The following is a 56,920-nucleotide window of genomic DNA, read 5'->3' as shown; positions in this document are numbered from 1 at the left end:
TTTTCAGGAAGGCACCTATGTGGACGGCGCCGCGGCCAGGAACATCAAGCGACCGATCCGAGACCTGTTCGACGTTCCGGACCTCGATGGAACTGACGATCAGATCGCCAACGGCACATACGAAGCGCCGGTAGGCCGGCCAAGGCCGCTGGCGCAATTCACGGCGCAGCGCGTCGACTATTCGCTGCATCGCCTGCAGCACTACACGGCCACCAGCCCCTATCACTTTCAGAATTTCGTGCTGTTCACCAACTACCAATTTTACATCGACGAATTCTGTGCTCGCGCCAGGGACCTGATGGCGAAGGGCGGCGACGGCTATACCGAGTTCGTCGAACCGGACAACGTCATCACCCGGCCGGGCGAGTTACAGCCGGACGCCGGCGTCATGACGGCGCGTTTGCCGCAGATGCCGGCCTATCATCTGAAGAAGCCAGATTACGCAGGCATCACCATGGTCAACATCGGCGTCGGGCCCGCGAACGCCAAGACGATTACCGACCATATCGCCGTGCTCAGACCACATGCCTGGCTCATGCTCGGGCACTGCGCCGGATTGCGCGAGACCCAGGCGCTTGGCGATTACGTGCTGGCCCATGCCTACATGCGGGAGGACCACGTTCTCGATGACGATCTTCCGCTATGGGTGCCGCTTCCCGCGCTCGCCGAAATCCAGGTCGCGCTTGAGGAGGCCGTGGCGGAAGTAACCGGGCTATCCGGATATGACCTGAAGCGCGTCATGCGCACCGGCACCGTTGCTTCCATCGACAACCGCAATTGGGAATTGCGCGACCGCCGTGGTCCGATCCAACGGCTCTCACAGTCGCGCGCCATTGCGCTCGACATGGAATCGGCGACGATCGCAGCCAACGGATTCCGCTTCCGCGTGCCTTACGGAACCTTGCTGTGCGTGTCCGACAAGCCGTTGCACGGAGAACTGAAGCTGCCCGGCATGGCCACCGAGTTCTATAAGCGGCAGGTGGCTCAGCATCTGACCATCGGCATCCGAACGATGGAGAAGTTGGCGGAGATGCCGCTGGAGCGGCTGCACTCGCGCAAGCTCAGAAACTTCTCGGAAACGGCCTTCCAGTAAGGAAGAACAGCCTGGGGCTCGAACGGTTCGCCAATTTAGCGGCTATCGCGTTCCGTAAGCGCGATCGCCGGCATCGCCGAGTCCAGGCAGGATAAAGGCGTTCGCGTCCAGCCCCTCGTCGATACCCGCGGTCCACAACCGCACGTCGGGATGCAGGCCCCGGAAGCGCTCGACACCTTCCGGCGCGGCAAGCAGGCATACCAGCCGAATATCCTTCGCGCCTCGTTCCTTCAGCCTGTCCACCGCCGCCACTGCCGTGTTCGCCGTGGCAAGGACCGGCGACACCACGATTGCCAGGCGCTCGTGAAGATCGGACGGCGATTTGAAGAAATATTCGACCGCCACGAACGAATGCGGTTCACGGTAGAGCCCGATATGCGCGACGCGGGCAGTTGGAACAAGGTCCAGCATTCCATCGACAAAGGTCACTCCTGCCCGCAACACCGGCACGAAAACCAACTTCTTTCCCGCGATCTTGGCAGAGTGCATTCGCGCAAGCGGCGTCTCGACCTCCACATCGGTCAACGGCAGATCGCGCGTCACTTCATAGCAAAGCAGCATTCCGATCTCCTTGAGGAGCTCGCGAAACGACTTGGTCGAAATCGTCTTGTCGCGGATCAGCGTAAGCTTGTGCTGGACCAGCGGGTGATCCACGATCGTAACGCCTTCCATGCTCTTGCTCCCAGAAATCGTCAAAACAAATCCTAGAAAACCGTACCGTCGCTGGCGACCTTGAGGGGCGGCGAGCCGTCGGGCCGGCGCGCGAACGCCATCGCCCTGCCCGCCGCCCAGGTGCCGCCTTCCAGAATCTTCGCCAGTGGAAGCGAGACGGCATCAAGACCAACGCGCTGCCGCAATAGATCCGCCAGCCGGTCCAGCAGCGCAACGGTCAGCGCCCTCCACTCGACCACGAGCGGAGATGCGACATCGTGTTCGCGTTGCGCATCGATGGGGTCGCGGAGCACCAGTACACCGGCGTCGACGAACAATCCGCCATTACGGTATTCCGCCAGGCCCGTCAGCCCGTCGACATCAGCGATCTGCAGCCCAGCGCGTTGCATCGGCTCGATAAGCGAATACGACAGCCACTGCGACAGCTTGTGCAGCGGCACCAGTTCGGTGGTCGCATCCTCAGTCTTAAGCGCCGGATGACGCCAGCAATCCCCCAACGGAATTCCGCCGAGCGTGATGCGCGACGGCCAGATCGGCCCCAGTTGGCGTAGAAGTTCGGACAAGATCGTCGAGGCCCCGAGCACCCCCTGCTCAGTCATCCCTGTAAGGTGATCAAACAGTCCGCCAGGCCGAGCCGCATCGTCGCGGGCGAAAGTCTGCAGCGACGCCGATGCCACTTCGCCCAGCCGGCGAAGAAGGCTGATGCGGCCCTCAAGACCAATCAGCGGATTGTCGTCCGCAACCTGAAAGCCAGCCTGCAGATCGGCAACGGTCAGCCGCTGAAGCACAGCGGCATCCGCCCGCAGCGGTTCGTCAGCGTCCGCGGAGAAGATGCCGCGCGCAAACATGTCCAGACTGGCGAGTGCCAGCCCTTCCGAACGGCCAATCCTTGCGCCCGTCACACCATCGCGGTAGCGCCACGACGGACCTGCTCCGGCGTCGAGAAGTACGCTGATCATGGCAAGTTCGAATTCGGCGCGTGCGCGCTCATTGCCGTCGCGCCAGTTCGTGGCCTCGGCAAGCGCCGCCCAGCGATCCACACCGCCGACGACGAAATGGCGCCAGCGCGAATGAAAGGGAACATCGAACGTCGGATAGGCCTTGCGCGTTATCGCGAGCACGAGATCAACCGCCTCGTCGAGCCGGCCAAGATCCACTCGGAAATGCAAAAGCTGATCGTTCAAGCCGATTTCCAGAATCCGGTGCGCGCGACTGCGCACCGCTTCCGCACTTAAAAGAGATAGGCCGTCTGCCGTCGCGTCAGCTTTCACGATCAATGGTCCGGCCTGCCCTAGTAGTTTTCCAGCGGCCGACCGGAGGCTATCAGGTCCTCGGGCTTCTGATCGGGCGAAAAATACCCCGCCGCTTTCTTGGCGGCGATTTCCACATGGGCGTCGGCCGGAATCATGTAGTCGGGAATAGCGACGCGCTCGACAATTTCGATACCCTGCCCCGTCAGTGCATCATACTTCATGTCGCTCATCGAGATGAAACGGTCGATGCGCTTCAATCCCAGCCAGTGAATGACATCCGGCATCAGTTGCTGGAAACGCGCATCCTGCACCCCGGCGACGCATTCGGTTCGTTCGAAATAGCCGGATGCGTCGTCGCCATCTTCCTGACGCTTGCGCGCATTGTAGACCAGAAACTTCGTGACCTCGCCGAGCGCCCGGCCTTCCTTGCGGTTGTAGACGATCACGCCCAGACCGCCCGATTGTCCGGCACGCGCGCATTCCTCGATGCCCTGGATGAGATAAGGACGGCAGGTGCAGATGTCAGAGCCGAACACATCGGAGCCGTTACACTCGTCGTGGACGCGGCAGGTGATTTTGGTCCGATGATCCGGAAGCTTCGTGACATCGCCGAACAGATAGACCGTCGTTCCGCCGATCGGCGGAAGGAAGACTTGCAAATCGGGACGCGTGACAAGTTCGGGAAACATGCCGGCCGTCTGTTCGAACAGCGCACGCCGCAGATTAGTTACGCTGGTGCCAAAGCGCCGCGCGATTCCCGGCAGATGCCATACCGGGTCGATCGCGATCTTGACGACAGAGACGGAGCCGCTGGCGTGAACGAATTGGCCATCAGCTACCAACCGCTTGGCGGCCAGAGCCGCCTGAATTTCGGGCAGATCGAGGCGGGCGCGCGTGATCGCGATGCTCGGCCTGATATCGATGCCCTCGGCGATTTCGGCGCGGAAGTTCTCCGCAACGAGATGTCCCCACGGATCGAGCGCAACAATGCGCTCCGGATCGAACCATTGCGCGAAAGGCCCGACCATCGCAGCCGGGTATGTATTGGTCAGATCGGGCCGGCGGATCGGGTCCAGCGCGCCCGAAGATACCGCAAGTGCGCGGTAAACTGCATAGGAGCCCCCGTGCGTGCCAATCACGTTACGATCCTGCGGGCGCGATACCGTCCCGATGATCGGACCACGTTCGCGCGCGGTCGGCGCTCCCCATACAATCGGGAATTCATGCGTCGCTCCCGGCACTGGGTGCGATGTCAGGCGAATATGGTCAGTACGGTTGGAATTACTCATCGTTCGGTAGTCCCAAAACGGCAACGGCCCGCCTGGATGACGGGCCTGACCGGAGAACCAATGAATTATTCGGGTCAGTGACCCCTGCAATACTATATAGGGAAATTGCCTGTACTTACAACAACCAAGGAACGGAATCCGCCCTCCGGGACGGGCGTCGTCGGTCGATCGCCCCGATAGCGTTCCCAAGGTAAATCGCCGGTATCAACGTTTGATGACTTTTTACAGGCGACCGCGCTGAGGCGCGGGCCGATCGGCTTTAATTTGCACCTGTGTTGAGCCACACCAGCTCGGAGAAAACCGGGGCAAGAAGCCCGGTGCGCTACAATGTGAGACCCGGCAGATCGAGCCCGTTGGCGCGGGCACATGCAATCGCACTTTCATAACCGGCGTCGGCATGACGCATGACGCCTGATGCAGGATCGTTCCACAACACGCGTTCAAGGCGGCGCGCCGCCTCCGGTGTTCCGTCGGCGACAATGACCATGCCGGCGTGTTGCGAATAGCCGATCCCGACGCCGCCGCCATGATGGAGCGAGACCCAGGTGGCCCCGCTGGCACAATTGAGCAGCGCATTCAGTAGCGGCCAGTCCGACACCGCATCCGAGCCGTCGCGCATCGCTTCGGTTTCGCGGTTCGGGCTCGCAACCGAGCCGCTGTCGAGATGATCGCGACCGATGACGATCGGCGCCTTCAGTTCGCCGCGCGCGACCATGTCATTGAACGCCATGCCGAGCCGGTGGCGATCGCCGAGGCCGACCCAGCAAATCCGTGCCGGCAGTCCCTGGAACTTGATCCGTGACTTCGCCATGTCGAGCCAGTTGTGAAGATGTTTGTCGTCCGGCATCAGCTCCTTGACCTTCGCGTCGGTCCGGAAGATGTCTTCGGGATCACCCGAAAGCGCCGCCCACCGGAACGGACCGACGCCCCGGCAGAACAGCGGGCGGATGTAGGCCGGAACGAAGCCGGGGAAATCGAACGCGTTATTCAGTCCCATGTCCTTCGCCATCTGGCGAATGTTGTTGCCATAGTCGAGTGTGGGAATGCCCTGCGCGTGGAAATCCAGCATGGCCTGAACGTGGCCGACCATCGAGGTCTTCGCCGCGACTTCGACCGCTTTCGGGTCGGCCTCGCGTTTGGACTGCCACTCGGCAAGCGTCCATCCCTTTGGCAAATAGCCATTGATCGGATCGTGCGCGCTGGTCTGGTCGGTGACGATGTCCGGCTTGACGCCGCGCCGCACCAGCTCTGGAAAAAGTTCGGCCGCATTGCCGAGCAGGCCGACGGAGACCGGCTTCCGGCTCTGCGCCGCCTCCGTCATGATCGCGAGCGCCTCGTCGAGCGAGCTTGCCTGCCGATCAAGGTAACCCGTGCGCAGCCGCATCTCGATGCGGCTCGGCTGGCATTCGATCGCGAGCATCGAGGCGCCAGCCATGGTCGCAGCAAGCGGCTGCGCGCCGCCCATCCCGCCGAGACCCGCCGTCAAAATCCACTTGCCCGCGAGGTCGCCGCCGTAGTGACGCCGCCCGACCTCGATAAATGTTTCGTATGTCCCCTGCACGATGCCCTGGCTGCCAATATAGATCCACGATCCGGCCGTCATCTGGCCGAACATCATCAGCCCTTGCCTGTCGAGTTCATTGAAGTGATCGAGCGTCGCCCAATGCGGCACCAGATTTGAATTCGCGATCAGGACGCGCGGCGCATCGGCATGGGTACGAAAAATTCCGACCGGCTTGCCCGACTGGACCATCAGCGTCTGGTCGCCTTCGAGCTTGCGCAGCGAGGCGACGATCCGATCGAAACTGTCCCAATCGCGGGCGGCGCGGCCAATTCCGCCATAGACGACGAGTTCGCTTGGACGTTCGGCGACATCAGGATCGAGATTGTTCATCAGCATTCGCAGTGGCGCTTCCGTCAGCCAGCTCTTGGCGCTGATCTCAGGCCCGTGGGGCGCCCGGATGATGCGGTCGTTGTCCAGTCGACGATTCATGACAAAGAGCCCCTCTCGGCAAGCATTGGAAATGGATTTTGCTCGAGCACCGACATCGCGGCGGCGGGCAACGCGCCGGCTTCAACCAGCGCCGTGGCCTTCGCAAGGTCGCCGGCCATGTAGCGGTCGCTACCCAGCGCCGGGACGTGCTCACGCAACGCTGCAATGACAGCCGCAAGCGCAGGACTCGTCGAATGCGGCGCACGCAGTCCGATTCCCTGCGCCGCAACCAGCAGTTCGATGCCGAGGATGGTCGCGAGATTGTCCGCCATATCAGACAACCGCCGCGCCGCGTGAGCGGCCATGGACACATGATCTTCCTGGTTGGCACTGGTCGGCGTTGAATCGATCGAGCACGCCGCGGCGCGCTGCTTGTTCTCGGCGTACAACGCGGCGGCCGTCACTTCGGCGATCATGAATCCGGAGTTGAGGCCGGGATCGGGAGTCAGGAATGGCGGCAGGCCAAAGTTCAGCGCGGGATCGACCAGGGTCGCGATGCGCCGTTCGCTGATCGCGCCGATCTCGGACAGCGCCAGTGCAATCTGATCGGCGGCAAATGCGACCGGCTCGGCGTGGAAATTTCCACCGGACACGATCTCTCCGGTCTCGACCAGCACCAGCGGGTTGTCGGTGACGGCGTTGGCTTCGATCGTCAGCGTGCGGGCGGCTTCCGTCAAAAGGTCGAGCGCGGCGCCGGCCACCTGCGGTTGGCAGCGCAGGCAATAAGGATCCTGCACGCGCTCGTCACCTTCAAGATGCGACATGCGGATATCGCTCCCCTCAAGCAACGCCGTCAGCGCCGCGCCGGCGGCGATTTGCCCGGCGTGCCCCCGCAGTTGCTGGATCTCCTGACGAAAAGGCGCCGTCGAAGCCATCGCCGCATCGACCGACAACGCGCCGGTCACCAGCGCCGCAGTGACGAGGCGATGGGCACGCAGCAATCCGGAAATGGCATAGGCCGTTGAAAACTGCGTGCCATTGATCAGCGCGAGTCCTTCCTTCGGACCAAGCGCTACCGGCGCCAGTTCGGCGGCGGCCAGCGCCTCGCAGGCCGGCACGGCGCTTCCGCCGACCAGCGCCTGCCCCTCGCCGATCATGACTGCCGTCATATGGGCAAGCGGCGCCAGATCGCCGGACGCGCCGACCGACCCCTGCTGCGGCACCAGCGGACAAATGCCGCGCGCCAGCATGGCCTGGAGTTGCTCGATGATTTCGCGGCGCACGCCCGATGCACCTCGCCCGAGTGAGATGATCTTGAGCGCCATCATCAGACGAACGATAGGCTCCGGCGTCGGCGGCCCTACCCCGCAGCAATGCGATACAATGAGATTGTGCTGGAGCTGCGCCGTCTGGTCGGGGGCAATCCGTTTCGACGCCAGTTTTCCGAACCCGGTATTGATGCCGTAGACGGGACTTTCTGCGCGTGCCGCCGCGGCAACAATCGAAGATGCGGCTTCAACGCGCGGCCAGAAGGATGGATCGAGCACGACCGGCGCGCCGGCAGGGACTTGCGCCAGGTCGTCGAGGCTGACCCTTCCTGGCGAAACCACAATGGAGGCATCGGCGCGGCTCACTGTCCTCTCCACACCCGGCTGTGCAACGGATTAAAACCGATCCGGTAAACGAGCTCGGCCGGCCACTCGACGTCCCAGATCGCGAGATCGCACCATTTGCCGGCCTCAAGCGTGCCGGTCTCGCCGAGAATGCCGAGCGCGCGCGCGCCTTCCCGCGTTACGCCGGCGAGGCATTCGGCAACGGTCATCCGAAACAGCGTCGCAGCCATGTTCATGACCAGCAGGAGCGAAGTCAGCGGCGAACTGCCGGGATTGCAGTCGGTCGCGAGCGCCATGTTGACGCCGTGGGCACGGAACAGTTCGACCGGCGGCTTCGTCGTCTCGCGAAGAAAATAGAATGCGCCTGGCAGCAGCACGGCGACCGTTCCTGCCCGTGCCATTGCCGCGGCACCGGCATCATCTGTGTGCTCCAGATGATCGGCCGACAGCGCCGAGAATTCCGCGGCAAGCGCGGCGCCGCCGAGATTCGATAGTTGGTCCGCATGCAGCTTGACCGGCAATCCCAACGCCTTCGCCGCACGGAACACCCGCGCTGTTTGCTCTCCCGAGAATGCAATGCCTTCCATGAAGGCATCCACGGCATCGGCCAATCCGGCGCGCGCAACCGAAGGCAACATCTCGCGGCAAACGAGGTCGATATATCGATCCTTGTCGCCACCAGTTTCCGGCGGCGTGGCGTGCGCGCCAAGAAACGTGGTCTTGATGGCGACCTGACGCTTGGCACCCAAGGCACGCGCCGCCGACAGCTGACGCATCTCGGTTTCGGTATCGAGACCGTAGCCGGATTTGATCTCCAGCGTCGTCACCCCCTCGCCGATCAAGGCGTCGAGTCTTGGCAATGAGGAGGCAACGAGCTCGGCTTCGCTGGACGCCCGCGTCGCCGCAACTGTCGAGACAATGCCGCCGCCCGCGCGCGCGATCTCTTCGTAGCTTGCGCCCTGCAGCCGCAGCTCGAATTCATGCGCGCGGCTGCCGCCGAAAACCAGATGGGTGTGACAATCCACCAATCCCGGCGAGATCCAGCGCCCCGCGCAATCGATCCGCTCGACCGCATCGGCGTCCGACCGAAAGTCGGAACGGCTGCCTGCGAAGGCGATGCGGCCGTCGCGCGCGGCGATCAGGCCGTCCTCGATCACGCCGAGCCCGGGCAGATCCTCGCGGACCGTGGCGAGCCGGGCGTTGAGCCAGATTCGATCGAAGCGCTCGGCCATGCACAGCTCTCCTCATAGGCAGGAGCTTGACGTCTCTATATGTCTATACATAAAATCGTGTTTGTGTTCTGTCCAGCCGGTTTCGAAACATGTCGACACTGCATTTCGCATCAGCGCTGCTCCCCTCGGGGTGGGCTGACGACGTGCAGGTGGTGGTGACGGATCAGACCATCACGAAGGTTACGGCCGGCGTGGCGCCGGGACCGCACGACGAACACCACGAATTGGCTATTCCGGGGATCGCCAGCCTGCACAGCCATGCGTTTCAGCGTGGCATGGCGGGGCTCGCCGAAACCCGCGGCAATTCTGCGGATACGTTCTGGACGTGGCGCGAGACGATGTATCGCTTCGCGCTTGAGATGACGCCGGAAGACGTTGAAGCCGTCGCCACGCTGCTCTATGCCGAGATGCTCGAGCAGGGCTATACGCGCGTCGGCGAATTTCATTATCTGCATCACGACCACGACGGCGCGCCGTATACCAACCCTGCGGAGATGGCGACGCGAATTGTGCGGGCCGCCGAAATCACGGGCATCGGGCTGACGCTGCTGCCGAGTTTCTACGCACACAGCTCGTTCGGCGGTGCCGCGCCGCATGCGGGCCAGCGCCGGTTCATCTGCTCGATCGACCAGTTCGCGAAGCTGACTGATGGAACGCGGACAGCCGTCCGTGCATTGCCGGGAGCCAATGTCGGCATCGCACCGCACAGCCTGCGCGCCGCGACGCCGGACGAATTGCGAGCCATCGCGCCACTCGCCGAAAACGGACCGGTGCATATCCATGCCGCCGAACAGACCAGGGAAGTCGAGGAATGCGTCGCCTGGTCGGGCCGGCGTCCGGTTGAGTGGCTGCTCGAACACGGGCCCGTCGATCGGCACTGGTGCCTGATCCATGCGACCCATATGACGGAGGCGGAAACCATCGCGCTCGCAACGAGCGGCGCGGTCGCGGGACTTTGTCCGGTCACCGAAGCTAGCCTTGGCGACGGTATTTTTCCGGCCCGCGAATTCCTCGGCGCGGGCGGGCGGTTCGGCATCGGCACCGACTCCAACGTGCTGGTCGGTGTCACCGACGAATTGCGTCAGCTCGAATATGGCCAGCGCTTGAAACACCGCGAGCGCAACGTGCTGTCCGGCGGCCCCGGCGTGTCGACCGGCCGCGCGCTGTTCGACGCCGCACTCATCGGTGGCGCCCAGGCGCTCGCACAGCCAACGGTCGGGCTACAGGCGAATGCGCGTGCCGACATCGTGACGCTCGACACCGGCCATCCCTCGCTCGCCGGACGCCACGGAGACGCCAACCTCGACGGCTGGATTTTTGCAGCAGGCGCAGGTGCCGTCGACACCGTCTGGGCCAGCGGCGCCAAGGTCGTCGAGAACGGACGTCACGTTCTGCGTCAGAAAGCGCGTGACGCATTCAACGCAACGGTTCGGAGGCTCGTGGCATGAGCCTCGCCACCGATCGCGACAAGCTCCAATCGGCCGACAAGCCGACGCTGTACAAGCAGATCCGGATCGACATCGAACGCCGCATCCTGACCGGTGAATGGCCGCCCGGTCACCGCATCCCGTTCGAGCACGAATTGATGTCGCGCTATGGCTGCTCGCGCATGACGGTGAGCAAGGCGCTGTCGGAGCTTGCGCAAGCCGATCTTATCGAGCGGCGGCGCAAGGCCGGCACCTTTGTCCGCCGTCCCACATTTCTGTCAGCGGTGCTCAAGATCGCCGATATCCGCGCGGAGATCGGCGCGCTCGGCCGCAGCTACGGCTATGAGTTGATCCAGTGCTCGCGGCGCACCGCAAACGCCGCCGACCGCGCCCGTCTTGGGGCACGGAAAACCGGAAAGGTGATCGCGATCGCGTGCCGTCACAGCGCCGACGACGTGCCGTTCGCCATTGAGGATAGGCTGATCGATCTCGACGCCGTGCCCGAAGCGGCTGCGGCGGATTTTGCAACCGAGCCGCCCGGCTCGTGGCTGCTGCACCATGTGCCGTGGACGGAAGCCGAGCATTCAATCAGTGCTGTCGTGGCTGACGAACAGGCCGCGGCGGCGCTGGATATTGCGATCGGTGCCCCCTGCCTGGTGATCGACCGGCACACCTGGCGCAGTGCCCGGCCGCTGACGGCCGTCCGCCTGCTCTATCCGGGCGAGTCGCACAAACTGATCGCCCGCTTCAAGGGTGGCTGAGGGACAACAATGCACGCAAGATCTGGCACAAGCTATGCAACAATTTCGCCGGAACGGATGTGAACAGACGAAGACTCAAATCCATGGACCAGCAAAAGGAATACAGCCATGCGTAGTTTTGGAATTTTCGCGGCAACCGCCGCTCTCCTGGTGGCCGCGCCGGCGGCCGCTCAGGACGTAAAAGTCGGCATCGGCATTTCCGGATGGACCGGTTTTGCGCCGCTCACGCTCGCAAACCAGGCCGGCATCTTCAAGAAGAACGGCCTCGATGTGACGATCAAGAAGATCCCGCAGAAGGATCGGCATCTCGCCATTGCCTCGGGCGACATACAGTGCGCGGCAACCACGGTCGAGACCTGGATTTCCTGGAATGCCAATGGCGTCGCCACCAAACAGATCTTTCAGCTCGACAAGAGCTACGGCGCCGATGGCATGGCCGTGCGAAACGATATCGCCTCGATCAAGGACCTGAAGGGCAAGACGGTTGCCGCATCCGCGCCCGGCACCTCGCCCTATTTTGCGTTGGCCTGGATGCTCAAGAAGAACGGCCTCTCGGTCAAGGATGTCACGATCGTGAACCTGGAGCCGGCCGCGGCCGCACAGGCATTTGTCTCCGGCCAGAACGATGCGGCCATGACCTATGAGCCTTACCTCTCGACAGTGCGTGCGGCGCCGGACAAAGGCAAGATCATCGCCACCACGCTCGACTATCCGATGGTGATGGACACATTCGGCTGCACGCCGAAATTCCTGACCGAGAATCCGAAAGCCGCGAAGGCGCTGGCCGACAGTTACTTCGAGGCGATCGCTTTGATCGAAACCGATCAGGCCAAATCCTATGAGATCATGGGCGCCGATGTGAAACAGTCCGGCGAGCAGTTTGGCAACTCGGCCAAATTTCTGCGCTGGCAGGACAAGGCCGCAAACCAGAAATTCTTTGCCGGCGAGTTCCTGACCTTCAACAAGGAAGCGGCAGACCTGTTGCTCGAGATCGGCGTCATCAAATCGGTTCCGAAGATCGACGACCTCTTCGACGCGAGCTTCATCAAGTAGTTTTGGTGGGCGCCGCTTCCGCTCCCGGTCATGGGAGCGGGACTGGCGCGATCAGCGCATCGCCTTAAGGATATGCCTGTGATACGTCCCCTGGATCCCGTGACATCGCGGCAGCGCGCAGCCTATGGCCTGGCGTTCTTCGTCCTGTTTGTTGCCGTGTGGGCCTGGGCGACCTTCGGCGGCTACGTCTCCAAGACGTTCCTCGCCAACCCGCTGACCATGCTGCAGGAGGGTTGGGAGCTGCTGACGAAGCACGGCTTCCTGTTCGACATCGGCATGACGATCTGGCGGGTGGTCGGCGGTTTCGTGCTGGCCGCCATCATCGCGGTGCCGCTCGGCGTGCTGATGGGGGCCTACAAGCCGATCGAAGCCTTCCTGGAGCCGTTCGTCTCGTTTGCCCGCTACCTGCCCGCCTCGGCCTTCATTCCCCTGTTGATCCTGTGGGCGGGCATTGGCGAATTGCAGAAGCTCCTGGTCATTTTCATCGGCTCGGTTTTTCAGATCATCCTGATGGTCACCGTGACGGTCGGAAACACCAGGCGCGACCTCGTTGAAGCCGCGTACACCCTGGGCGCCAGCGACCGCGGCATCATCAACCGGGTGCTGCTGCCCTCCTCTGCCCCCGAGGTCGCGGAAATCCTTCGGCTCGTGCTCGGCTGGGCGTGGACCTATGTCATCGTTGCCGAGCTGATCGGTTCATCGTCGGGCATCGGCCACATGATCACCGACAGCCAGGCCCTGCTCAACACCGGCCAGATCATCTTCGGCATCATCGTCATCGGCCTGATCGGGCTCGTGTCGGACTTTCTGTTCAAGGCCTTCAATACCTGGCTGTTTCCGTGGAAATTGGCATGACCGAGCTGAAGATCGAGCAGGTCGCCCGCACTTTTCCCGCGCGCCAGGGCCATGCGCCGACGCGCGCGCTTGAGCCGCTCGACCTCGACGTCGGCAACAATGATTTCGTCACTATCCTCGGGCCGTCGGGCTGCGGAAAATCGACGCTGCTGCGCATTGTCGCCGGGCTTGACCGGCCGACCAGCGGCCGCGTCATTCTTGATGGGCAAGAGGTGACTGGCCCTGGCGCCGATCGCGGCATGGTGTTTCAGTCCTACACGCTGTTTCCATGGCTGACCGTGCGCGAAAACATTGCGTTCGGCCTGCGCGAGCGTGGGATTTCCGAAGCGGATCGCGGCAAGATCGCCGACGGCTTCATCCAACGGGTCGGCCTGTCGGGCTTTGAGAATCATTGGCCGAAGCAACTCTCCGGCGGCATGCAGCAACGCACGGCGATCGCCCGCGCCCTCGCCAACGATCCAAAAATCCTGTTACTCGACGAGCCGTTCGGCGCGTTGGATAATCAAACCCGCGTGCTGATGCAGGAAATGCTGCTTGGCATCTGGGAGCGCGAGCAGAAGACCGTGCTGTTCGTCACCCATGACATCGAAGAGGCAATCTTCCTCGGCAGCCGCGTGATCGTTATGAGCGCGCGCCCGGGCCGCATCAAGGCCGAGATCGCGGTCGATCTGCCTCACCCGCGATCCTACAAGATCAAGACCACGCCGAAATTCGTCAGCCTGAAGGAACGGCTCGTGGAAGAGATCCGCGCCGAGGCGTTGAAGGTTGCAGTTCACGCCTGACGATTGAGCACTGCGAAATCCGCCCTGGGTGCGGTGAAATCAGTGTCGAATTTTGCTATCCTGGCGGCGTAGCTGGAGGCTTTGGATGCCGTAGCATTCATCACTCCTGATCGCCTCGCGATTGCGCACCTGCAACGCAATGCGACGCTCCGAATCCCGACCGGGAGACAGCCATGGTGAAACCGTTTCCATCGAAGACCCACATCGGCAACCACATGCTGCACCCCGAAACGCTGATGCTGAACTACGGCTACGATCCGCAACTGTCGGAAGGCGCCGTCAAGCCGCCGGTTTTCCTGACCTCGACCTTCGTCTTCAGGACCGCCGAAGACGGAAAGGACTTCTTCGACTACGTTGCGGGCCGGCGCGAGCCGCCGGAGGGGATGGGCGCGGGCCTGGTATATTCGCGGTTCAATCATCCCAACAGCGAGATCGTGGAAGACCGGCTTGCCGTCTACGAGCGCGCGGAGTCCTGCGCGCTGTTCTCGTCTGGCATGTCGGCTATTTCGACCACGATCCTGGCCTTCGCGCGGCCGGGCGACGTGATCCTGCATTCGCAGCCGCTCTACGGCGGAACGGAAACGCTGCTTGCGAAGACGCTTGCCGGCTTCTCGATCGGCGCGGTGGGCTTTGCCGACGGCATCGACGAAGCCGCTGTCGAACTGGCGGCCGACGATGCCATGCAAAAGGGGCGGGTTGCGATGATTCTCATCGAAACCCCGGCGAATCCGACCAACGGACTCGTCGATATCGCGGTGGTCCGCCGCATCGCCGACAAGATCGGCGCGGCGCAGGGCTACGCGCCGATCATCGCATGTGACAATACGCTGCTGGGGCCGGTTTTTCAGCGGCCAATCGAGCATGGCGCGGACCTTTCGCTGTACTCGCTGACGAAATATGTCGGCGGCCATTCCGACCTCATCGCCGGCGCCGCCCTCGGCTCGAAAGACCTCATGAAGGAAGTCAAGGCGCTGCGAGGCGCTATCGGCACTCAACTGGATCCGCATTCCTGCTGGATGCTCGGCCGGTCGCTTGAGACGTTAAGTTTGCGGATGGAAAAGGCCAACCAGAATGCGCGTCTGGTTGCGGATTACCTACGCGACCACGACAAGGTAGAGAGGGTTCACTACCTCGCCCATCACGACGGGACCTCGCCCGCCGGCCGCTTGTTCGCGAGACAGTGCCTGGGCGCGGGCTCCACGTTTTCGTTCGACATTGTCGGCGGCCAAGCGGCCGCTTCCCGATTTCTGAACGCGCTTCAGATCTTCAAGCTGGCGGTGAGCCTTGGTGGTACCGAATCGCTCGCCAGCTTGCCCGCAACCATGACCCACTCCGGCGTTCCGACTGACATCCGCCAAAAAATAGGTGTTCTCGACTGCACGATCCGGCTGTCGATCGGCATTGAACACCCGTCCGATCTGATCGCCGACATCGCGCAGGCTTTGAACGACGCGTAGCCGCACGCCGTCGCAACAGTTGCGCTCCGGTGTCGGAGTGAGACTCCGACACCTCTATAAATTCTGATTTTGCGATGGTGGGCGCCGGGCAGAACCTCTCATCCGGCGCTGCGCGCCACCTTCTCCGACAAGGAAGAAGGAATAAGATAAGCCCGCCGAGCGTTCGCCCCAAACGCCTTGTCGCGCACGTTGGGACCAAGCGTCATCAGGCACTCCTCAAGCGCGCCCTTGGTCCCGCCATAGCTTCCTGCGAGCAAACACACCGGCCAGTCGGAGCCGTAGATCAGGCGATCCTCGCCGAAGCATTTGGCGGCGTGCGCGACGAACGGAAGCAGGCGTTTCGCATCCCAGTCGTTCCACCTGGCCTCGGTGGCGAGACCGGAAATCTTGCACCAGACATTGCCGCAAGCGGCAAGTGCGGCAAGAAGATCGGCCCATTCACGGCTGAATCCCGCTGATATCGGCGGCTTGGCCGCGTGATCGAGGACAAAGCGCCCTTGCGGAAACGCCTGCGCGGTTGCGATCACGGCCGGCATTTCTCGCGTGCGCACCAGGAAATCGTAAGTGAGATCGTGCGAAACCACCGCGGCCAAGCCGCGCTGCACGTCGTCGCGCAGCAGCCAATTAGGATCTGGCTCATCGTGCACCTGGTGACGAATGCCGACCAGCCTTTCGCCACCGGGCGAGCCGCGCAGCCGCTCAAGCGTCTCGCCGACCGCGCCGTCCGTCAGATCAGCCCAGCCGACCACACCGATGACGGAGGGCGTCGCAGCGGCGAGGCGCAAGAATTCCTCGGTCTCCTCGATCGAGCAACGGCATTGCACCAAAATGCTCGCATCGACGGCGTTGGCGCGAAGCAGCGGCGCCAGATCGTCCGGGCCGAAGGCGCGACGGATCGGCGCGAGTTCAGGCGCTTGCATCCAGGGATAATCGGCGCGCGCGGGATCCCAGAAATGCTGATGAGCGTCGATCACCATTGTCAGGCTCCGCCCGGCAGCGGTGCTGACGCGTCGACCAACTTGCGCTCGCGCAGCTCCTGCCAGAAGGCGGACGGCACCGACCGCTCTGCCATCGTGATGTTATCCAAAACCTCCGCAGCGGATCGCGCGCCTTGCAGCGCGACCGTTACCGCAGGATGGGCCATACAGAACTGCACGGCGGCGGCCTTCAGCTCCGTGCCATGCTTGCGGCACAGCGCCTCCAGCGCCAGCGCGCGGGCGATGAGCGCCGCATCGGCGTCTTCGTAATTGAACTTCGCCCCAGTGCGCGGGTTCGCGAGGATGCCGCTGTTGTAGATGCCGCCGAGAATGATGCCGATGCCCTTCGCACGGCAGACCGGAAACAATGTCGTCAGCGCGCCCTGATCGAGCAGCGTATAGCGGCCCGCCAGCAGGAAGCAATCGACTGGCGCTGCTTCGGCGAAGCGGGCGAGCATCCCGGAATGATTCATGCCGGCGCCGATCGCCTTGACCGTGCCATCGTCGCGCAAGCGCCGGAGCGCGCGGAAGGCACCGGCGATGGCATCCTCATAGTGGTCATCCGGATCATGGACGAGCAGTACATCGACGCGGTCGAGCCCGAGACGGGCGAGGCTTTCCTCAACCGATCGCATCACCCCGTCGTAGCTGAAGTCGAATTGCGGCCGTTCGGCGGGTGTTCCCTTGTAGTGGTCGTCTTCTGGAGCGGCAGTGGCTGAACGGAGCAGGCGCCCGACCTTGGTCGAAATCGCGAATGAATCCCGCTTTTGCCGGCGCAGAAAACGACCCAGGCGACGCTCGGCCAATCCAAAGCCGTAGAGCGGCGCGGTGTCGAAGAAACGGACCCCGAGCGACCAGGCGCGCTCGATGGTCGCTTCTGCATCGGCGTCGCTGACCGGCGAGAACAATCCGCCGATCGGAGCCGTTCCGAGGCCGATCACCGTAACGTCGAGCCCCTTCCCAAGCCGCACACGCTTCATTTCAAAATCCTTTCGAGGCCGAAACTAGCACTCCCTCCCCCGCAAGCGGGGAAGGGAGCGCGGCAACGTTGGGGCTGCGCTCGTTCCTATTTCAAGAGTTGAGCGACGTTGTCCCTGGTTACGAGGTCGAGGCCCGTATAGATGACCTCGGGCACTTTCTGGCCCTTCTTGATGGCCAGCAGAGTGTCCATCGCCTTCTCGCCCATCTCGAACGGGCGCTGTCCCGTAAGCGCGTTGGAGTAGCCGTCGCGCAGCAGTTCGAGCTGCATCTTCAGCGTATCGGCGACGACGAGCGTCAGCTTGCCGGCTTCGATGTCCTTCTTGTTCTTGTTGACGAAGGCCTTGTAGCCTTCCGGCGCGAACATCGGCCAGCCGCCAACCGGCACGATCGCTCCCAAGTCCGGCGTCGCGGTGCGCAGGTCCGCCATCTGCTGGACCGCAAGCGCAGGGTCGTCATTGCAGAAGGTCGGCGAGCCCGCGACCTCGACCCACTTCGAGCCCTTGAGCGCCTCACGCACGCCATCGACGCGCTCGGCGAGGTTCTTGGCGCCGGGACCGCCGGAGACGACGGCATATTTGCCGCCCTCAGGCTTGAGCTGCAGCAATTGCCTGCCGAGCGCGAGTCCGAAGTCCTTGTTGTTTGTGCCGATATAGGCAATGCGCTTGGAGCCGGGGGCATCCGCATCGAAGGTGATGACGGGAATACCGGCCGCGGTCGCGGCGTCGATCGACTTGGTCATCGCCGCGACATCCGCGACCGAAATCGCTAGACCATCCACCTTCTGCGTAATGAAATCCTGGATGATCTGCGCCTGCGTCGCGGGCTCATGCTCGACAGGCCCCTTGTAGATGCACTCGACGTTACCGAGTTCCTTGGCGCGCTTCAGGCAACCGTCGCGCGCGACGTCGAAAAACGGATTGTTCATCGCCTTGGGCACAATCACGAACTTGTAGGTCTGGGCGAATGCCGGCGTGGCCATCATTGCGATGGCAATGCCTGCGAGAAGCATCTTCTTCATTGGTTCCCTCCACACGTTTGTGCCTATCCTTTTGAAATGCATGCTCCAGAAGGCGGATAGACGACGCGTTCGTTGCCCTCCCGGAGTAACCTCAAGTGATGCGCGAGCGGATCCGGTCGACCAGCACGGCCAGGATGATGATCACGCCCACGAGCGCCTGCTGCCAGTAGGAGCTGACCTGCGCGAGCACGAGGCCGTTGCGGATCACCTCAAGCAGCACGCAGCCAACAATGGCCCCGAGCGGGCCGCCGACGCCACCCGCGAGATTGGCGCCGCCGATGACCGCCGCCGCGATCACGTTGAGCTCGTAGGACGTCGCCATATTCGCGGGCGCCGACCCCAGCCAGCCCGAGACGATGATGCCCTGTAACCCTGCAGCCAGCGCGCAAATCACGTAGACCTTGATCTTGACCCGTATGACCGGGATGCCGGTCAATTCCGCCGCCTTCTCGTTGCCGCCAAGCGCGAAGACGTGACGGCCGAAACTCGTATGGTGCAGCACGATCGCCATGACCGCCGCGAGGATCAGGAGATAGATGAAGGGGGCCGGCACGCCGAACAGATCGCCCGAGGTCAGCGCATAGAAATAATCGGCGTCTGGCCCGCCCGGAAAGCTCCCGCGGCCGTTGGAAACCACATAGCCGAGACCGCGGACGATCGACAGCATGCCGAGCGTGGTGACGAAAGGCGACAATCCGAGCACGGCGATGCAGAAGCCGTTGACCAGGCCGCCGATCAGCGCGACGACAAGTCCCGCCAGGATCGAGACAAGCAGGATCAGCCCCGGCACATTGGCGACCACGGTCTTGCCGTCCGCAGCCAGGTGCACGAACAGGAATGCGCCGGGCATGCCCGGCGTCGACAGACCCGACATCACCATGGATGTGATCATGGCGGAGAAGCACATCATCGATCCCACCGAAAGATCGATGCCGCCGGTGATGATCACGAAGGTGATGCCGAGAGTGGCGATGGCGATGAAGGAAAAATTCTTCGCCACGTTCTGCATGTTGCCCTGCGTGAAGAAATAGGGGCTGGCAAAATGCATCGCGATCAGCAGCACCAGCAGCGCCAGCAGAACGTAGCCGGTTTGAGATGCAAAGATGCCGCGCTGCCACCACCTGATACGGCCGACATTGGTGAAGGAGATCGGGGACTCCAGGGGCATGGCCATCACGCAGCCTCCTTCGCGCCGGTGATCAGGGCAGTGACTTCCTCGGGACTGGTATCGCGGATCGACTTATCCGCCCGTTTCTCGCCGCGGCGCATGACGACGACGCGGTCGCACACCGCGAAGACGTCCGGCATGCGGTGGGAGATCAGCATGACCGCGACCCCCTGCTCTTTCAGCCGATGGATCAGGCCGAGGACCTGCTCGACTTGGCGGACTGAGATCGCCGCGGTCGGCTCGTCCATCATCACGAGCTTGGCGTTCGACAGGCGGGTGCGTGCGATCGCAACTGCCTGGCGTTGACCGCCCGACATCTGCTTGACGAGATCATACGGTCTGGTCTCGGAGCGCAGCTCGCCGAACAGCTCCAGCGCGCGCACCGCCATCGCATTGTGATCGAGGAAGGCGAACGGGCCGAACTTGCGCTTGAGCTCGCGGCCGAGGAAGACGTTGGCCGCGGCCGTGAGATTGTCGGCAAGCGCCAGGTCCTGATAGACGACTTCGATCCCGACCGCGCGAGCATCGATGGGGCGATAGAAATGGACCGTGTTGCCGTCGAATCGGATTTCGCCGTGGGTGGGGCGGAAATTGCCGGCGATGATTTTCACGAGCGTCGACTTGCCCGCACCGTTGTCGCCCATTAGGCCGACCACCTCGCCGGGAAAGACCTGCATGTCGACGCCGTGCAGCGCGCGGATCGCGCCGAACTCCTTGCCGATACCTGTCAATTCCAGAACCGGTTGCCCGGCTGCACCTGCGGTTTCCATGCTCGGCCTCGCTCAGACGTACCGATTGACCAAGGATTCCAGATATTCCTGACGACCCGAGCGCGGCTGTGGATCGAAACCGGGTGCCAGCGCGCGATCAGCAAGTTCGGCAAGCGAACGCTGGCCAGCGAGGATCGCGCGTCCCTCGGCATCAGCCCATCCGGCGTAACGTTCCGCAATCGGTATCGTCAGCGCCTCGGCATCGAGCATGTCGGCGGCGGCAAGGAACGCCCGCGCGCAGGCGTCCATCGAGCCGACATGGGCATGGATCAGATCGTCCGGATCGATCGATTGCCGCCTGATCTTGGCGTCGAAATTGAGACCGCCCGTCGTGAAGCCGCCGGCCTTCAGGATCTCGTGGAACACCAGCGCCAGCTCCGGCACGTTCATCGCGAATTGGTCGGTATCCCAGCCGAGCAGATCGTCGCCGCGGTTGATGTCGAGCGAGCCGAACACGCCGAGCGCCTTGGCCAGCGCGATCTCGTGCTGGAACGAGTGGCCGGCAAGGATGGCGTGGTTCTGTTCGATGTTGAGCTTGACGTCTTTCAGAAGGTCATAGCGCTGGAGAAACCCGTAGCAGGTGGCGACGTCGAAATCATATTGATGCTTGGTCGGCTCCTTCGGCTTCGGCTCGATCAGGAGCGGTCCCTTGAAGCCGATCTTGTGCTTGTGCTCCACGACCAGCGAGACGAACCGGCCAAGCTGGTCGAGCTCGCGCTTGAGGTCGGTGTTGAGCAGCGTCTCATAGCCTTCGCGTCCGCCCCAGAGCACATAGTTCTGCCCACCCAAACGGTGCGTCACCTCGAGCGCGGCCCGTACCTGGCCGGCGGCATAGGTGAAAATGTCCGGATCCGGATTGGTTGCGGCGCCAGCCATGTAGCGGCGATGCGTGAACAGGTTAGCCGTGCCCCAGAGCAGGCGCACCCTGGAAGACGCCATCTTCTGTTCGAACAGATCGGCAATGGCGTTGAGGTTGGCGACGGATTCGGCGAGCGAGGCCCCTTCCGGTGCGGCATCGACATCGTGGAAGGTGAAGAAGGGCACATCGAGCAGGCGGAACAGCTCGAAGGCGATGTCGGCCTTGGCCCGTGCCAGCGCCATCATATCCGTGCCACGATGCCAGGGCCGCAGGAATGTCTCGCCGCCGAAGGGATCGCCGCCGGGCCAACAAAACGAGTGCCAGTAGCAGACCGCGAAACGCAGGTGATCCTCGAGCCGCCGTCCGCGCACGACGCGATCCTTGTCGTACCAGCGGAATGCGAGCGGGCTTTTGGCGTCCTTGCCGCCGTAAGCGACCGGCGCACTCGCCCCGAAGAATTTGGGTGAGACGTTCACGGGGAGAACTCCTTCAGCGCGGGATATAGTTTTCGCCACTGGTGATAGGCTTCGTCGTAGGCGGCTTCGGCAGATGCACGCGGCGTGAAGCTCGCAAGCCGCCGCGGACGCGTGCAGATCTGGGCAGGGTTTTCGTTAGTTGCAGCAAGCCGGCCGAGCCGTGCCGCGCCAAGCGCTGCACCGACCTCGCCCTCCTCGACGCGGTGGACGGGAATGCCGAGCACGTCGGCGCAGATCTGGGCCCACAGCGCCGAGCGCGAGCCGCCGCCGACAAGATCGACCTCCGTGATCCCGCTGGCGCTGCCGAGCGCCGCGAGATTGTCGCGCGCGGCGAAGGCCACGCCTTCGAGCACGGCCTGGACGATCTGATCGCGCCCGGTTGCGCCGCGAAGACCCACTAACGCGCCGCTGGCGGCAGCGTCGTTGTGTGGCGTGCGCTCGCCATCGAGATAGGGAAGGAACTTGACCGGGCTCGGTCCGCGAACGGTCTCGCCGAGCGGCGCCAGCAGCGCCGCGGCAGGCGTCGCCATGACGCCCGAAAGCCAGGCGAGCGAGGCGGCCGCCGCCAGCATCACGCCCATCTGGTGCCAGAGACCCGGAAGCGCATGACAGAAGGTGTGCACCGCCGACGCGGGCGCCGGTGCGAAATTGTCGGTAACACGAAACAGGACGCCTGAAGTTCCCAGCGACAGGAACGCATCGCCGGGCGTGATGGCGCCGAGCCCGATCGCGCTAGCGGCACAGTCTCCCGCGCCGCCGGCAACCACGACATCTTTCGCCATGCCCCAGCGCTCCGAAAATTCACTCGCAAGTACCGCGCTGATCTCGCTGCCTTCGACCAGGCGCGGCACGTGGCGAAGATCGAGCCCGGTGGCCTCTAACAGCGACGCAGACCAGCGGCGCTGAGCGACGTCGAGCCAGAGTGTGCCGGCTGCGTCCGACATGTCCTCGACCATCTCGCCGGTCAGGCGATAGCGCACGTAGGCCTTTGGCAGCAGCACTTTTGCCACCCGCTCGAAAATCTCGGGCTCGTGGCGGGCCACCCAGAGCAGCTTTGGCGCGGTGAAGCCTGGCATCGCGAGATTGCCAGCGATAGCGTAGAGCGAGGGACAGCACCCCTCGAGCCTCTCGCATTCGGCATAGGACCGCCCATCATTCCACAGGATTGCCGGACGTAGCGGACGGCCGTCCTCGCCGAGCAAGGTAGCGCCGTGCATCTGGCCGGAGAGACCGATGCCACGCACCTGCGCGACATCGCGCGGATGAACGGACGCGAGATCGTCGACAGCGCCGATCGCCGCATCAACCCAGGTGTCCGGATCCTGCTCGGACCACAGCGGTGCGGGATGCGAGAGCGCAAGCTCGCGCGCGGCTGTCGCGACGATCGCGCCAGCCTCGTTCACGAGCACCGCCTTCACACCGGACGTGCCGATGTCCATCCCGAGATACACCTCGTCCTCCCTTCCGGCCCCGTCGGCGATCTTTGCCGCCTTTGTCGGGCCGCCTTGCAATCAGTTCTGCCTACGGCAGATTGTCCCGCATCACGATATCGATCCGGATCTTCTCCTGCTCACTCAGGATTGGCTCGCCGCGGGCGAGCGCGAGCAGCACGCGCACGGCGGCGCGGGCCTCATGTCCCGGGTTTTGCGAGATCGCCGCATCCATCACGCCCTGCAGCAACAGCTTGCGCGTCAGCGTGGTGACGTCGTGGCCGACGAACACCACCTGCTTCTCGCGGCCGGAATCGATCAAGGCTTTGGCAACGCCTTGCGTGCCGGCGCCGACATTGTAGAGGCCGACGATGTCAGGATGTTTGCCGAGCAGCCGCGACATCAGCCGTTCCGAGCGCTCGTCCTCGTCGCGGCCTTCGAGCACAGGCAGCACGTCAAGCCCGGGAAATTCGGCCGCCATCACCTGATTGAAGCCGAAGATGCGCTCGGCATGGTCGCGCAGACCTTGCGAGCCGGCGACGATCGCGACCTTGCCGGATCGCGGACCAACGAGGCGGCCGACCAGCGCGCCGGCAGTGCGCCCGGCGGCGATATTGTCGATGCCAACATAATAATGACGGCGCGACGACGGCACGTCGGAGACCAGCGTCACCACCTTGGCGCCACCATCGACGAGATCGTTAATGGCGGCCCGCACACCGGGGTGATCGAGCGCGACGATCGCAACACCGTCATATTCGCCGGCAAGTGCCTCCAGAGAGCTTGCGAGAACGGAGGCGTCGAACACGTCGGTCGCGACGATCTCGACCGCGAGTCGGCGAGCCGACAGCCAGCCCGACATCTCGCCGAGATAGGACTGGATCTGCTGCATGAACAGGTTTGGCCCCGATGGCATCACGAAGGCGAAGCGCCGGGCACGGCCACGCGCGAGCTCGGCGCCGGCCACATGCGGCTGGAAGGAGTTGCGCGCGATCGTCTCTTTGACGCGGCGGACCGTGTCCGGCCGCACGCCCGGCCGGTTGTGCAGGACGCGATCGACCGTCGCGAGGCTGACGCCAGCCTGGCGGGCGATGTCCCTGAGTGTGAGAGGGCTGTTGACGTCCGGCTCCTTCATGCGCTGAAGGCTAGCAGAGGTCATTTGAGGTACGCAACTCATTTTGAGGAAAACGAGGCCGCAGACCTTTGCCGCGCACCGCGTCAGCTGCGCGGGCCTCAAACGACACGGGGCTGAGGGCTCCGACCATCGCCGCAAACGCCGGCCACGCATGGATCTTCATTCATTCCTCCGAGGTGAACTTCTGCATCTTCGCTGATTCAAACTGCGGGAACGCGCGCCCCGCATCGAGCCGTAGACCTTTTTCACTGGCCCTACCTTAGAAAGCCAAGCGGTATGACAAAAGGTCCAATCTGCGTACGCTTAAGCAGTCCAATTTTAAACGAGTGTCGACGAGGCCTTCCACGCCGGTCGACGTCGGTTACGCCGCTTCGAGGCTTGATGCCTGCGTTCATCGTAGCGTTTGCGGAGCCGCCCAGTCCCTTCAGCAATCTGCGCCGTCTGGATCGCTCCATATCCGAGGACAATGCCGGCCAGAGGCCTTCTTGGATCCGTGTTGTTGGTTCCTGTAGGCCGCCAAAGCCGCAAGCCCAATCCGAAATCGGTGATACCTAGGATAGTTTCGAGGGTGGGGGCGCCCAGCGCCGGCACCCAGAACCGCGCCAAGCCTCTCATGGCTCACGGCGAAGGCGGCTCGATGATTGCCATGGGCCACGAAGCACCCAGATATCACATCCGCCGAGGAACGTTCTTTGCCTCTCAGAGTATTCAGGCTGAAAAGGAGCAAGAGAGCGATGGCTTACGCTGTCTTCAAGGATGACCAGAAACTGAGCCGCACCTTTCCAACCAAGGAAGAGACGCTGAAAAAGGCGGACGAGGCCGGCCTGGTCGATATCGCCGAAGGCAAATCTGTCCTCGCAGACAATCTGACCATCAAGCCGTGCGAACCAGATCCCGAAGACAAGGGCGACGACGATCTCGACTGGGCGCCTGACAGGCCCTGACCCCTGATCGGGCACCTCTGCAGGAACACCTTCATCCGCTCGCCATTTAAGCGGGATGAAGAAGATTTTGGCTCACGAATTCTCAGCCTTTGCCCAGCCTGGCGCGCTGATCGCGATGCTACTCGTACTCTTGATGATGGGAGCCGGCAGTGCGGCGATGGCAGTAGCGGCGCGGGGATGGCCGTTCTAGTCCTGGCTCCCCAAGAGCCAGCCGCGCCGTAAGGGTCGCAACTCGCTCATGGCGCGCGGTGATCTCAGGCGACGGCCCTTTCAGCGGGATTTAAGCCTTCACGGCGACAGGTATTCAGGCCGGCGGATCCGAGAGAAGCGAGCCGCTGGGGCATGAGCGCACCAGGTAAATTGGAACCTTTGTACCCCTGCGCGGTTGCGCCGGTTCGATGTACATGAGTTCGGGACAAGATGGTTGTCTGGTTGAGATCGGGTCTCACGGTTGCCGCGACTTGCGTCCTCACCTCCTGCACGGGATGGCAGTCGTCGTTCAATGCGCAGGCTGCGCAATCGGAAGAGATCAAGCGCATCCTCTTGATCTTCATTGCGGTGTCTACCGTGGTCTGGGTCGCCGTGATGCTGGTCCTGTTGGTCGGCTTGATCCGCGGCAGGCCCCTCCGCGAGCAGCGGCTCGATTTAGATGAGGCATTTGAGCGCCGCGCCGGGAGCGTCATTCTCGTAGCGGGGATTGCCACGACGATTGCGGTGCTGGCGCTGTCGGTCGTGAGCTATGGCGCGCAGCGAACCGTGTTCGCCAATGATCCCCCTGTGGTAACTGTGAAGGTTACGGGCCATCAATGGTGGTGGGAGGTCCAGTATCAGGCCGACAGCCCGCACTTAGGTTTTACGACGGCCAACGAGATCCGCGTGCCGGTCGGCCAGCCCGTCACGGTCGAGTTGGAGTCCGCCGATGTCATTCACAGCTTCTGGGTGCCAAGCCTGACCGGCAAGATGGATCTGGTCACCGGCCAGCAGAACAGGACGCAGTTCACCGCGAAAAATCCCGGCGTTTACCGTGGGCAGTGCGCCGAGTTTTGCGGGATGCAGCATGCCCATATGGCATTCACCGTCACCGCCCTGGCGCAAGACGAATATCGCCGATGGCGCGATCAGCAGAACCAGAGTGCGCCGAGCCCGAGCGATCCGCTCAGCATCCGCGGTGAGCAGCTCTTTCGCGGCCGCGGATGCGGCCTCTGCCATACCATCCGAGGGACGCTCGCCGGGGGCCAACTCGGCCCTGACCTGACGCATATCGCCAGCCGGGACACGATTGCCGCCGGCACCCTGCCGCGGAACTCCGGCAACCTGGCAGCCTGGATTGCCGATCCTCAGCACATCAAGCCCGGCAATCTGATGCCGAAGATGCCGCTCCGATCGGACGAGCTGATCGCGATCCTTCACTATCTGGAGCAGTTGCAGTGAGCGATATTGCCAGAGAGCCCGCCCGCGACTTGCGCGACAACAAGCTGGAGCAATCCGAGCTTGCGGCCCTGTTGCTGGAAATATGGCGCACGCCCTCCGGCTGGCTCGGGTCATTGACGTCGGTCGATCACAAGGTAGTCGGTAAACGTTACATCCTCACAGCCTTTGCCTTTCTTGTTCTCGGAGGCCTGCTCGCCGTGCTGATGCGGCTTCAGCTCGCAGGCGCCGAACGCAAGCTGCTGTCGCCGGACCTCTACAATCAGGTCTTCACGATGCACGGCTCGACGATGATGTTTCTGTTCGCCGTTCCGGTCATGGAAGCTTTCGCCGTGTACTTCGTTCCGCTGATGGTCGGGACACGCAATATCGCCTTTCCGCGGCTCAACGCGTTCAGCTACTGGACCTTCCTGTTCGGCGGCTGCTTCCTGTGGATCGCGTTTCTGTTCAATGTCGGCCCCGACGTCGGCTGGTTTGCCTATGTCCCGCTGTCTAGCCTTCAATATAACCCGGGCAAACGCGCCGACGTCTGGGCGCAGATGATCACGTTTACCGAGGTCGCGGCGCTTGCGGTGGCGGTCGAGATCGTCGTTACCGTGTTCAAGCAGCGCGCCGTCGGCATGACGCTGGATCGGATTCCGGTCTTTGTCTGGGCGATGCTGGTAACCTCCTTCCTCGTCCTATTTGCGATGCCATCCATCGTGGTCGCCTCGACGTCGCTGATTTTGGACCGCCTCGTAAACACGCATTTTTACGATACGGCATCCGGGGGCAACGTGCTGCTGTGGCAGCATCTGTTCTGGTTCTTCGGCCATCCGGAGGTCTACATCATTTTCATTCCTGGCACCGGCATGGTGTCGATGATTATCGCCACGTTCGCCGGGCGGCCGGTGGTGGGCTACGTCATCATAGTCCTCTCACTGATCGCCACCGGCTTCCTGTCGTTCGGGCTGTGGGTGCACCACATGTTCACGACCGGCCTGCCGCAACTCGGCGCCAGCATGTTTACGGCCTCCAGCATGCTGATCGCCGTGCCGAGCGGGCTGCAAATTTTCTGCTGGCTTGCGACACTCTGGGATGGCCGCCCGGTCTATCGGACGCCGCTGTTGTTCGTTCTTGGCTTCTTCGCGATTTTTGTCCTCGGCGGGCTCTCGGGCGTCATGGTCGCGTCGGTGCCAATCGACATGCAGGTGCATGACACCTATTTCGTCGTCGCCCATTTCCACTACGTCCTCATCGGCGGCGCGGTCTTTCCGCTCGTCGGCGCGGTCTACTACTGGTTTCCAAAAATCACCGGGCGGATGCTCAGCGAAAGGCTCGGCCGCTGGAATTTCTGGCTGGCGTTCATCAGCTTCAACGTCGCGTTCTTCCCGATGCATATTCTGGGTCTGATGGGCATGCCGCGGCGCGTCTACACCTACACGCCGGAGATGGGATGGGATCATCTGAACCTGCTGTCGAGCGCGGGCGGCGCGGCCTTTGCCGCCAGCTTTGCGCTGTTGATCGCCAACGTGGTTCTCAGCCTTCGCAGCGGCGCACTTGCGGGCGACAATCCCTGGGGCGCTTCGACACTCGAATGGGCGACCAGCTCGCCGCCGCCGCCCTATAATTTCTCACGGATTCCCGTGGTGACCCATCGCGATCCGCTGTGGGCGGGCGGCGGCAACCTACCAGTGGTTGCGGGCTTAAGTGTGGAGCGGCGCGAAGTGCTGCTCAGTTCAATTGCGGATGCCGAGCCGCACACGCGGGAGGCATCGCCGGAGCCGAGCATCTGGCCCCTGCTGACCGCGATCGCCACCACGATATTCTTCGTCGGCTCGATCTTCACCCCGTGGTCGGTGGTCTGGGGCACGCCACCGATCGCTATCGCGCTGATTGGCTGGTTCTGGCCGACCGGCAGCAAGGAGGACGAAGAGTGAAGCAGACCATAGTCCGCAGCGTCAATGAACTGCCGACCTACGGCTTCGGCTCACGAACCGGGCCATGGTGGGGGGCAATGGCTTTCATCGCCCTGGAAGGGATGGGATTCGCGGTGGCGATCGCTGCATATCTCTATCTGTATGCCGTGAATCCCAAATGGCCGATCAACTCGCCGCCGCCCGACCTATGGCCGGGAACGCTCGCAACAGCCGTGTACGTTCTCAGCGTTATACCCAACGAACTCACAAGCCGCTGGGCGCACAAACTAGATTTGCGTGGTGTGCGCATCGGCCTCGTCATAATGTCGTTGATTGGCCTCGCCTTGCTCGTGATCCGCGGGTTTGAATTTGCGCATCTCAACGCGCGATGGGATCTGGATGCCTATGGCTCCGTAGTCTGGTTCGTGCTCGCCCTTCATACGACGCACCTGGCGACGGATGTTGGAGATACGCTCGTGCTGACGGTTCTGATGTTCACGCGCCACGCCAAGCCACGGCGATTCAGCGACGTCACCGACAACGTCTTCTATTGGAACTTCGTCGTCATCGCGTGGCTGCCGCTCTACGTTCTCCTGGATTGGACTCCGCGGCTATGAACCCAGTCAGCGCACGCAAAATTCCACTCTATTGGCTCGGCTTAGCGCTGGGCCCTGCGGCGTGGGCGATCAATCTGCAAGGCATTTACGCGATCACGCCGTATGCGTGCGCCAGGTCAACCTCGACGACGATCGTACTTTCGATCGCGATGGCACTTACCGCGGCCTCCGGATCTTGGGTATCGCTGCGCGCCATTCGCCGCGACATAGCGGCGGAGTGGACCGAAACACGAGGCGGGCGCGCCCGCAACTTCATGGCCTGGCTTAGCGTGGGCTGCGGCGTTCTCTTTGCACTGGTCATCCTGAACCAGTTGACGGCGGCGCTGATGATTAGTCCGTGCCTGCGATGAGTTGGCTCGCCGCGATACTGCTGATGCTCGCCGCCACACCGGCGGTCGCCCATGACGTATCAGGTGCACTCAATTCGTGGGCTGCGTGGAGCTACGATCCCTGGCTGCTGACGCCGCTCTACCTCGTCGGCATCGGCTTCTATGTCGGAACGCAACGGGTCTGGCACGCTGCGGGATTCGCTCACGGGGTGCAGCTCGCGCAGGTCACCGCATTCTGGGCGGGTTGGCTGGTGCTGGGTCTTGCCATCACCTCTCCCCTGCACTGGCTTGGCGAACGGCTGTTCAGCGCGCATATGATTGAACATGAGCTGATGATGGTGGTCGCCGCGCCGTTGATGGCGTATGCGCGGATCAATGGCGCGCTGCTGTGGAGCCTTCCCCGCGGCTGGCGGCCTATGGTGGGTCGGCTGGTCACGACAGGTGTGATCGCGGTCTGTTGGCGTTCGATCAGCCATCCCGTCACCGCGACGGCACTGCACGGCCTTGCAATCTGGCTGTGGCATGCGCCGCCGCTTTATCGGCTGGTCCTCGAGAATGGGGCAGTACATCGCCTGCAACACGTCAGCTTCTTCGTGACGGCCTTGTTGTTCTGGTGGGTGTTGTTTTACGGACGAGGCGCCGGCCGCAGTACGCATATTCGCGACGGAGTTAGCCTCGCCTGCCTGTTTGTCACCGTGCTGCACTCCGGTCTGCTTGGTGCCTTGCTCACGCTGTCGCCCCGCATCTGGTTCCCGCAACAAGGGCTTCTGGCTGCAGAGTTCGGCCTGACGCCGCTCGAGGATCAGCAGCTTGCCGGGCTGCTGATGTGGATTCCTATGGGCACGCTCTACACCTGCGCCGGGTTGCTTTTTGCGTATCGCTGGTTGTCGCTATCCGGTTCGATGGCGCGCGAGGTATCCATTCCCGAACCGGAACGTTGCTCCTCCGATTTTGTTCAGAAAAGGTCAGCGCGAACCGTCCAGGGAGCTTGATCCGATGCACAAGGTCGTAATTTCGAGTGCACTGCTAACAATGCTGGCTGCATCGCCAATCGCGGCCCAGGCGCCGAACAGTCCATCATGCCCCGTCGACCATGATCGATTGGCTGATGTCCTGAAGAAGAGCGTGAAGCCAAGTGGCGGTCCCAGCAATGGCGGCCTCGACAACAATGAGTGGGCTGCCGTCGTCAACCGCGAGGGCATTGTGTGCGCTGTTGCCTTCAGCGGCAACAAAGCCGATGACCAGTGGCCCGGCAGCCGCGCCATCGCAGCCGAGAAGGCCAATACCGCAAACGCCTTCAGCCTTGCGAACAAGGCGATCGCGACGGCCAATCTCTATGCCCAGGCGCAACCCGGCGGATATTTGTTCGGCGCTGGGCTCGGTAGTCCGCCGAACCCCGCCACGCTCTATGCCGGCCAGGCTTCCGATCATGGCAGCGCGCAGGATCCATTCGTCGGCAAGGCGCTCGGCGGCTTCATCGTGTTCGGCGGCGGGCTGGCGCTTTACGACGGCAACGGAGTAGCAGGCGGGCTTGGCGTGAGCGGTGATAGCGCCTGTGCGGATCACAATGTGGCGTGGCGGGTGCGGCGCTCCCTTGGGCTGGACAAGGTGCCGGCCGGCGTCAGTCCAAACATGAAGGATGCGATCATTTACGACGTTGGTCCGGACGGAAAGAGCACCTCCGGATTTGGTCACCCGACGTGTGATGGGAGAGAAGACCAGATCGCCGTCGATCTCGGCGCGGGCGTCAACTTGAATGCGGTGAGGTAGCTCGAAACGCAGGGATGAGCGCGCATAAAGCGCCATGCGTTAGGAACGAAACCTGTCGGAAAGGATTGTAGGTTCCGCCTGGACGGACTTCCGTCGAATTTTGCGTGTCCTGCGGAGTGCCGGTGATGATTTTGACCTATCTGCGCGATACGGCACTTGCGGCAGGCTGCATAGCATTGGTTGGGACATCGTGGTTCACAGGCCCAGCTCCCGCCCAGGCTCCATCGAGCGAATTGGCAGCGCGGATGAAGGACCCCAACCAGTGGCCGATGGCCGCGCGCGATTACGCCAACACGCGCTACAGCGAATTGGATCAGATCAACACCTCCAATGCATCCCAGCTTCAGATCGCCTGGACTTTCTCGATCGGTGCCGATCGCGGTCAGGAAGCAGCGCCGATCATTGTCGACGGCACCATGTACGTTGTCGGCCCTTATGACGGCCCCTACCCGAACAGGGTATTTGCGCTCGATGCAACGACGGGCGAGTTGAAGTGGTCCTACGCCCCGCGCCCGGAACCCGCCGCAAAGGGCGTGGCGTGTTGCGACGTCGTCAATCGCGGCCTCGCCTTCAACAACGGCAAGGTCTTCCTGAACACGCTCGATAATCACACGGTCGCGATCGATGCGAAAACCGGCAAGGAGCTCTGGCACACCAAACTGGGCGAGATCAACCGCGGCGAGACCATCACGATGGCGCCGGTGGTCGTGAAGGGAAAGGTGTTGGTCGGCAACAGTGGCGGCGAACTCGGCGTGCGCGGCTGGCTCACTGCGCTCGATGAGGAAACCGGCGCGATCAAATGGCGGGCGTATTCGACCGGACCGGACAGCGAGGTGCTGATCGGCGACGACTTCAAGCCGTTCTACGACAACCTGAGAGGCAAGGATCTTGGCGTGACAAGCTGGCCGGCCGATCGCTGGCAGATCGGCGGCGGCACGGTGTGGGGTTGGATTTCCTATGATCCGGCGCTGAACCTGATCTATTACGGGACCGCCAACCCGGCTCCGTGGAACGCCAACCAGCGCAGCGGCGACAATCTTTGGGCCACTGCGATTTTCGCGCGCGATCCGGATACGGGACGCGCCAAGTGGGCCTACCAGATCAACCCGCACGACCTGTTCGATCACGACGAGATCAATGAAAACGTGCTTGTGGATCTCGATATCAATGGCGCAACGCGGAAGGTGCTGATCCATCCCGGCCGCAATGGATACATGTATGTGATGGACCGTGCCACCGGCGAGGTGATCTCCGCCGACGCCTATGATCACGTCAACTCATACAAGGGCGTCGACCTGAAGACGGGCCGGATCATTCCGAACGGCGAGAAGACCCCGATCCTCGGCCAAACCATCAACGACATTTGCCCGGCTGCCCCCGGCGCCAAGGATTGGCAACCATCGGCCTGGTCGCTCCGGACCAAGCTGTTGTACGTGCCGCACCAGCATCTCTGCATGGATTTCAAGTCAAGCGAGGTCGGCTATATCGCGGGTACACCGTTCATCGGCGCGTCCGTCGACATGTACGCCGGGCCGGGAGGTTACCGGGGCGAGTTCATGGCGTGGGACCCGGTCGCCAAGAAGAAGGTCTGGGAGATACACGAGAAGCTTCCGGTTTGGACGGGCACGCTCGTCACCGCCGGCGATGTGACATTTTACGGCACGATGGATCGCCTGTTCAAAGCCGTGGACGCCAGGAACGGCAATGTATTGTGGCAATTCCGCGCCGGTTCCGGCTTTATCGGCCAACCCGTGACCTATCGCGGCTCCGACGGCCAGCAATATGTGGCGATCCTGTCCGGCGTCGGTGGATGGCCCGGTGTGGTCGCAAATGCCGAAGTCGATGCGCGTGTGCGCAATGCAGCCCTGGGATTCGCCGGCGCAACGCAGGACCTTCCCTTCTATACGGCTGGCGGCAGCGAGCTCCTGGTTTTCAAGCTGGGTCCGGCCGCGCCGAAGGACAACAGCAATGCGCAGCCTCGTTAGTTCACTGTTCCTGCTTGCGATCGCCGCCTTGCAGCCGTTGGCCGCGATCGCTGCGGAGCCGGAGACCATAAGAGTCTGCGCCGATCCCAACAATCTGCCGTTCTCGAACCGTGCCGGAGAGGGCTTTGAGAACAAGCTTGCCGAGATGGTGGCGCAAAAATTCGGCGAGAGCGTTTCCTACACATGGTGGGCACAGCGCCGCGGCTTTATCCGGCACACGCTGAAGGCCGGCGCATGCGACCTCGTGATGGGCGTCCCCGCGCAATATGATCTCGTGGAAACAACCCGCCCGTATTATCGCTCGACTTACGTCTTCGTGAGCCGGGCCGCGCGTCACCTTCAGCTTGAGGCTATCGACGACCCGCAGCTACGTGATCTTGCGATCGGCGTGCATCTGATCGGCGATGACGGCAGCAATACCCCGCCGGCCCATGCGCTCGGAAAACAAGGCATCGTCGATAACGTCCACGGGTTCATGATTTACGGCGACTACCGCGAACCGAATCCGCCGGCACGGCTGATCGAGGCCGTCGCGCAGGGAGAGATCGACGTCGCCGCGGCCTGGGGACCGCTCGCGGGCTATGCGGCTAAGCAATCCAAGATACCGCTGACGGTTAGGCCAATCATCGCGGGCGAGCGCTTTGCGCCGCAGCAGTTTCAATTCGACATCGCCATGGGTGTGCGCAAAGGCGATCACGTGCTGCGGGACCGATTGAGCGACTTCATTGCGCAACATCGCGCCGAGATCACGGCGTTGCTCCAGAGCTATGGCGTTCCGCTCGTAGCGAAACCGCTCTCTTCGGAAGCAGGAGAGCATCAATGAAATCGCGTTCCCTGACCCGCAATTTGGCCCTTGTCGTATTCGCTGCCGGTTTGGCCCTTGCACCCGCATCGGCACAACAGAGCCCGCCGCAATCGCAGGCGCAGCAGCCCGGCGTCGCGGTCCGACCAGATTTCGGCGAGGCCGTCGGTAACGCCCAACCTGGCGTTTTCATGCAGGTGCCGGTCAGTCCCCTCGTGCCCGGCGCATCGCCTGCTCGCCCGGCCATCAAGAATCCGGCGCAGGGCGATCCGCAGGCCACCAACCGCGGCATGCAGTATTTCATCAGTTTCAACTGCAATGGATGTCACGCCGACAATGGCGGCGGCGGCATGGGGCCGTCGCTCAGCAACAACATCTTCATCTACGGCTCCGAGCCGGAAAACATCTACCTCTCGATCTACCAGGGACGCCCGAACGGAATGCCGGCATGGGGCGCTGCTCTCCCCGATGCGGTGATCTGGGATCTCGTCACCTATATCGGCAAATTGAGCAACGAGCCTAACCGGCAATGGGGACGCACCTTCACGCAACAGCCGCTGACGCCGGATGTGGAGCAGCTCCCATCCCAGCAGGTCACGACGTCAGATCCGTGGTCCGGGACCAGAAAGTTCAATTCCGGCCAGAAACCTTGAGCAAGACGCAGGAGATACAACGGAGCATCGAGATGACGACAGCACTGCGCAGAGCCTTCCTCAGTTGGCGAATGCGGGTGGCTTGCAGACGCCTTCGCGAAAGCGGCGCACGCCCCGGCGCCTTGTCGCTGACCGCTTTCGCCGTCTCGAGCCTTATCCTGGCAGGTTGCGATACGAAATCAGAGCAAGGTCCGCCGAATTTTGCCGGCGATGCAAAGCGCGGCATGGCTCTCATCAAGCATTATGGTTGCGGCAGCTGCCATCTGATTCCACAGATTGCTGAGGCAAAAGGAAACGTCGGTCCTCCGCTGCTGCATGTCGGCACGCGGACCTATCTGGCGGGCTTCATCAGCAATTCGCCTGAAAACATGGCGCGATGGATAGAGAATCCGCAAAAGGTCCTCCCCGGCAATGCCATGCCGCGAATGGGCGTCACTCCGCAGCACTCGCGCGATATCACCGCATTCCTTTACACGCTGAAGTAATTCTCACCTCGTCAGGGCGCAACGTAACGTAGATGCCAGATTCGGCCGAGGCTTGCCCAGCATGCGCGGAACGGGTCGTGTTTGCCGCTCGGCGGCTGCAGGCCAGGCTCGGCTACTGAAATAGCGCGCGCGTCTTCCTTCTGCAGCCACCGTGTCTCTTGGAACCTTCGACGTCAGGGAACATTGACCGAGGGGCAGGCATTTTCCGATGCGATTACAGGAGAACTCATGGCAAAGCGGGCGAAGAAGCGAAAGTCGGCGGCGCGTCGCACCAGCCGACCGCAGAAGAGGCTCAGCGATCTCTTCCACGAAGCGCTGAAGGACATCTACTTTACGGAAAACAAGATCATCAAGACATTGCCGAAGATGGCCAAGGCGGCGCAATCCAAAGAGCTGGCGGCAGCATTCAACAAGCATCTCCGGGAGACCCAGGGGCAAGTCAAACGACTCGATCGGGTCTTTCGCATCATTGGCCAACCAGCGCGCGGAAAGACATGCGAAGCCATCAACGGCATTGCCGATGAGGGCGCGGAAATCATGAAGGAGTTTCGCGGCATGCCCGCTCTCGATGCAGGGCTCGTCGCCGCGGCGCAGGCCGTCGAGCATTACGAAATCTCGCGCTACGGCACGCTCCGCACTTGGGCCGAACAACTCGGCCTGTCCGATGCCGCAGAGCTGCTTCAGGAAACGCTGAATGAGGAGGAAGCAACCGATCAGGCGCTGACCGAGCTTGCGACCTCTGTGGCCAACCTAGAAGCGGAGAAGGGAGAGGAAGAAGAAGAGTACGCCTGACGGATCGGACGGGAGCTCTCCCAGCAGCCGACCTGCTGCCGCCAAGACGCCTGTCAGGCCACGCAGCCGAGTGGCCTTACTGCTGGAACGATGCCTCCGGCTGACTTCAACAAGCGCAACAACCGATACTTGCAACACTACGGAGATCGCCATGAAGGCGCTGGTTTGGCACGGCGCCACGGATATCCGCTGCGACAGCGTCCCTGATCCCACCATAGAAAATGAACGGGATGCCATCATCGAGGTCACGAGCTGCGCGATCTGCGGCTCGGACCTTCATTTCTACGACCGCTTCATGCCCGGAATGAAATCCGGCGATGTGACGGGCCACGAGACCATGGGTGAGTTCATAGACGTCGGTCCGGCGGCGCGCAAATCGCTCAAGATCGGTGACCGCGTCGCCATCATCCCCTTCACCATCATCTGTGGCGAATGCGAACAAGCGCGGCAACTTTCGCTCATCGCATTCTTCTCTGTGCCGACCCAATACTGGAGCGGTCGAAGTCACCTCCGCGCGGCCGCCGCATAACCAGCGCGTCGCCCGCGCTGGCTATGCACTGTTTCAGGCATTTCAGCGCTTTAGGAACGTTCATGCAAGTTTGGCGTTCCCGCGGGAGAAAGTATCGACAGTGTACATCAGGGCGTAACCATGAGTACCCCAGGCGGCATCCCGGCATTTGCCTTCAGCAGCATGACGGCCCGTTCCATCGCGTTGCGCACGAGGTGATGCATGGAGACCGGACGACCCTATTCGCGATTGCTGTTTCGGCTGGAGCGGTTCAACGAGCTCACGACCGAGGACAGGCAGCGGATCGCCGATCTTCCGCTCAAGCTCGTCAACTACCCCGCTGGTCGTGACGTCCTCTCGCATGGCTATGCCACGTCGCAATGCACCCTTGTTCTGGACGGTTTTCTATTCAGTCACAAGCCTGTCTCGGGATCACGTCGTCAGATTACTTCATTCTTCGTTCCTGGCGACGTCGCCGACCTCGCGACCCTATACTTGCCGGCCGTCGATCACAGCATTACGACCCTCGGGCCGGCGGTGCTCGCGTTCGTACCTCATACTGCACTTAAGGAAGCAGCGGACCGATCAACAGCGCTGACCCAGGCTTTTTGGCGCGAAACATTGATGCAGGCGGCCATTTTGCAGGAATGGATCGTCAATCTGGGACGCCGCGATGCTTTTGCGAGGATCGCCCACATCGTATGCGAACTAACCGTGCGTCTTCAGGCCTCGGGCATGGCGCGCGATCTCTCTTTCGCTATGCCCTGGACTCAAACGGACGTTGCAGATGCCTGCGGGATTTCAAATGTCCATGCCAACCGTGTCATTCAAGAAATGCGATATCTGGGACTTGTTGATTGGAATTCTCGTCGGCTGACGATCCGTGACTGGAATGCCCTGATGCGACTCGGCGACTTCAACGACGACTACCTGCAATATTGCGCAAGCATCAAGAAAGATTACCCGCTCACCGGCCACGCTGCGCCCGAAGGTGGTTTTGCGAGGCTACGAACGTCGCCGCTGGCGTACGGAGTGCCTGGTGGCGCCAAATCAGATTGCTGATCATCGGGCGGACGATGGCGGGCTGAGTTCCGCGCTGCGCAAAAATATCGAAGCGTTGCGAAGTCGGCGCGAGCAGGAGAGGCGCGATGCCGCCGCGGAAGACAAGCTGGCGGATGCGATCACTGCCTTCACCGGCAGCATGCCGTTTGTGTATCTCCATCTGGCCGTGTACGGCATCTGGATTACATGGAACCTGGTTCCGGGAATTCCGCACTTTGATCCGACATTCGTGATTCTCGCCATGGAAGCATCAGTCGAGGCGATCTTCCTCTCTACCTTCGTGCTGATCAGCCAGAACCGCGCGAAGGCCGCGACCGACAAACGCGATGATCTTGATCTGCACATCAGTCTTCTCACGGAGCACGAATTAACGCGACTGATCGAGATGGTCTCCTCCATCGCCGAGAAACTGGAGGTCCGCACGGGCGCCGAGCACGAGCTGGCCGAAATCACAAAGGACGTCGCACCCGAAGCGGTGCTCAGCGAAATCGAACAGCAGAACCACAAGAAGTAATCCCTTTGGCACGCACACCCATCAGAAAACAACAACAAGCCTTCTGGTATATCGAACATGAGGTGCCATGGCGCCTCGAGCGTACGATCCGCAGAGGGAGCTGAACGTCGACCAGTTCAGCTGGGAGCAACGCTGTATTGCGATCCCCTGATAAAAAACGGGCGCGACAATGAAATACGAGCGAGACGGCCGGCCGCGACATGACCTACGTTATTGGAGAACCCCTCATTCGCGATAGGCTGCCGCCCCCGAAGCTATGTCGGGTATCGCGCCCAAAACCGGGGGGCGAGTTGTTGCTATTCGGTCGGCCAGAGCCAAGCTGACAGTCTCGATGACACTCGCCCAATCTCCTGCGTCGCGTTGATAGAATAATTTGGCGCGCGGATACCAAATCGAGGCCTCGCCCTCGTTGGGCCACCGCCAATCGCAGTCGGCATGCAGCAGAACCCATGGTTCGTGGCCAAGCGCTCCGGCCAAATGCACGATCATGGTGTCGACACTAACGACAATATCCAGTTCGCCGATGCGCCGACCGAGTTCTATGATATCTGGCGTGCTGATGTCCTTCGCTCCGATTTGGGCAGCCACGCCTGGTGCAACTGCCCTCTGCAATGAGAAGAGTTCAATACCTTCCCGGTTGAGCCGCTTGAGAAGCTGCGGCGGGATGGCGCGACGCTTGTCCCAGTCTCCGACTTCCCAGACCAGACCTACCGCGAGCTTTTCCTGCTTTCTGACACATTTCGGCAAACGGCCTGGCGGCAGGCTCAAATAGGGCATGCGCAACTCGAAAAGATCTCGGCTCGCCTTAAGGGCATGCGGGATTTCCATGATCTCGATGTCGACTGCAAAATCGGCGTCAGGCGTGCCGTCATGGAGCGGTATTGCCCGATCGACGCCCTCAAGGCGCTCGATCAGAGGTACCAGTTCCGATTGGCACCATACCGTGACCATCCGGGCCCGCTCGGCAAGCGGCGGCAGAAAGCGGGCGAACTGGATGGTATCGCCGAGCCCGTGGTAGCAGCGCACCAGGACCTTCCGGTTCCGCAATTCCTCGCCGCGCCAGATGCGCTGCAGATGTCGTGGCCCGCTATGCTTGTCGCCAGTACCCCAACGGCAGGCAGCAAGGTCCCGGTCCGTAATTGCCCAGGCGCGTTCAAACTCGCCGGCGCGCATAGCGGAAATCCAATCGCCGCCGTCGGCCCGCGGCTGGCGGACAATTGTGCTCCCCGAAAGAACGTTCATTCGCCGGAACGCCGGACGAACTTATGAAACCGGCTCAGCTTTCCATCCTTGGTTCGGTCCTGGTAAAGGAACGCAAGCTCGGCCTCGTCGAATTTCCGAAAGAATTCATCCCATCCGATTTCTTCAAGCCGATCTTCTTTGGGGCCGAAATCAATCCGAAGAATACCAGCGTGACCATCCTCTTCGCTGGCGCGCACGGTAGCCGGCCGACCATCGCGCTCTTCGGCCCATTTCTGGATCACCTTGTGATCTGTCGTCCTTTCACCCTCGCTCATCGCCATCTTCCTTTCAGCGGTTAGGAGATCGATCAATCAGCGACCGATCACCCCATGCTTGTGAAACGCCGCAGTCAGCCATTCGTTCTTCACGAGCGAAACGATCAGCACACACGGCACCGCCTTCCCCTACGTCCTTCGCTCAGCTTCTTCTTCATCTTCTTCTACTCCGGCCTTCGTTCCAGCCGTAAACGCCGCCAAGTTAAACCAGGTTAATGTTTTTGATCTTTTCTCGCAGGAATCGTTTGTTGCTCCCGGGAACGGCTTCGAACGCAGGAACGAACCCATCGAAAGCACGTTCGACAACGTACTTACGTTTGCGATCGGACTCCCGGAGGCACAATCGATGCATTCACGTCTTCAAGAAAGACGACGCGTTCGCGTCGGAATTGTCGGAGTCGGTAACTGCGCAAGCTCGTTCGTTCAGGGGCTCACCTATTATCGCGACGCCAACTCCAATGAGCCGGTCCCAGGCCTGATGAACGCAGACGTCGGCGGATATCACATCAGTGATGTCGAGATTTCGTCAGCGTTCGATGTCAATGCCAACAAGGTCGGTCGCGATGTCGCCGATGCAATCTTTGTGAAGCCCAACAACACGCATCGCTTTGCCGCCGTTGCCGAAACCGGCATCATTGTCCGTCGCGGGCCGGTGCTCGACGGTGTCGGTCGCTATCTCGAGGACGACGTGCCGGTCTCCGAAGAGCCGGAAGCCGATGTGTCGGACGTGCTGAGGAAATCGCGAACGGATGTCGTGGTTTCTTATCTGCCCGTGGGATCGCAAAACGCGAGCGAATGGTATGCAACGCGGGCCATCGAGGCTGGCTGCGGCTTCATCAATTGCATTCCCGTGTTCATCGCTTCCGATCCCGCCTGGCGCCGTCGCTTCGAGGAAGCAGGCCTCCCCATCATCGGCGACGACATCAAAAGCCAGGTCGGTGCCACGATTCTGCACCGCGTGCTCGCTAATCTGTTCCGCGAGCGCGGGGTCCGGCTCGACCGAACGTACCAACTCAATGTCGGCGGCAACACCGATTTCAAGAACATGCTGGAACGGGAGCGGCTGACTTCAAAGAAGATATCCAAGACGCAGGCGGTTACCAGCCAGTTCGACGTTCCCTTGGAAGCCGATAATGTCCACGTCGGTCCCAGTGACCACGTCCCCTGGCTTACCGATCGCAAACTTGCCTACATCCGGCTCGAGGGCACCACGTTCGGTGGCGTACCGTTGAGCGCCGAGGTACGGCTCGAAGTCTGGGATTCGCCAAATTCCGCCGGCGTGGTCATCGACGCCGTCCGATGCGCAAAGCTGGCGATGGATCGTGGTCTCAGCGGTGCCCTGACAGGTCCATCAAGCTATTTCATGAAATCCCCGCCGAAACAATTTAGCGATGAGGAAGCGCGCCGCAGGACGCGAGTCTTCATCAAGGACGAAGCATGAGGCAGCCATGGTAGAGACGATTCACCTCGTCCGCCACGGGCATCACGCTATGCTCGGCCATCGGCTCTGCGGCAGGATGCCGGGGGTGCAACTCGACGATCTCGGCTGCCGCCAGATGTCGCGCTGCGCCGAGATGATCCCAGGGAGGCCAGCGGTAATACAATCAAGCCCGCAGCGGCGGGCTCAGCAATCCGCCTCCATCCTCGCCTGGCACTTTGGTCTGCCGGTGGAAATCGCTCCTGATGTCGACGAGCTCGACTATGGAGAGTGGACATCCGGCTCCTTTGCAGACCTCGCGGACGATCCGAGATGGAATAGATGGAATACGCGACGCAGCACAAGTCGTCCACCCGGCGGAGAAAGCATGCAGGCCCTCCAGCAACGAATGGTTCAACATCTCGAGCAACTCCGGCGCGCTCAGGCAGATGGGGCGATCGTCATCGTCAGCCACGCGGAGCCGATCAGGGCGGCCTTGCTGTATTACTCCCGCACCCCGATGGACAATTTCCCTTCGATCGAAATCGATCCGGCGAGCGTAAGCACGCTCGCGGTGGATAAATCAGGCATTCGTATCTCGCGGATCAACCAGCAGGTGCCGGCGTGAGAATTGTCATCTTTGGTTTGACCATATCTTCCTCCTGGGGAAACGGTCATGCGACGCTCTGGCGCGGGCTTTGCAAATATCTCGTCCGTTCGGGCCATTCGGTGGTGTTCTTTGAGCGCGACGTGCCCTACTACGCGGGCGCCAGAGACCTGTTCGAAATTCCGGGCGGACGCCTCGTGCTCTACTCGTCATGGGAAGACGTCCGATCGATCGCTCGCTCCAGCGTGCTCGAAGCGGATGCTGCGATCGTAACCTCCTACTGTCCAGACGCGCTCCCCGCCACCGACCTGATCCTGTTCCAGGATCGCGCCACTCCGGTCTTTTATGATCTCGACACGCCGATTACCCTTGCAAAAATGCAGGCCGGAGAGCCGGTCCCTTACATCGGTCCCGCGGGTCTCGAAGGGTTTGCACTCGTTCTGAGCTTCACGGGCGGACAACAACTGTTTGACGAATTTCGCCGGAAGCTCGGCGCGCGCGATATCAGGCCTCTCTATGGACACGTTGACGCCGATTTGCATCGTCCTGTTCCCGCTGAAGCACATTACCGCGCTGATCTCTCCTATCTCGGCACCTATTCGGAGGACCGGCAATCCGGGCTCGAAACCCTGTTCGTGGCGCCTGCCCGCTCGCGGCAAGACCTCCGCTTCCTGATCGGCGGCGCGCAGTATCCGCCTGATTTCCCCTGGTCGTCGAACATCTATTTTGTCCGGCACCTGCCGCCCTCCGAACACGCGCCTTTCTTCGCTTCCTCTCGCGTAACCCTTAACGTCACCCGGCGTGCGATGGCGGAAATGGGTTGGTGCCCTTCCGGGCGGTTGTTCGAAGCGGCGGCCTGCGGCGCACCGCTGCTCAGCGATCGCTGGGTCGGACTGGAGGACTTCTTCCAGCCTGGCGAAGAGATCCTGTTGGCAGACGATGCAGCCGATACGCTCGCGGCATTGCAGTTGCATAGCGACCAGTTGTCGGGGATGGCCAAGCGCGCTCGCGAGCGGACCCTGGATCAACATAGCTCGAACCAGCGGGCGATCGATCTCATCGAGCTGCTTCAGCAAGCGGCGAGCCGCAGCGCACGACAAGCAGAAGCGCAGGGAGTTTAGGCATGTGGGGTATCGTTCCAGCCGCCGGACGCGGCAGCCGCATTCAGCCATTGGCCTTCTCCAAGGAACTGCTTCCCGTCGGGAGCCGCAGCGATAAGGGGTTGGACCGCCCATGCGCCGTCTCGGAATACCTCATCGAGCGGCTGATCCTGGGGGGTGCCGACAAGATATGCTTTGTGATCTCACCTGGAAAATCCGACATCCTCGAGTATTACGGCGACCGCTATGGCAGCGCAGAGCTCGCCTACGTCGTGCAGCCGCAGGCTTCCGGCTTGTGCGATGCCGTATTCAGGGCCAGCACGGTCGTAGGCGACCACGAAAGCGTTTTGGTGGGCCTGCCCGATACGGTCTGGTTTCCAAAGACCGCGCTCAGCACTTTGCCCGATGCCGATCTTTCGTTCCTTCTGTTCCCGGTGGACCACCCGGAATTTTTTGATGCGGTCGTGCTCGATGGAGAGCGTGTCCGCGAGATCCAGGTCAAGCAGGCGGATGCGGAATCGACCTGGATCTGGGGCGCGTTCAGGATGTCTGCTGCCGGCTTCCGTGACTTGCATCTGCTTTGGAAGCAGCGCGCCTGCCGGGACGAATATTTCGGAACGCTGGTCAATGGATATATCAAGGCGGGCGGATGCGGCATCGGTGTCAAGGCCGGCGAGTCCTATGTCGACGTCGGGACGCTGAATGGCTACCGGACCGCCATGGCCTTGCTGACAGATGCGCAATCCGCGCGCCCGGAGAACCGACCGGCAGCCGCTCCGTTCGTCAGCGAAGACGTTGAAAAGTCGTCGCCAGCCACCACGGGAGGGACCGCATGACGGGTGTCCTCTCAAGGGAAGAAATCCGGCGCCGCGTCGATGCGCTTGGCCCCTGGTTTCACAACCTCGATCTGAGGGGTGTCAGTACCGCGCCGTCGCATTTCCTGGGCGATTATCCGCGGGTCAAATGGCGTCGTTTTGCTGGCGTCATCCCGGACAACCTGCAGGACAAGACCGTTCTCGATATCGGCTGCAATGCGGGCTTCTACGCCATGGAAATGAAGCGCCGGGGTGCGGACCGCGTGCTCGGCCTCGATACCGACGATGAATATCTCGCCCAGGCCAGATTCGCTGCCGATGTCAGCGGGCTTAAGATCGAATTCCGCAAGATGTCGGCTTACGACGTCGGGCAGCTGGGTGAAAAGTTCGATCTCGTGATCTTCATGGGCGTGCTTTATCATTTGCGACACCCCTTGCTGGCACTTGACCTTATTCACGAGCATGTCGCGCGCGACCTGCTGCTGTTCCAGTCCATGCTGCGCGGGTCTAATCAGGTGGATACGGTCGAGTGCGACTATGATTTCTGGACGACCTCCCAATTCGACAGCCCTGGCTACCCGAAGATGCATTTCATCGAGCACAAATACGCCGATGATCCCACCAACTGGTGGGCGCCGAACCGCGCCTGCGTGGAGGCGATGCTGCGCAGCGCCGGCTTCGCGGTCGCGGCCCACCCCGAGGAGGAAGTCTATCTCTGCAGGAAGGTTGCCAGATCCGGGGCGGCTGCGATCCCGGCCATACCGCGAGGTGCCGCCAGGTGATCGAAGCAGCGAAAATTTGGAATGAGCCCAACAACAAGTCGCACTGGGACCTTCAGCTTGATCCCGGCTGGGAGAAGTTCGCTGAAGTAGCGATCGCCGCTGGACGGGCGATTCGCGCGGTCCATCCCACGCTTACCCGAGTGCTCGGCGGAATATCGCCAATCGACCCATCCTTCATTGAAAACATGAAGGCAAAGGGCGTTCTCGACCACGTCGATGTCGTAGCCGTGCACGGCTTCCCGCTCGACTGGAATCTGTGGCAGATCGACGAGTGGCCGGACAAGCTCGATGAAATCCAATCAATCGTGTCCTTGCCGGTCTGGGCGACCGAGGTCGGCGTATCCTCATTCGGCGCCGAAGAGGTGCAGGACTGGGGCGTCCGCCGTACGGCAGAACTACTTTCTAGCCGCGCACCAAGGATCCACTGGTACAGCCTCTATGACCTTCCCTCGACATGGGAGGCGACGACGCGGCACCGGGAGGCCGAGGGGTCGTCCTACTACAGGCACTTCCACATGGGACTGTTGCGCGAGGACGGCACGCCGAAAATGGCTTGCAAGACCTTCGAGCGATATTCGGACGTGATGGGGCTGTGCCAATGGTTCCATTTCGAGGATCACCGTCTTGACGATGCCGTGCACTGGATGCGCCGCCTTGGCGTAAAACATCTGAGAACCGGCCTCTCCTGGGCCGACAGCTTTCGCCCCAACGCCATCGAATGGTTCGACAGACAGATGGATGCATTGGCGGATTTTGAGGTGACATTGACGTTCTGTTTTACGCCCGAACACCGCGGCCTCGCTCCACACCATACGAGCCCGCCACTCGATCCCCAGGAGTTCGCCGATTTCTGCGCACGCATGGTCGAGCGCTACTGCAACCTTCCAGCGGCCAGCCGTTCCACATCTCCGCGGTTCGAGCCCGCAACGGACGAGATATGCGCGCCCTGATCCTCGTCATGGATTCCGTGGGAATCGGCGCCGCGCCGGATGCGGCGGCGTATGGCGATGATGGTGCAGATACGATCGGTCATATTGCCGAAGCCTGCGCTGTCGGTGATGCCGACAACGAGCTACGCCGAGGGCCCTTGCACCTGCCTCATCTTGTCAAACTCGGGTTGGGTGAAGCTCATCGCCTTGCCACCGGCCGTCGTCTTCCGGGACTGGCGGATCGCGGCGAGGTAAGCCCGCAATGTGGATGCGCGAGCGAGCAATCCAGGGGAAAGGATACGCCCTCCGGCCATTGGGAAATCGCCGGCGTTCCGGTTCGGTTCGACTGGGGCTACTTCCCGAAGACGGAGCCCTGCTTTCCGCAAGAACTCACTGACAGGCTTGTGGAAGAAGCCGCTCTGCCCGGTATCCTCGGCAATCGTCATGCCTCAGGCACGGACATCATCGCGGAACTAGGCGAGCAGCATCTGCAGTCCGGAAAGCCGATCTGCTATACGTCTGCCGACAGCGTATTTCAGATCGCCGCCCACGAGCAGGTCTTTGGACTGACGCGACTTTATGAAATCTGCGCGGTGGCACGACGGCTGGTCGATCCGTTCAATATCGGTCGCGTGATCGCGCGACCTTTTGCGGGCACGTCCAGTCGCGATTTCAAAAGAACCTCGCACCGCCGCGATTTCGCGGTGCCGCCGCCGGAGCCGACCATTCTCGATATCGCCGAGGCGGAGCACCGCGATGTGATGTCGATCGGCAAGATCGACGACATTTTCGCTCATCGGGGAACAGGGCTCAACAAGCGGGGCGACGGCAACGACGCGCTATACGATTGCATGCTGCACGGATGGGATCATCTGTCAGATGGCGGGCTGCTGTTCGCGAATTTCGTCGACTTCGACACGATCTACGGCCACCGACGCGATGTAGCGGGTTACGCAGCCGCTCTTGAAGCATTCGATTCCAGGCTTCCAGAGCTAGTCGAGCGGCTGAAGATCGGAGACCTTTTAATCATCACCGCTGATCACGGTTGCGATCCAACGTGGCCCGGCAGCGATCACACGCGCGAACAGGTTCCCATCCTCGTCGCGGGCACGCCGCGCTCCTCGCCGATCGGCAAGCGGAGCGGATTCGCCGACATCGGCGCGACCGTTGCACGCCATCTCGGGCTTCCTCCGCTCGCACACGGCCTGCCATTTTGATCGGCGGTCAGGCGATTCACCCATGTTATTGATCTAGGTTAGCAGAATTTTTGTTTGTACATTTTGCAGGAACCAACATTCGTTGCACCGCTTCTAGCTCATAGCTGTGAATAGCGCGCGGTCAACCGACCTCCAACTTCTCAGTGCGTGCTTTCCACTCTCACCGTTGAACGGTTGCAAGACCGTTCTGATGCCGAGCAAGGAGAGCCACCCATGGCAAGAGTATTGATTACGGGAGGCGCCGGCTTCATCGGCTCCCACGCGGCGAATGCCTTGCTGGCGGGAGGCTACGAAGTCAGGGTGCTCGATAACCTCTCCCCCCAGGTTCACGGCGCGCAACGCCACCGCCCAACCTATCTCAACAAGCAAGCAGAGCTCATCGTTGGCGATGTCGTGGATGCTCCTTCTGTCGAGCGCGCCTTGCGCGGCGTCGACATGGTGCTGCATCTGGCTTCCAGCGTTGGCGTCGGCCAGAGCATGTACGACATCGCCTCCTACGTCAGCACCAACGAGCTCGGCACGGCGATATTGCTGGAAGCTCTTTCCAAGCGTCCCGTCGAACGCCTCGTGGTCGCCTCTTCGATGAGCATCTACGGTGAAGGACTTTGCCGCTCGAGCGACGGGAGCACGGTTGCGCCAGCCGAACGCCCCATCGTTCAACTGAAGAAGGCCGAATGGGAGCTGAAGGACAACCAAGGACGCCTTCTCGAGCCCCTGCCCACCCCCGAGACCAAGCAGCCATCGCTGAGTTCGATCTATGCGCTGAACAAGTACGCGCAGGAGCGGATGTGCCTGATCACCGGCAATGCTTATGGCATCCCGACCCTCGCCTTGCGCTTCTTCAACGTCTTCGGGCCGCATCAGGCGCTGTCCAATCCATACACCGGCGTGCTGGCCATCTTTGCCGCGCGCTTGCTGAACAACCGTCCGCCCCTGGTATTCGAGGACGGCCTGCAGCGGCGCGATTTCGTCCACGTGCAAGACGTCGCGCGTGCCTGCCTGCTCGCGCTGGAGAGCAATCATAGCAGTGATGTGTTCAATATCGGTTCGGGACAGAGTCGGACGATCCAGTCTGTTGCTTGCGATCTGGCGCGAGTCATGGGTCGACCGAAAATCTTGCCCGAGATCACCGGGAAATGTCGCTCCGGCGACATTCGCCATTGCTTTGCCGATATCGACAAGAGCCGCGCATTGCTTGGTTTCGAACCGCGGGTCGCGTTCGAAGACGGCCTAGATGAACTGGCCCGATATCTCGCCGACCAGATCGCCGAAGACCGGGCAGAGAATGCTACCGAAGAGTTGTTGCGTCGGGGACTGGTGGCATGACGGAAACTCACACAAGGCCAATTCTCGTCACAGGCGGCTGCGGGTTCGTCGGCTGCAACCTGGCCGACCGCCTTGCAGGACGCGGCAACGAGGTGATCGTGCTGGATAACCTGGCCCGGGCCGGCGTCCGTGAAAACGCGCAATGGCTGAAATCGCGATACGGCGAACGCGTCAACATCGTTATTGCTGATATCCGAGAGCCGATACCAGTGATCGACGCTGTTCGCGAGGCGAGCGCCGTGATTCACCTGGCCGCTCAGGTGGCGGTCACTGATAGCATCGCGGATCCTATCGCTGACTTTGAAATCAACGCACGCGGCACGATCAACGTGCTTGAGGCGGTGCGAATTCATAATCCGTCGGCACCAGTGCTGTTTGCGTCCACCAACAAGGTCTATGGGCGGCTGATCGATGACACGCAGATCGTGCGCGCGGACCAGCGTTACGAACCGGCCAGCCCGGCGCTGGCCAACGGTATCTCGGAAAACGCGCCACTGGACTTCTACAGTCCCTACGGCTGTTCGAAAGGAACAGCCGATCAATACGTGCGCGATTATGCGCGTGTCTTCGGTCTGCAGACCGTCGTGATGCGCATGAGCTGTATCTACGGCCCTCGGCAATTCGGCACCGAGGATCAAGGCTGGATCGCGCATTTCCTGCTCAGCGGGCTGCGCGGCAACCGCCTGACGATTTACGGTGACGGCTATCAAGTGCGCGACGCGCTCCATGTCTCGGATGCGGCGGATGCCTGGCTTTCGGCTCTGGACCATATCACGTTGGTCAGGGGGCGTACGTTCAATCTGGGCGGCGGCCCATCGAATTCGGTGAGCCTGCGTGAACTGATCGCCCTTCTCAAGGAATTGACCGGGAACGAAATCCCATACTCCTTTGCCGATTGGCGCCCTGGCGACCAGCCCTGGTACGTCACCGACACGCGTGCCCTGTCCGCCGCACTCGGCTGGAAGCCGAAGACTTCGTTGCGCGACGGCCTGATTTCGCTTCACGAATGGCTCGCCGGCCGCCTTGGCGACGCATCCAAGCGCGAGGCTTTTGCATGACTCGTATCGCCCTGATCAACCCGAACTGGAATTTTTTCGGCAGCATCTATTTCGGATGCCGGTCCGCTCACCTCCCGCTCGAACTCGGCATTTCCCAGCATTACCTCAGGGAAGCCGGACATTCGACGCTGCTGCTTGATGCACATATGTTCGGCCTGTCACTCGCTGACATCCGTTCGGAGCTGCGCGCGTTCCAGCCGGACATCGTCGTTATCACGACAGCGCCGACATATCTGTTCTGGCGCTGTGCACCACCCGAACTCCGGGTGCCGCAGGAGCTCGCACTCGCCGTGCGCGATCTTGGGCCGACGCTCATTGCCGTTGGACCGCATGGCTCGACGACTCCGAAGGCCGCGTTGAAAAAGCTGGCGGTCGATATCGTCGTCATGGGCGAGTGCGAGCAGTCGCTACTGCGCCTGGCGAACGGAGACCGCGATTTTGCCGGCCTCTGTTTCTGGGAAGGCGGCGCGGTCCGCGTCAATAGCGGGCCTCAAGCGGTCCGCTTCAAGGACCAGCCGGCGCTCACCTGGCCGGACGAGATGGTTCGGCGGCATCATCACCATCATCATCGTTTCGAGGCTGCAGCCACGGGCCCGGGCGCTGAAGTGGAGGCGTCGCGCGGCTGCCCTTATCACTGCACGTTCTGCGCAAAGGAGAATTTCCGCAATCTATATCGGAAGCGACCTCCATCTGTTCTTCTCGAAGAAATCGACCAGTTGCGTGGGCAAGGCGTCGAATACATTTACTTCATCGACGAAATCTTCCTGCCCGATACCGAGCTGCTCGAAGGACTGGTTTCCCGCGGTCTGAAATTCGGGGTCCAGACCCGCATCGATCTCTGGAAGCCCGAGATGCTGCAGTTGCTCGGCCGGGCCGGCTGCGTGTCGATCGAAGCCGGTATCGAAAGTCTGACGCCGGAGGGCCGCGCGGCGCTGGCGAAGAATTGCAAGATGACGACCGAGCAACTCGCCGATCGACTCGTCGAAGCTCGACGGCATGTGCCGTTCGTGCAGGCGAACCTGATCGAAATGCCCGAGGACGACGATCCCCTCGTGCAGCGCTGGCGGCGCCGCATGCAGGATGCCGGCATCTGGGCCAACGACCCTGTTCCGCTCTATCCCTATCCCGGCTCGCCGGACTATCGAAAGCTGTGGGGCGAACCCGACGACTTCGCCTGGGAACGCGCGCACAAACATTACCTCGCGATGTTCGATCAATTCAGCGATATCCAGGAACAACGCCCTGCGCCCTTGAGCGCGCTCGAACTGCAGGTCGCGCCATGAACCTGTCCGCGCCAAACAAGGTTCTGATGACGACCGACGCAGTCGGCGGCGTGTGGACCTATTCGACGGGGCTTGCGTCCGCATTGGCCGCCGCGGGGATGGAAGTCCATCTCGTGACCCTGGGATCGCCGCCAACGAAAGAAAAGCGCGCAATGCTGCAGGAGGGCCGCGTTAGCCTGATTGAAAGCAATCTCGCTCTTGAATGGCAGGATGCCGGCGGCGACGATCTGCCCAACGCCCGGCGCTTTCTCGAAGATCTCGAAGACACGATCCAGCCGGACATTGTTCATCTCAACAGCTATCGCGAAGCGACTTTCGACTGGCTGGCGCCCGTGGTCGTCGTCGCGCATTCCTGCGTGAACTCCTGGGGTCTCGCCTGTGACAATACGGAGTGGTTGTCTGAGCCGAATTGGCAGCATTACACACGCACCGTTGCCGCGGGCCTTGATAGGGCGCAAGCGTGGGTAAGTCCAAGCCGGGCTTTTCACGATGTCATTTGCGGCTTGTACCGGCCGAGCTCACCCGGCACGGTGATCTGGAACGGCGTACCGCCTGCGGCCTTGCCTCCGGCCTCGAAGCGGCGTTTCATTCTGGCGGCCGGCCGATTGTGGGATGCCGCCAAGAACGTCTCGGCGCTGGCCCGCGCTTCAAAGGGACTGGATTGGCCGGTGTTTGTGGCGGGGCCAAGATTCGATTCCCCAGAGAATGATCCCGGCGAACTCACCTTAATCGGCGATCTTTCGCACAGCGCCTTGCGCTCACGCATGCAATGGGCAGCCATTTTCGTGAGCCCAGCCCGGTACGAGCCGTTCGGCCTTTCCGTACTAGAAGCCGCTTCCGCTGGATGTGCACTGGTCCTTTCGGACATACCCACGTTTCGAGAGCTTTGGAGCGGAGCTGCCCTGTTTGTTGATCCGACCGACCATCGCGCATTGCACCGGGCCCTCGCCCGCCTCTGTGCCGACGATCGGGAGCGCACACGATTCCAGTTCGCTGCACGAGAGCGATCGGACAGCTACTCACTTACACAGACAGCGGATGCTTACCGAGCGCTCTATCAGCGGATGTTGGCTGCGCGCTCACGCTCCTCCGCCATTCACGCGAGCGAGGTGCATGCATGAAATGCGTCTTCTTTTGTCATGCGCTCACATCCTGCTGGAACAATGGCAACGCGCACTTTCTCCGTGGCGTTGCGCGCGCGCTGCGTGAGCTCGGCCATCAAGTGGTCGTTTATGAGCCTGCCGAGGGTTGGAGTCGCTTGAACGCCATCCGTGACGACGGTAGGGAGCCGCTACAAGAAGCACTGGCGCTCCTGCCCGGCATCGACATCAGGCAATACACAGCGCCTCTGGATCTGGACCGGGCGCTGGACGGCGCAGATTTGGTAATCGTGCATGAATGGAGTTCTCCGGACCTGATCGGAGATATCGGCCGCCGGCGCATTGAAGGAGCGCCGTTCACCCTGTTGTTCCATGACACGCACCATCGCGCGGTCACGGCGCCGGACCAGCTGGAGCGCTTCGATCTGGATGGCTTTGATGGCGTGCTCGCCTTCGGCGAGGTGCTGCGGCAGATTTATCTGAAGCTCGGCTGGACTAACCGGGCGTTCACCTGGCACGAAGCGGCCGATGTCGCGCTATATCGGCCCATGCCAGAGATCGAGCCGACCCATGACGTGATCTGGATCGGCAACTGGGGCGACGGCGAGCGCTGTGCCGAGCTTCATGAATTTCTCCTCCATCCTGTGGCTGAACTCAAGCTGCGTGCGCGGATCCACGGCGTAAGGTATCCGCTGGACGCGCTGCGTGCCGTCGAGGCCGCCGGCATTGAGTATTGCGGTTGGCTGCCGGCTCATCGGGCGCCTGCCGCATTCGCCAGTGCTCGCGCTACCGTCCATGTTCCCCGTGGGCCTTATGCCCGATCGCTACCTGGCATTCCGACCATTCGAATGTTTGAGGCCCTGGCATGTGGCATCCCCATCGCGTCGGCGCCTTGGGACGACGTTGAAAACCTGTTTCCACCGGGATCATATCTGCGCGCTACCGACGGCGCCGAGATGAAGAACGGGTTGCAGGCGCTGCTCCATGATCGCGAACTTGCCGCAGCGTTGATAGCGGCCGGTCTTCAAACGATCGCGGAACGCCATACATGCCGACACCGTGCGATCGAGCTCCTCGGCATCGTGAATTCCATTCGTGGTCCACGGCACTCCGAGACCGCCTCCCGTCTGCAGGAGGCCCTCCCATGAAGATCTGCTTCTTCGGTTCGAGTCTCGTATCCTCCTATTGGAATGGCGCAGCCACCTACTACCGCGGCATGCTGAAGGAAATCGCGGCCCTCGGACACGACATCACCTTTTACGAGCCGGACGCCTTCGAGCGGCAAGCGCATCGCGATATCGCGGATCCATCATGGGCGCGCGTGTCGGTTTATCCGGCCACGGCTGAGGGGTGGCAGTACTCGCTGTCGCAGGCTGCGAGATCCGCAGATCTCTTGATCAAGGCGAGCGGCGTCGGCGTGTTCGACCGGGAGCTCGAATGCGCCATCGCGCAAGCGACGAATGCCATTCGCATCTATTGGGACGTGGATGCCCCGGCAACCCTCGATGCGATCGCGAGCGATCCACGTCATCACCTGCGGGATGCCATTCCCCGCTACGACATGGTGCTTACGTATGGCGGCGGTGATCCCGTGATAGCGGCCTATCGCGCGGTGGGAGCGCGCGACTGTGTGCCGCTCTATAACGCGCTCGATCCCGCGACGCACTTTCCTACGCCGCCAACCCCTCAACTCAAGTGCGATCTGGGTTTGCTTGCCAACCGGCTGCCCGACCGGGAGGCGCGCGTCGAAAGCTTCTTCCTGGATGTCGCCAGACATTTGCCGGCTAAGAGCTTTGTACTCGGCGGTTCCGGCTGGGAAACGAAACCGATGTCGGCGAACGTCCGCAAGCTCGGCCACGTCGGCACCAATGACCATAACGCTTTTTTCAGCTCCAGCCTGGCGACCCTCAACGTCAACCGCGACAGCATGGCGAAACACGGCTTTTCGCCGCCCACCCGCGTTTTCGAAGCAATCGGGGCCGGCGCCTGCCTGATCACCGATTATTGGAAAGGCATTGATCTCTTTCTCGAACCTGACCGCGAGGTTCTGATCGCTTCAAACGGGGCAGCGGTCGCCGAACATCTGCAAGCGCTTGACCCCGCTCGCGCTCGCGCCATTGCGCAGCGCGCCCGCGTTCGCATTCTGGCGCATCACACTTACGCGCAGCGCGCACGACAATTCAACCAACTGCTCGAAGGGATGAGCGCAAAGATCGAGGCGGCGGAATGAATCTCAACATCGTCATCATCGGGCTCTCGGTCACCTCGTCATGGGGCAATGGCCATGCCACCACGTATCGCGCGCTAATCGAGGCATTGGTAAACCGCGGTCACCATGTCACCTTCCTCGAACGCGATGTTCCCTGGTACCGCGGCCATCGCGACCTGACCAAGCCGTCAGGCTGGACCGTTAAACTTTATCAGTCGCTGCAGGACATCCCCAAGCGGCACAGCTCGCTTGTTCGCGACGCAAACCTTGTCATGCTCGGATCGTATGTTCCGGATGGACTTGCCATCGCCGAGTGGGTGACGGCGCACGCCCAGGGTATTACCGCCTTTTACGACATCGATACCCCGGTGACCTTGGCTGGCATCGACCGAGGGCTGGAATATTTGTCCGCAGCCATGATCCCGCGATTCGATCTCTATCTGTCCTTCTCGGGCGGGCCGGTGCCCGGCATGATCGAGGACGCGTACGGCAGTCCGATGGCGGGTGTGCTGTATTGCAGCGCCGACCCCACCCTTTATCGCCCCCATCAGATGAAGAAAAACTGGGCGCTCGGATATCTCGGCACCTACAGCGACGATCGGCAGCCATCGCTCGAGCGGTTGCTGCTGACGCCCGCAAAGATGCTAGCCGATCACCAATTCGTCGTAGCCGGATCGAGGTATCCCAAGCATCTCGGCTGGCCCGACAATGTCGACCGCATCGAGCATTTGTCCCAACCAGAGCACCCGCCATTCTATTCACAGCAACGGTTTACACTTAATCTCACGCGCGCCGATATGCGCGCCCTTGGGTTTTCGCCGAGCGTCCGGCTGTTCGAAGCCGCCGCCTGTGGCACCCCCGTGATCTCGGACCGCTGGCCTGGAATCGAGACCATATTGGAGCCGGGGACTGAAATTCTGCTGGTGTCGGATGCCCGCGAAGTCAGCCAGATACTCCGAGATATTCCGGAAGATCGTCGGCTGACCATCGCCAACAATGCGCGGCGGCGAATCCTGGCCGATCACACACCCGATCATCGTGCCCGGCAACTTGAAGCCTATTATCTCGAAGCGGCAGGCAGGCGACGGCGGAAACTGACTCAGCCAGCCGCGAGGCCAACGATGCAGGTCGCCGAAATGTGAGCGGAGGCAAAATGACCATTCAATCGCCCATCAAAGGTTCGGCCCGCGCGCGGCGGGCGCACCGGACTCTCGTAACGGGAGGAGCTGGCTTTATCGGCTCACATCTCTGCGATGCGTTGCTGCAGCGCGGCGACCAGGTTATCTGTCTGGACAACCTGTTCTCCGGATCGATACACAATGTTCGGCCTTTAGTGAATCATCCGAATTTCACATTCGTCGAAGGCGACGTGCGCGAGCCGCTCGCGATCGACGCGGATATCGACCGGATCTATAATCTGGCATGTCCCGCCTCGCCGCGTCACTACCAGCGTGATCCTATCGGAACGATGAGAACCTGTGTCGTCGGCACCATGAACGTACTCGAACTCGCCCGTCAGAAATCGTCTCGGGTTCTCCAAGCCTCCACCAGCGAGATTTACGGTGATCCGGAAATTCATCCGCAGCCTGAATCCTATTTCGGTAACGTCAATCCTATCGGACCACGGGCTTGTTATGACGAAGGCAAGCGGGCTGCCGAGACACTGATGTTTGATTATTTCCGCCTTCATGGGCTGGAGGTGAAAGTCGCTCGCATCTTCAATACCTATGGACCGAGAATGTTGGAAAATGACGGGCGCGTCGTTTCGAACTTTATTGTCCAGGCATTACGCGGTGAACCGGTCACCGTTTATGGTAACGGGACGCAGACGCGAAGCTTCTGTTTTGTGGATGATCTGATCCGCGGCTTGGAACTGCTGATGGAGAGCCCGGCTTCAGTTACCGGTCCGTGCAATCTAGGTAATCCGCACGAGGTCACCATCGAAGAGATCGCACGGGAAGTTCTGACCCATACCAAATCCACGTCTCCACTGTGCTTCGAACCCTTGCCCAAGGACGATCCCAAGCGGCGCAAACCAGTGATTGAAACGGCGCTGCGTAAGCTCGGCTGGCAGCCTCGCGTAGCTCTCAAGGACGGACTGCAAGCCACGATCGCCTATTTTGCGCTTCGCACCGCTACGCCCGAGTTCGCGATGGTGCCTAGCCAAAGCCAGGCGCGACGACCGCAAGGTCGTGGGCGGCTGTCCCTTGCAAGTCAACAGTAAGCTGGTCCGCCTCTGACTTTATCAGTATGCCCATTGACGAAGCGGGCACCGCCCGAAGGATATCCTGCCAATCGTTAAATGGACTGATTTTTGCGCCTTACTACTCAGCCGAGCTTAAGCCGAAATCCTTTGAGTGAGCGCCATCTTCCGCTACTTCGAAACCCTCGGCCATCAGTCCACGTTTGAGTAATTCTCGCACCGCTGATGCGCGGCTCGGCATGCGCTTCGAGAACCGCCAATTGTCGACCAGCTTCAATTCGGCTGGGTTCAACATGATCTGAAGGCGTTCTGCTCGGTTGAGTACACCCATGGTCCCCTCCGGCGTGATGGGGAAAACCTACTCATTAGAAGTACAAAGCGTCAATAACGTTCCTGACTAATTAGGGGTCTTACACTGTTCAGCTGCCAAACCAGCCTAACTTGTCAGCAACTCATTGATAGCATTAAGATTTAGCTTGAGTGAGTCTCCTACCGGACAGACTGAGCGGGCACGGCTGGTAACGTTTACCGTCACCGCCCGGCTATTGGTATCTCTCGGTGATGAGAACGCCCGTTGCGGTCCCGCCCCCTCTCACGGATTGGAGCAGCGCATGCAGAAGCGCCGCCGTTTCAAACAAACTCAATGCTTAGAAGAGCGTCTTGCCGACGAAGCGAAGCGCCTGCGCGAGCAGGCCAATATGCTTCCGCGTGGACGTGTGCGCGATGCAGTCGAAAGAAAAGCTATACAGGTTGAAGCCGCTTATGAAGTGAGCGAGTTGCTGCGCTCGCCCGGCCTGAGGGCGCCGAATAGCCCGACAAGATAGAAGCAGGTATTCAGAGCAGGTGGCAAAATATCGCGCCATAGGTTCCAACGATCCGTTCGAGAGCTCCCGAGCATTCGTCTGCGACACGGAAGAGAATTCGATCGTATGGGCAAAGCAGATGGCGGGCCACGCCGCAGAACTTTGGAGTGGAAACGATTGGTGGAGCGCCTGTACTTTCCCATGAAAAGCAACCGCAAAAGAGGTAAGTTGGCCTCGAGCGCCCGAGGAGGTCGCGCCATGGCTAAATTGGATCAACGCACTATCGCGAATATGAATTTCGTTCTCGAAGAAACTTGCCGCGTATTTCCTCACGGAGGCGACCACGAACATCGCCGTTTCATTGCTCGCCAGTTGAAGCTTAGTGCGAGCAAGGGAAACGTCACGCTTAGCGGATTAAGGACGGTCGCGGATAGCGCGCTCAAAGAATTAACAAAGCAAAAAACCGCATAGCTTGCCGGGACACTCGCTTTGTGAACCTGGACAGCCGAAAGCGGCGCGCCACCCGGCGCAGG

Annotated in this window: 55 protein-coding genes and 1 pseudogene (1 of these 56 cut by a window edge); 39 read left to right on the top strand and 17 right to left on the bottom strand. The window is 61.6% G+C overall.

Translation table 11 applies throughout. The annotated features are described in order from the left end of the window. On the top strand, positions 1-1,093 hold the 3' portion of the coding sequence (locus HCN50_RS15400) for an AMP nucleosidase (RefSeq protein ID WP_171710498.1). It extends 407 nt beyond the left edge of the window; 1,093 of the gene's 1,500 nt are visible here — the last part of the coding sequence; its start codon lies beyond the left edge, outside the window; it ends in the stop codon at positions 1,091-1,093. Positions 1,094-1,135: 42 nt separating this feature from the next. Here the strand turns inward: HCN50_RS15400 and upp are convergent, their stop codons facing one another. From upp to hutI, 6 genes are all read right to left on the bottom strand, one after another. Then, the gene (gene upp / locus HCN50_RS15395) at positions 1,136-1,765 is read right to left on the bottom strand and encodes a uracil phosphoribosyltransferase (RefSeq protein ID WP_028350870.1); all 630 of its coding nucleotides are present in this window, start codon (positions 1,763-1,765) and stop codon (positions 1,136-1,138) included. Between the two features lie 32 nt (positions 1,766-1,797). Then, complete coding sequence (locus HCN50_RS15390; RefSeq protein ID WP_171710672.1) at positions 1,798-3,036, bottom strand: URC4/urg3 family protein; 1,239 nt, start codon at positions 3,034-3,036, stop codon at positions 1,798-1,800. 20 nt (positions 3,037-3,056) lie between these two features. Then, positions 3,057-4,307, bottom strand: a complete 1,251-nt coding sequence (locus HCN50_RS15385; RefSeq protein ID WP_171710497.1) for a GTP cyclohydrolase II — start codon at positions 4,305-4,307, stop codon at positions 3,057-3,059. Between the two features lie 322 nt (positions 4,308-4,629). Further along, positions 4,630-6,300, bottom strand: a complete 1,671-nt coding sequence (gene hutU, locus HCN50_RS15380; protein WP_171710496.1) for a urocanate hydratase — start codon at positions 6,298-6,300, stop codon at positions 4,630-4,632. Further along, entirely contained in the window at positions 6,297-7,874 is a 1,578-nt protein-coding gene (gene hutH / locus HCN50_RS15375) for a histidine ammonia-lyase (protein ID WP_171710495.1), read from the bottom strand. Before hutH ends, hutU begins: the two co-directional genes overlap by 4 nt. After that, positions 7,871-9,085: an imidazolonepropionase gene (gene hutI / locus HCN50_RS15370; RefSeq protein WP_171710494.1), complete on the bottom strand. Its 1,215-nt coding sequence runs from the start codon at positions 9,083-9,085 to the stop codon at positions 7,871-7,873. The genes hutH and hutI overlap by 4 nt, the downstream gene beginning before the upstream one ends. An 89-nt stretch (positions 9,086-9,174) precedes the next feature. On the opposite strand from hutI, the gene HCN50_RS15365 reads away from it, so the two are divergent. The 6 genes from HCN50_RS15365 to HCN50_RS15340 all read left to right on the top strand — a co-directional run bounded on the left by HCN50_RS15365 (position 9,175) and on the right by HCN50_RS15340 (position 15,420). Then, positions 9,175-10,533, top strand: a complete 1,359-nt coding sequence (locus tag HCN50_RS15365) for a formimidoylglutamate deiminase (RefSeq protein ID WP_171710493.1) — start codon at positions 9,175-9,177, stop codon at positions 10,531-10,533. After that, the gene (hutC, locus tag HCN50_RS15360) at positions 10,530-11,273 is read left to right on the top strand and encodes a histidine utilization transcriptional repressor HutC (protein WP_171710492.1); all 744 of its coding nucleotides are present in this window, start codon (positions 10,530-10,532) and stop codon (positions 11,271-11,273) included. Before HCN50_RS15365 ends, hutC begins: the two co-directional genes overlap by 4 nt. A gap of 108 nt (positions 11,274-11,381) precedes the next feature. Further along, positions 11,382-12,326 carry an ABC transporter substrate-binding protein gene (locus HCN50_RS15355; RefSeq protein WP_171710491.1) on the top strand — a complete coding sequence of 315 codons (945 nt, stop codon included), beginning with the start codon at positions 11,382-11,384 and terminating at the stop codon, positions 12,324-12,326. An 81-nt stretch (positions 12,327-12,407) separates the two neighbouring features. Next, a complete protein-coding gene (locus tag HCN50_RS15350; protein ID WP_171710671.1) occupies positions 12,408-13,181 on the top strand; it encodes an ABC transporter permease in 774 nt (257 codons plus the stop codon). Beyond that, entirely contained in the window at positions 13,178-13,963 is a 786-nt protein-coding gene (locus tag HCN50_RS15345; protein WP_171710490.1) for an ABC transporter ATP-binding protein, read from the top strand. The genes HCN50_RS15350 and HCN50_RS15345 overlap by 4 nt, the downstream gene beginning before the upstream one ends. A gap of 173 nt (positions 13,964-14,136) precedes the next feature. Beyond that, a complete protein-coding gene (locus HCN50_RS15340; protein ID WP_171710489.1) occupies positions 14,137-15,420 on the top strand; it encodes a cystathionine gamma-synthase family protein in 1,284 nt (427 codons plus the stop codon). A gap of 98 nt (positions 15,421-15,518) precedes the next feature. On the opposite strand, the gene HCN50_RS15335 is transcribed toward HCN50_RS15340, so the two are convergent. The 8 genes from HCN50_RS15335 to HCN50_RS15300 all read right to left on the bottom strand — a co-directional run bounded on the left by HCN50_RS15335 (position 15,519) and on the right by HCN50_RS15300 (position 24,258). Beyond that, on the bottom strand, positions 15,519-16,397 hold the full coding sequence (locus tag HCN50_RS15335) for an amidohydrolase family protein (RefSeq protein WP_171710488.1): 879 nt from the start codon (positions 16,395-16,397) through the stop codon (positions 15,519-15,521). A 2-nt stretch (positions 16,398-16,399) separates the two neighbouring features. Then, complete coding sequence (locus tag HCN50_RS15330) at positions 16,400-17,377, bottom strand: aldo/keto reductase (RefSeq protein WP_171710487.1); 978 nt, start codon at positions 17,375-17,377, stop codon at positions 16,400-16,402. 86 nt (positions 17,378-17,463) lie between these two features. Beyond that, on the bottom strand, positions 17,464-18,396 hold the full coding sequence (locus HCN50_RS15325) for a sugar-binding protein (RefSeq protein ID WP_171710486.1): 933 nt from the start codon (positions 18,394-18,396) through the stop codon (positions 17,464-17,466). Positions 18,397-18,487: 91 nt separating this feature from the next. Next, positions 18,488-19,570: an ABC transporter permease gene (locus HCN50_RS15320; RefSeq protein WP_171710485.1), complete on the bottom strand. Its 1,083-nt coding sequence runs from the start codon at positions 19,568-19,570 to the stop codon at positions 18,488-18,490. Further along, positions 19,570-20,334: an ATP-binding cassette domain-containing protein gene (locus HCN50_RS15315; RefSeq protein WP_171710484.1), complete on the bottom strand. Its 765-nt coding sequence runs from the start codon at positions 20,332-20,334 to the stop codon at positions 19,570-19,572. Before HCN50_RS15315 ends, HCN50_RS15320 begins: the two co-directional genes overlap by 1 nt. Positions 20,335-20,346: 12 nt before the next feature. After that, positions 20,347-21,669 (bottom strand): xylose isomerase, encoded by a 1,323-nt coding sequence (gene xylA / locus HCN50_RS15310; RefSeq protein WP_171710483.1) that lies wholly within the window; start codon positions 21,667-21,669, stop codon positions 20,347-20,349. Then, on the bottom strand, positions 21,666-23,120 hold the full coding sequence (gene xylB, locus HCN50_RS15305) for a xylulokinase (protein WP_171710482.1): 1,455 nt from the start codon (positions 23,118-23,120) through the stop codon (positions 21,666-21,668). The genes xylA and xylB overlap by 4 nt, the downstream gene beginning before the upstream one ends. 70 nt (positions 23,121-23,190) lie before the next feature. Then, positions 23,191-24,258 carry a LacI family DNA-binding transcriptional regulator gene (locus HCN50_RS15300; protein WP_235976976.1) on the bottom strand — a complete coding sequence of 356 codons (1,068 nt, stop codon included), beginning with the start codon at positions 24,256-24,258 and terminating at the stop codon, positions 23,191-23,193. 710 nt (positions 24,259-24,968) lie between these two features. Here HCN50_RS15300 and HCN50_RS15295 point away from each other — a divergent pair. The 15 genes and pseudogenes from HCN50_RS15295 (at position 24,969) to HCN50_RS15225 (ending at position 38,021) form a co-directional block, all read left to right on the top strand. Next, positions 24,969-25,178: a hypothetical protein gene (locus tag HCN50_RS15295; RefSeq protein WP_171710481.1), complete on the top strand. Its 210-nt coding sequence runs from the start codon at positions 24,969-24,971 to the stop codon at positions 25,176-25,178. Positions 25,179-25,598: 420 nt separating this feature from the next. After that, complete coding sequence (gene coxB, locus HCN50_RS15290; protein WP_171710480.1) at positions 25,599-26,609, top strand: cytochrome c oxidase subunit II; 1,011 nt, start codon at positions 25,599-25,601, stop codon at positions 26,607-26,609. Beyond that, positions 26,606-28,525, top strand: coding sequence for a cytochrome c oxidase subunit I (gene ctaD / locus HCN50_RS15285; RefSeq protein ID WP_171710479.1), 1,920 nt, complete (start codon positions 26,606-26,608; stop codon positions 28,523-28,525). The genes coxB and ctaD overlap by 4 nt, the downstream gene beginning before the upstream one ends. Further along, positions 28,522-29,121, top strand: coding sequence for a cytochrome c oxidase subunit 3 family protein (locus HCN50_RS15280; protein ID WP_171710478.1), 600 nt, complete (start codon positions 28,522-28,524; stop codon positions 29,119-29,121). Before ctaD ends, HCN50_RS15280 begins: the two co-directional genes overlap by 4 nt. Further along, positions 29,118-29,471, top strand: coding sequence for a hypothetical protein (locus HCN50_RS15275; RefSeq protein WP_171710477.1), 354 nt, complete (start codon positions 29,118-29,120; stop codon positions 29,469-29,471). Before HCN50_RS15280 ends, HCN50_RS15275 begins: the two co-directional genes overlap by 4 nt. After that, positions 29,468-30,442, top strand: coding sequence for a cytochrome c oxidase assembly protein (locus HCN50_RS15270; RefSeq protein WP_210264928.1), 975 nt, complete (start codon positions 29,468-29,470; stop codon positions 30,440-30,442). The genes HCN50_RS15275 and HCN50_RS15270 overlap by 4 nt, the downstream gene beginning before the upstream one ends. A gap of 4 nt (positions 30,443-30,446) precedes the next feature. Beyond that, on the top strand, positions 30,447-31,220 hold the full coding sequence (locus tag HCN50_RS15265) for a GlcG/HbpS family heme-binding protein (RefSeq protein ID WP_171710475.1): 774 nt from the start codon (positions 30,447-30,449) through the stop codon (positions 31,218-31,220). A gap of 125 nt (positions 31,221-31,345) precedes the next feature. Continuing rightward, positions 31,346-33,205, top strand: coding sequence for a PQQ-dependent dehydrogenase, methanol/ethanol family (locus HCN50_RS15260; protein ID WP_171710474.1), 1,860 nt, complete (start codon positions 31,346-31,348; stop codon positions 33,203-33,205). Further along, the gene (locus HCN50_RS15255; protein ID WP_171710473.1) at positions 33,189-34,028 is read left to right on the top strand and encodes a substrate-binding domain-containing protein; all 840 of its coding nucleotides are present in this window, start codon (positions 33,189-33,191) and stop codon (positions 34,026-34,028) included. The genes HCN50_RS15260 and HCN50_RS15255 overlap by 17 nt, the downstream gene beginning before the upstream one ends. After that, positions 34,025-34,660: a c-type cytochrome gene (locus tag HCN50_RS15250; RefSeq protein ID WP_171710472.1), complete on the top strand. Its 636-nt coding sequence runs from the start codon at positions 34,025-34,027 to the stop codon at positions 34,658-34,660. Before HCN50_RS15255 ends, HCN50_RS15250 begins: the two co-directional genes overlap by 4 nt. Before the next feature lie 32 nt (positions 34,661-34,692). Beyond that, entirely contained in the window at positions 34,693-35,145 is a 453-nt protein-coding gene (locus HCN50_RS15245) for a c-type cytochrome (RefSeq protein ID WP_210264927.1), read from the top strand. Between the two features lie 228 nt (positions 35,146-35,373). Beyond that, entirely contained in the window at positions 35,374-35,937 is a 564-nt protein-coding gene (locus tag HCN50_RS15240) for a YciE/YciF ferroxidase family protein (protein ID WP_171710471.1), read from the top strand. A gap of 151 nt (positions 35,938-36,088) precedes the next feature. Then, positions 36,089-36,388, top strand: a pseudogene (locus tag HCN50_RS15235) (alcohol dehydrogenase catalytic domain-containing protein); the annotation flags it as partial. Between the two features lie 279 nt (positions 36,389-36,667). Continuing rightward, entirely contained in the window at positions 36,668-37,507 is an 840-nt protein-coding gene (locus HCN50_RS15230; RefSeq protein ID WP_171710469.1) for a Crp/Fnr family transcriptional regulator, read from the top strand. Beyond that, positions 37,485-38,021 (top strand): DUF1003 domain-containing protein, encoded by a 537-nt coding sequence (locus HCN50_RS15225; RefSeq protein WP_311968050.1) that lies wholly within the window; start codon positions 37,485-37,487, stop codon positions 38,019-38,021. Before HCN50_RS15230 ends, HCN50_RS15225 begins: the two co-directional genes overlap by 23 nt. A 225-nt stretch (positions 38,022-38,246) precedes the next feature. On the opposite strand, the gene HCN50_RS15220 is transcribed toward HCN50_RS15225, so the two are convergent. After that, entirely contained in the window at positions 38,247-39,263 is a 1,017-nt protein-coding gene (locus tag HCN50_RS15220) for a glycosyltransferase family protein (protein ID WP_210264926.1), read from the bottom strand. Beyond that, complete coding sequence (locus tag HCN50_RS15215) at positions 39,260-39,538, bottom strand: hypothetical protein (protein WP_171710468.1); 279 nt, start codon at positions 39,536-39,538, stop codon at positions 39,260-39,262. The genes HCN50_RS15220 and HCN50_RS15215 overlap by 4 nt, the downstream gene beginning before the upstream one ends. Before the next feature lie 346 nt (positions 39,539-39,884). Here HCN50_RS15215 and HCN50_RS15210 point away from each other — a divergent pair, with 346 nt between their 5' ends. The 15 genes from HCN50_RS15210 to HCN50_RS15140 all read left to right on the top strand — a co-directional run bounded on the left by HCN50_RS15210 (position 39,885) and on the right by HCN50_RS15140 (position 55,605). Next, positions 39,885-40,979: an inositol-3-phosphate synthase gene (locus tag HCN50_RS15210; RefSeq protein ID WP_171710467.1), complete on the top strand. Its 1,095-nt coding sequence runs from the start codon at positions 39,885-39,887 to the stop codon at positions 40,977-40,979. A 7-nt stretch (positions 40,980-40,986) separates the two neighbouring features. Then, complete coding sequence (locus HCN50_RS15205) at positions 40,987-41,583, top strand: histidine phosphatase family protein (RefSeq protein ID WP_171710466.1); 597 nt, start codon at positions 40,987-40,989, stop codon at positions 41,581-41,583. Next, the gene (locus tag HCN50_RS15200; protein ID WP_171710465.1) at positions 41,580-42,683 is read left to right on the top strand and encodes a CgeB family protein; all 1,104 of its coding nucleotides are present in this window, start codon (positions 41,580-41,582) and stop codon (positions 42,681-42,683) included. The genes HCN50_RS15205 and HCN50_RS15200 overlap by 4 nt, the downstream gene beginning before the upstream one ends. 2 nt (positions 42,684-42,685) lie before the next feature. Next, a complete protein-coding gene (locus HCN50_RS15195; RefSeq protein WP_171710464.1) occupies positions 42,686-43,498 on the top strand; it encodes a nucleotidyltransferase family protein in 813 nt (270 codons plus the stop codon). Further along, entirely contained in the window at positions 43,495-44,259 is a 765-nt protein-coding gene (locus tag HCN50_RS15190) for a TIGR04290 family methyltransferase (protein ID WP_171710463.1), read from the top strand. The genes HCN50_RS15195 and HCN50_RS15190 overlap by 4 nt, the downstream gene beginning before the upstream one ends. Continuing rightward, entirely contained in the window at positions 44,256-45,209 is a 954-nt protein-coding gene (locus HCN50_RS15185; RefSeq protein WP_171710462.1) for a glycoside hydrolase 5 family protein, read from the top strand. The genes HCN50_RS15190 and HCN50_RS15185 overlap by 4 nt, the downstream gene beginning before the upstream one ends. Then, on the top strand, positions 45,197-46,405 hold the full coding sequence (locus tag HCN50_RS15180; RefSeq protein WP_171710461.1) for a phosphopentomutase: 1,209 nt from the start codon (positions 45,197-45,199) through the stop codon (positions 46,403-46,405). The genes HCN50_RS15185 and HCN50_RS15180 overlap by 13 nt, the downstream gene beginning before the upstream one ends. A gap of 213 nt (positions 46,406-46,618) precedes the next feature. Continuing rightward, positions 46,619-47,731, top strand: a complete 1,113-nt coding sequence (locus tag HCN50_RS15175; RefSeq protein WP_171710460.1) for an NAD-dependent epimerase/dehydratase family protein — start codon at positions 46,619-46,621, stop codon at positions 47,729-47,731. Beyond that, a complete protein-coding gene (locus tag HCN50_RS15170) occupies positions 47,728-48,789 on the top strand; it encodes an NAD-dependent epimerase/dehydratase family protein (RefSeq protein ID WP_171710459.1) in 1,062 nt (353 codons plus the stop codon). The genes HCN50_RS15175 and HCN50_RS15170 overlap by 4 nt, the downstream gene beginning before the upstream one ends. Then, positions 48,786-50,072: a TIGR04295 family B12-binding domain-containing radical SAM protein gene (locus HCN50_RS15165; protein ID WP_171710458.1), complete on the top strand. Its 1,287-nt coding sequence runs from the start codon at positions 48,786-48,788 to the stop codon at positions 50,070-50,072. The genes HCN50_RS15170 and HCN50_RS15165 overlap by 4 nt, the downstream gene beginning before the upstream one ends. Next, on the top strand, positions 50,069-51,193 hold the full coding sequence (locus HCN50_RS15160; RefSeq protein ID WP_171710457.1) for a glycosyltransferase family 4 protein: 1,125 nt from the start codon (positions 50,069-50,071) through the stop codon (positions 51,191-51,193). The genes HCN50_RS15165 and HCN50_RS15160 overlap by 4 nt, the downstream gene beginning before the upstream one ends. Then, the gene (locus tag HCN50_RS15155; protein ID WP_171710456.1) at positions 51,190-52,320 is read left to right on the top strand and encodes a CgeB family protein; all 1,131 of its coding nucleotides are present in this window, start codon (positions 51,190-51,192) and stop codon (positions 52,318-52,320) included. Before HCN50_RS15160 ends, HCN50_RS15155 begins: the two co-directional genes overlap by 4 nt. Next, a complete protein-coding gene (locus HCN50_RS15150) occupies positions 52,317-53,402 on the top strand; it encodes a CgeB family protein (RefSeq protein ID WP_171710455.1) in 1,086 nt (361 codons plus the stop codon). Before HCN50_RS15155 ends, HCN50_RS15150 begins: the two co-directional genes overlap by 4 nt. Continuing rightward, positions 53,399-54,523 (top strand): CgeB family protein, encoded by a 1,125-nt coding sequence (locus HCN50_RS15145; protein ID WP_171710454.1) that lies wholly within the window; start codon positions 53,399-53,401, stop codon positions 54,521-54,523. The genes HCN50_RS15150 and HCN50_RS15145 overlap by 4 nt, the downstream gene beginning before the upstream one ends. A gap of 11 nt (positions 54,524-54,534) precedes the next feature. Continuing rightward, complete coding sequence (locus HCN50_RS15140) at positions 54,535-55,605, top strand: UDP-glucuronic acid decarboxylase family protein (protein ID WP_171710453.1); 1,071 nt, start codon at positions 54,535-54,537, stop codon at positions 55,603-55,605. Positions 55,606-55,705: 100 nt separating this feature from the next. On the opposite strand, the gene HCN50_RS15135 is transcribed toward HCN50_RS15140, so the two are convergent. Continuing rightward, positions 55,706-55,915 (bottom strand): hypothetical protein, encoded by a 210-nt coding sequence (locus tag HCN50_RS15135; RefSeq protein ID WP_171710452.1) that lies wholly within the window; start codon positions 55,913-55,915, stop codon positions 55,706-55,708. A 280-nt stretch (positions 55,916-56,195) separates the two neighbouring features. Here HCN50_RS15135 and HCN50_RS15130 point away from each other — a divergent pair, with 280 nt between their 5' ends. Both HCN50_RS15130 and HCN50_RS15125 read left to right on the top strand, forming a co-directional pair. Then, complete coding sequence (locus HCN50_RS15130; protein ID WP_171710451.1) at positions 56,196-56,408, top strand: hypothetical protein; 213 nt, start codon at positions 56,196-56,198, stop codon at positions 56,406-56,408. 237 nt (positions 56,409-56,645) lie between these two features. After that, positions 56,646-56,858: a hypothetical protein gene (locus HCN50_RS15125; protein ID WP_171710450.1), complete on the top strand. Its 213-nt coding sequence runs from the start codon at positions 56,646-56,648 to the stop codon at positions 56,856-56,858. Positions 56,859-56,920: the final 62 nt, after the last annotated feature.

Origin of the sequence: Bradyrhizobium archetypum (genome assembly GCF_013114835.1) — a bacterium.
Lineage (GTDB): Bacteria > Pseudomonadota > Alphaproteobacteria > Rhizobiales > Xanthobacteraceae > Bradyrhizobium > Bradyrhizobium archetypum.
The sequence above is the reverse complement of the archived record's forward strand: the minus strand, read 5'-3'. Positions and strand labels throughout refer to the sequence as shown.

What these genes read in the sequence shown, in the direction of transcription:
- hutC (WP_171710492.1), top strand. Translation starts at nt 10,530, where the DNA reads ATGAGCCTCGCCACCGATCGCGACAAGCTCCAATCGGCCGACAAGCCG.
- HCN50_RS15230 (WP_171710469.1), top strand. Translation starts at nt 36,668, where the DNA reads ATGGAGACCGGACGACCCTATTCGCGATTGCTGTTTCGGCTGGAGCGG.
- HCN50_RS15315 (WP_171710484.1), bottom strand. Translation starts at nt 20,334, where the DNA reads ATGGAAACCGCAGGTGCAGCCGGGCAACCGGTTCTGGAATTGACAGGT.
- hutI (WP_171710494.1), bottom strand. Translation starts at nt 9,085, where the DNA reads ATGGCCGAGCGCTTCGATCGAATCTGGCTCAACGCCCGGCTCGCCACG.
- HCN50_RS15210 (WP_171710467.1), top strand. Translation starts at nt 39,885, where the DNA reads ATGCATTCACGTCTTCAAGAAAGACGACGCGTTCGCGTCGGAATTGTC.
- HCN50_RS15250 (WP_171710472.1), top strand. Translation starts at nt 34,025, where the DNA reads ATGAAATCGCGTTCCCTGACCCGCAATTTGGCCCTTGTCGTATTCGCT.
- HCN50_RS15190 (WP_171710463.1), top strand. Translation starts at nt 43,495, where the DNA reads ATGACGGGTGTCCTCTCAAGGGAAGAAATCCGGCGCCGCGTCGATGCG.
- HCN50_RS15265 (WP_171710475.1), top strand. Translation starts at nt 30,447, where the DNA reads ATGCACAAGGTCGTAATTTCGAGTGCACTGCTAACAATGCTGGCTGCA.
- HCN50_RS15330 (WP_171710487.1), bottom strand. Translation starts at nt 17,377, where the DNA reads ATGAAGCGTGTGCGGCTTGGGAAGGGGCTCGACGTTACGGTGATCGGC.
- HCN50_RS15320 (WP_171710485.1), bottom strand. Translation starts at nt 19,570, where the DNA reads ATGGCCATGCCCCTGGAGTCCCCGATCTCCTTCACCAATGTCGGCCGT.
- HCN50_RS15130 (WP_171710451.1), top strand. Translation starts at nt 56,196, where the DNA reads ATGCAGAAGCGCCGCCGTTTCAAACAAACTCAATGCTTAGAAGAGCGT.
- HCN50_RS15195 (WP_171710464.1), top strand. Translation starts at nt 42,686, where the DNA reads ATGTGGGGTATCGTTCCAGCCGCCGGACGCGGCAGCCGCATTCAGCCA.
- HCN50_RS15295 (WP_171710481.1), top strand. Translation starts at nt 24,969, where the DNA reads ATGGCTTACGCTGTCTTCAAGGATGACCAGAAACTGAGCCGCACCTTT.
- HCN50_RS15215 (WP_171710468.1), bottom strand. Translation starts at nt 39,538, where the DNA reads ATGAGCGAGGGTGAAAGGACGACAGATCACAAGGTGATCCAGAAATGG.
- HCN50_RS15135 (WP_171710452.1), bottom strand. Translation starts at nt 55,915, where the DNA reads ATGGGTGTACTCAACCGAGCAGAACGCCTTCAGATCATGTTGAACCCA.
- HCN50_RS15240 (WP_171710471.1), top strand. Translation starts at nt 35,374, where the DNA reads ATGGCAAAGCGGGCGAAGAAGCGAAAGTCGGCGGCGCGTCGCACCAGC.
- HCN50_RS15170 (WP_171710459.1), top strand. Translation starts at nt 47,728, where the DNA reads ATGACGGAAACTCACACAAGGCCAATTCTCGTCACAGGCGGCTGCGGG.
- HCN50_RS15140 (WP_171710453.1), top strand. Translation starts at nt 54,535, where the DNA reads ATGACCATTCAATCGCCCATCAAAGGTTCGGCCCGCGCGCGGCGGGCG.
- HCN50_RS15275 (WP_171710477.1), top strand. Translation starts at nt 29,118, where the DNA reads ATGAACCCAGTCAGCGCACGCAAAATTCCACTCTATTGGCTCGGCTTA.
- HCN50_RS15385 (WP_171710497.1), bottom strand. Translation starts at nt 4,307, where the DNA reads ATGAGTAATTCCAACCGTACTGACCATATTCGCCTGACATCGCACCCA.
- HCN50_RS15355 (WP_171710491.1), top strand. Translation starts at nt 11,382, where the DNA reads ATGCGTAGTTTTGGAATTTTCGCGGCAACCGCCGCTCTCCTGGTGGCC.
- HCN50_RS15205 (WP_171710466.1), top strand. Translation starts at nt 40,987, where the DNA reads ATGGTAGAGACGATTCACCTCGTCCGCCACGGGCATCACGCTATGCTC.
- HCN50_RS15175 (WP_171710460.1), top strand. Translation starts at nt 46,619, where the DNA reads ATGGCAAGAGTATTGATTACGGGAGGCGCCGGCTTCATCGGCTCCCAC.
- HCN50_RS15270 (WP_210264928.1), top strand. Translation starts at nt 29,468, where the DNA reads ATGAGTTGGCTCGCCGCGATACTGCTGATGCTCGCCGCCACACCGGCG.
- HCN50_RS15365 (WP_171710493.1), top strand. Translation starts at nt 9,175, where the DNA reads ATGTCGACACTGCATTTCGCATCAGCGCTGCTCCCCTCGGGGTGGGCT.
- HCN50_RS15150 (WP_171710455.1), top strand. Translation starts at nt 52,317, where the DNA reads ATGAAGATCTGCTTCTTCGGTTCGAGTCTCGTATCCTCCTATTGGAAT.
- HCN50_RS15155 (WP_171710456.1), top strand. Translation starts at nt 51,190, where the DNA reads ATGAAATGCGTCTTCTTTTGTCATGCGCTCACATCCTGCTGGAACAAT.
- HCN50_RS15345 (WP_171710490.1), top strand. Translation starts at nt 13,178, where the DNA reads ATGACCGAGCTGAAGATCGAGCAGGTCGCCCGCACTTTTCCCGCGCGC.
- HCN50_RS15180 (WP_171710461.1), top strand. Translation starts at nt 45,197, where the DNA reads ATGCGCGCCCTGATCCTCGTCATGGATTCCGTGGGAATCGGCGCCGCG.
- HCN50_RS15260 (WP_171710474.1), top strand. Translation starts at nt 31,346, where the DNA reads ATGATTTTGACCTATCTGCGCGATACGGCACTTGCGGCAGGCTGCATA.
- hutU (WP_171710496.1), bottom strand. Translation starts at nt 6,300, where the DNA reads ATGAATCGTCGACTGGACAACGACCGCATCATCCGGGCGCCCCACGGG.
- HCN50_RS15125 (WP_171710450.1), top strand. Translation starts at nt 56,646, where the DNA reads ATGGCTAAATTGGATCAACGCACTATCGCGAATATGAATTTCGTTCTC.
- HCN50_RS15325 (WP_171710486.1), bottom strand. Translation starts at nt 18,396, where the DNA reads ATGAAGAAGATGCTTCTCGCAGGCATTGCCATCGCAATGATGGCCACG.
- HCN50_RS15255 (WP_171710473.1), top strand. Translation starts at nt 33,189, where the DNA reads ATGCGCAGCCTCGTTAGTTCACTGTTCCTGCTTGCGATCGCCGCCTTG.
- HCN50_RS15335 (WP_171710488.1), bottom strand. Translation starts at nt 16,397, where the DNA reads ATGGTGATCGACGCTCATCAGCATTTCTGGGATCCCGCGCGCGCCGAT.
- upp (WP_028350870.1), bottom strand. Translation starts at nt 1,765, where the DNA reads ATGGAAGGCGTTACGATCGTGGATCACCCGCTGGTCCAGCACAAGCTT.
- HCN50_RS15145 (WP_171710454.1), top strand. Translation starts at nt 53,399, where the DNA reads ATGAATCTCAACATCGTCATCATCGGGCTCTCGGTCACCTCGTCATGG.
- HCN50_RS15340 (WP_171710489.1), top strand. Translation starts at nt 14,137, where the DNA reads ATGGTGAAACCGTTTCCATCGAAGACCCACATCGGCAACCACATGCTG.
- HCN50_RS15165 (WP_171710458.1), top strand. Translation starts at nt 48,786, where the DNA reads ATGACTCGTATCGCCCTGATCAACCCGAACTGGAATTTTTTCGGCAGC.
- HCN50_RS15160 (WP_171710457.1), top strand. Translation starts at nt 50,069, where the DNA reads ATGAACCTGTCCGCGCCAAACAAGGTTCTGATGACGACCGACGCAGTC.
- coxB (WP_171710480.1), top strand. Translation starts at nt 25,599, where the DNA reads ATGGTTGTCTGGTTGAGATCGGGTCTCACGGTTGCCGCGACTTGCGTC.
- HCN50_RS15245 (WP_210264927.1), top strand. Translation starts at nt 34,693, where the DNA reads ATGACGACAGCACTGCGCAGAGCCTTCCTCAGTTGGCGAATGCGGGTG.
- HCN50_RS15220 (WP_210264926.1), bottom strand. Translation starts at nt 39,263, where the DNA reads ATGAACGTTCTTTCGGGGAGCACAATTGTCCGCCAGCCGCGGGCCGAC.
- HCN50_RS15300 (WP_235976976.1), bottom strand. Translation starts at nt 24,258, where the DNA reads ATGACCTCTGCTAGCCTTCAGCGCATGAAGGAGCCGGACGTCAACAGC.